The organism is Pelagimonas varians, assembly GCF_003208435.1.
Taxonomy (GTDB): Bacteria; Pseudomonadota; Alphaproteobacteria; order Rhodobacterales; family Rhodobacteraceae; genus Pelagimonas; species Pelagimonas varians.
The window spans coordinates 283,491-341,161 of sequence record NZ_QKMF01000004.1; the positions used below are offsets into that span (position 1 = coordinate 283,491).

Genomic DNA, 57,671 nt, shown 5'->3' on the forward strand with positions numbered 1-57,671 from the left:
TCAAGGTATTTCTCGGCCTCTTTTAGAAAGTCGACATCACCGATGATTGCACCGGTCCGGTGACCTGTCATCCGAAAACTCTTGGAAAAACTATACAGTTGGATCAGTGTATCGCCCCAGTCTCTCACCTTAAGAAGGTCATGCAAGGTCCCGTTTTGGCTGTGAAAATCCCGGTACGTTTCGTCGACGATCAGTTTAATGCCTCGCGAGCGGGCAAGATCGAAAAAATCCTGCATTAACGCTGCTGGGTATTCCACTCCGCTTGGGTTATTCGGGGTAATCAAAACAATGGCTTTGGTACGCGAGGTTATCAAGGACGCGGCAACCGTCGGGTCTGGGAGTAAATCCGGCCCGACCGGCAAAGGCTTGGCCGTGACACCGGCCATATCGAGGCACATTTTATGGTTAAAATACCACGGCACGGCCAAGATGACTTCGTCACCGGCTGTGCACAGGGCGGCAATGCTGGCTGCAAAAGCCTGATTGCATCCAGCAGTAATCGCAACTTGGTCAGGGGTGACTTCAGCGCCGTAAAAGTCTGACCACCGCGCGGCCAAAGTCTGGCGCAAAGCTCCCATGCCCAAAACCGGCCCATATAAATGGGTTTCGGGATTGTCCAAAGCCTGCGCCATGACGGCCCGCAGCGGAATCGGTGGCGGGTCAGCCGGAACTGCCTGACTAAGATCAATCAAGGGCCGGTCGGGTGGGAACGTGACCCCCTCCAACCATTTGCGTGCTGCAGGGATCGGCGGCGAGAAAGTCGCCTGCGTCCAACTTGTCATCTCGGCACCTCTGATCAAAAGGGGCGCAATCCGCTGTGGAACGCGCCCTTGTGGGTTAGTCGTCCAAGCCGGTGTATGGCTTGACGTATTGAAGTGCCATATCCCATGGGAAGAAGATCCAGGTGTCTTGGCTCACCTCGGTGATATAGGAATTCACCATAGGTTTGCCCATCGGTTTGGCGTAAATTGTTGCGACATGCGCGTTTGGCATGTGCTGGCGCACCACTTCGAGCGTTTTGCCGGTGTCGACCAGATCATCGATGATCAAAATGCCGGTGCCATCGCCAACCAGTTCCGGATCGGGGGCCTTGATCACTTGCGGTTCGGATTGGTTTTGGTGCTGGTAGCTTTTGACGCTGATCGTATCGACAAGGCGGATATCCAGCTCGCGCGCGATGATCATCGCCGGAGCCATGCCGCCACGGGTGATGGCCACAATGGCTTTCCAGCCTTTGCCCTCGGGGCTGAGATCTTGCAAACGCCAAGCCAGCGCCCGCGCATCGCGGTGCAATTGATCCCAGCTGACATGAAAGCCTTTTTCGTGGGGCAAACGGTCGGTCATGATGTGTTCCTTAAGTCAGGGCGAATAGGAGGGCGATTAGGTGAGGGCGATTTTCAGCCCGAATACAGCGATCAAAGTTCCAAAAACCCGATCCACAGACGTTTTGACACGGGCATAAAGCGCACGGGGTTTGGGAAGTGAAAAGACGCGGGCGACGGTCAAATACCACAAGATTTCATTGGCTCCAATCAGGGCAACCAGCAGAACCCGTGACAAGACAGTGGCGTCGTTTGGTAAAAGCCCGACAAAGACGGCACCAAAGAAAACGGCGGGTTTGGGATTGGTGGCAAAAGCCAAAAAACCCATGCGGATCGCTGCGGTCCGGCTGCGCGGTGCGTCAGTGCGGACGTCCGGCATCGGGGTTTTGGCATTGCGAAACATCAGATGGGCCAAATAGATCAAAAACAGCCCGCCGATGACCTTGAGCCCGACAAAGAGAACTGGGATCAATTCAAACAGCAGGGCCAATCCGGCCATGGCACCGGCGGCCCAGAGCATGGCACCCAACCCGTACCCGATGCTGAGCATCGCGGCGGTGCCAAACCCTTCGGTTGCGGCAGTGCGCAGGCAGAGCACAAAGGTTGGGCCAGGGCTGACAGCCGCCAAAAGGTGGATCAAACCGATCGATATGAAAACAGAAAGAGCCATTTACCGGCCCACCAAAAGTTTAAGACCAAGAAGGCCCAAAACAGCACCGGCGATCCGGTCGAACACCGGTTTGAGCCGCAGATAACCAGAGCGGGCAGGCGGCGTGGACAGCAATGCTGCAAAAAGGGAATAGGCGATGACCTCGACCACAAATTGATCGACCACAATGAATGCCTTTTCCCCCCAGCTGAGACCGGCGGGAAAGATCACCACCAGAACAGAAGCCGCAAAGATCATTGATTTCGGGTTGGCGACATTGACCAGAACACCGCCCCAAAACGCTTGGGCCCCCGGCTGCGGGCTGGCGGCCAGAGGCTGGGCTGCATTGCGCCACAACCCAATGGCAATCCAGATCAAATAGAGCGCACCAATGGTTTTAACGGCCAGATAGGCCCATGGAAACAATGTGAAAACAGCCTCTAGCCCCAAAAGGGCGGCCCCCATCCAAGTGGCGGCCATCAAGCTCAGACCTAGCCCGGTTGACAAGCCGACCCGCAAGCCACCTGTGATCGCCTGGCGCAAGGCGAACAAAAACGCAGGCCCCGGAGAGGCCAGCGCTGCAAGCAGCGTCAGGTTAAAGGCCAAAAGATGGGTCCAGTCCATGATCTGTCCTTTGACAGGTTAGCCTTTGGTGATGTCGGGCGCGTCCACGGCCTTCATGCCGACGACGTGATATCCGGCATCAACGTGCAGGTTTTCGCCGGTCACACCAGACCCCAGATCGCTCAGCAGGTACAGTGCGGATTTGCCAACATCATCTGTGGTCACATTGCGGCGCAGGGGTGAGTTATATTCGTTCCACTTCATGATGTAGCGGAAATCACCAATGCCGGACGCGGCCAGTGTTTTGATTGGGCCTGCAGAAATAGCGTTGACGCGGATACCGTCTTTGCCAAGGTCTTCGGCCAGATATTTCACCGAGGCCTCAAGCGCGGCTTTGGCGACACCCATTACGTTATAATGCGGCATCACTTGTTCGGCCCCGTAATAGGTCAGCGTCAGGGCGCTGCTCCCGGGTTTCATCATCTTTTCGGCGCGCTGCATGATGGCGGTGAAGCTGTAGACCGAGATATCCATCGTCATGGCAAAGTTGCCGCGCGAGGTGTCAACATAGCGGCCGCGCAATTCGCCTTTGTCGGAAAAGCCGATGGCATGCACGACAAAATCCAGCTCGCCCCATTTCTCCTTCAAAACCGCGAAAAGCTCGTCCATCGAAGATTCGTCGCCAACATCGCAAGGCAACACAATGTCACTGCCCAGCTGCGCGGCCAAAGGGCCAACCCGTTTTTTCAAAGCGTCGCCTTGATAGGAAAAGGCCAGTTCAGCGCCGGCGTCCGCACAGGCTTTGGCAATTCCCCAAGCGATCGATTTGTCATTGGCAAGGCCCATGATCAGGCCACGTTTTCCGACCATCAATTGGTTCGACATTATATGCTCTCCACCTGTCTGTGTTTCAAAGGTCTTTAGGCGATAGACAATCGCCCATCAAGGCTGGTCCTTTCATGGGTTGCACTTTGATACGTGTCAGGGAACACCTTATGACAAACACGAGGTCCCACAGGAGTTCCAAATGACAGATAGAACCGGTATCTTTGCAGGCAGCGATCCTTTTGCCATCGCTCAGACATGGCTGGACGCAGCTCAAGACAGTGAACCCAACGATCCCAATGCCATTGCATTGTCGACCGTGGATGCCGACGGATTGCCCAATGCGCGAATGGTTTTGCTCAAGGAAATCGAAAGCGATGCCTTTGTTTTTTATACAAACTATGGAAGCGCAAAGGCGCAAGAACTGGATGGGCAGGGCAAGGCGGCTTTTGTCATGCATTGGAAATCGCTGCGCCGTCAAGTGCGGGTGCGCGGTTTGATCTCCAAAGAGGATGGCCCCAAGGCGGATGAGTACTATGCCTCGCGGTCCCTCAAAAGCCGGTTGGGGGCCTGGGCGTCCGACCAATCACAGCCCTTGTCATCGCGGGCCAGTTTGATGGCGGATGTGGCCAAGATTACGGCCACCAAGGGCCCAAACCCGGCACGGCCCCCGTTTTGGGGGGGGTACAGGATTCGCCCTCTTGAAATCGAGTTTTGGGCGGATGGCGCGTTCCGGTTGCACGATCGGTTTCGGTGGACGCGTTCTGATTGTGCCGCCCCTTGGGAGATCGTCCGGTTGAACCCATAAATGCCAATAATCGAATGGTTCAAACGGATAGCTGAAACTATTTTGGTTAGGGGGCGCTGGGATGCTGACACAAAATAGAGCAATTTGTACACCTTGAATTCCTGCGACGAAATGATCCAAGACAGTCGGTGGGGATACGTCAGTACATCACTGGAAGGTGAGTTTGAAACAGAACGAGACAGAAGTAAGGCAGTTACTAGGCAAGGTTAAATGGTTTGACCCGGTAAAAGGGTTTGGGTTTGTTGTTGCTGATGAGGGAGGGCCGGATATTTTGCTGCATGCAAATGTCCTGCGTAACTTCGGGCAAAGCTCAGTAGCTGACGGAGCGCAGATTGAGATCGAGGTTCAAGAGACCGATCGCGGTGTGCAAGCAACAGAAGTGTTACGAATTGATCCACCCGAGGCTGCGGACACCGCGCCTTTGGCGGATTTTGAACATATCGATCCAGAGATCATGGCGCAGGCGGAACTTGAACCGGCGCGTGTGAAATGGTTCGACAAGGCCAAAGGCTTTGGGTTTGCAAATGTATTTGGAAAACCCGATGATGTGTTTATTCATATCGAAGTTCTGCGCCGGTCGGGACTGTCGGAATTGCAACCGGGCGAAGCCCTTGCAGTCCGTGTCGTTGACGGCAAGCGTGGGCGTATGGCGATGGAAGTGAACGCATGGGAAGCAGCCTTGTCTCGGTAAACAGTGTCGCGCGCAACAGCGCGGCCGCCTTGGCCGTTAGTTTTGTTGTGGCGATACCTGCTTTGGCAGACAAGAATGCGCCCGAACTAAATCTGGATCCACCGATGATTGTGGATCCAGCCATAGATCAGTTCAAAAAAGATCAGGGGGAGGACGCACCGGTTAGCGCCCCTTCGATTGTGGTTCCGGCCCCCGGAATTGCACCGCAGACATCACTAAATCCGGTGGCATCTATGACCGAAAACCCTATTCCCGATTCTCCTGACAAGAGCAGTGGCTCTGAAGAAGGACCGCCCGACGGTCGGGATGATGGTCTGGCTGACGGGCAGAGCGCTGCGCCGGTCAGTTCGGAACCGGACGCGATTATACCAACCGCAGAAACCGCACCAAAACCAAGCATGTCCTGTCCGGCAGATGTTGTTTGGTTGCGCGGTGATTTTGGCAAGGCGCGATTCACCGTTGATGTTGCCGACACTCGCAGTTCGCGGGCACAGGGGTTGATGAATGTTCCCTTCATGCCGGCCAGTCGCGGGATGCTTTTTGTATATGAGTATCCGCAAAAGGTGGCGTTTTGGATGAAAAACACGCTGATTCCTTTGGACATCATTTATATCGATGAAAACGGCGTGGTTGCCAGCATACAGGCCAATGCGATTCCCGGTGATGTGACACCGCTGCCCGGCGAGGGCCTTGTACAGTATGTGTTGGAAATCAATGGCGGAATGGCGGCTGACATGGGTATTTTGCCCGGCGTTCAGATCCAACATCCAGCAATTTTTTCACCAATTTGGCCTTGTGAGTAATTTTCCGTCGAATGGGGGTTTTCATCCGGAATAACTCTCGCTAAACAGCCCTCAGTCGGGGCGTGGCGCAGCTTGGTAGCGCGTCTGTTTTGGGTACAGAAGGTCGTGAGTTCGAATCTCGCCGCCCCGACCACTTCACCAAATTTGAACTAAATGTAGACGCCCGCGGGCGGCCGAGTTCTATCTTTCCCTATATTTAGTGTTCGCCTTAAGGTTGATTCGGAGCGTTCCTCCTTGTTCGTGCCTTCTGCGCCACATCTTTCCCGTGTTAATAAAGATTAACCAAAATGGCCGGTTATCTTCAGGGGCTTTATCAACAACTGTGGATAACCGTGCCGGTATATTGGGTTTTTCCATGTGTTAATTGGGCAAGGCATCGTTAACCTTCTGTGGGTGAATCGGGGGGCGAATACTTCCCCTAGTGGGGGCAAGTTTCGTCAACACAAAATATATGTAGAAACTGTGAAAAAATCCGTTGACCCAAACCCCAGATATCAGCAATTTGTGCAGGCCGGTCGGGAAGCATACTATATATAGTAGCCTTGGCCGCATGGGGACACGACACTCTTTTGGAACCACTTCACACCGGTGACCGCCGGTGCCTGCACGGAACTCGTGCGGGATGGATGTCTTTTTCCGATGCCCTGCAGCAGGGGGCGTTACCACTCGGACAAGCCAGACACGGGGCAGTACAAATGAAAATCGAGCGCAAGTTTACCAAAGCAGGCCAAGACGCATATGAGGGTGTCGAATTCGTCACCACCAGCTCTGAAATCCGCAATCCGGACGGGACTGTTGTCTTCTCTAATGACAATCTCGAAGTGCCGGCAAAGTGGAGCCAGGTCGCCAGCGATGTGATTGCGCAAAAGTATTTTCGAAAAGCCGGTGTTCCCGTTGCACTGAAATCCGTTCCCGAGGACGGTGTTCCTGAGTTTTTGTGGCGGTCCGTGCCCGCAGTAAAAGGCACCAAGGAAATCGGCGAGCATTCTGCCAAGCAGGTGTTTGACCGTCTGGCGGGCGCTTGGGCCTATTGGGCATGGAAGGGGGGCTATTTCACCACCGACGAAGATGCCCGCGCCTATTTCGACGAAATGCGCTATATGCTGGCCACGCAGATGGCCGCGCCAAACAGCCCGCAGTGGTTCAACACAGGTTTACATTGGGCCTACGGTATCGACGGTCCCGGTCAGGGCCATTTTTATGTCGACTACAAGACCGGCAAGCTGACCGCCTCTGACAGCGCTTATGAGCACCCACAGCCGCATGCCTGCTTTATTCAGTCCGTCAGCGATGATCTGGTCAAAGAAGGCGGCATCATGGACCTGTGGGTCCGCGAGGCGCGCTTGTTCAAATACGGTTCCGGCACTGGCACCAACTTTTCGTCACTGCGTGCCGAGGGCGAATCGCTTTCGGGGGGCGGCAAGTCGTCTGGCCTGATGGGCTTTTTGAAGATTGGTGACCGCGCTGCTGGCGCAATCAAGTCGGGCGGCACAACGCGCCGCGCCGCGAAAATGGTGATTTGCGACGCCGATCACCCCGATATCGAAGAATTCATCAACTGGAAGGTCAAGGAAGAGCAAAAAGTTGCTTCCATTGTCGCCGGTTCAAAAATGCACGAGAAAATGCTGAACGGCATTTTCGATGCAATCAAAGCTTGGGATGGCGCTGTTGAAGCGGCCTATAACCCCAAAGAAAACGCGGGCCTGAAAACTGCCATTCGCGACGCTAAAAAGACGATGATCCCAGAGACATACGTCAAGCGCGTTCTCGACTATGCAAAACAGGGCTACGCAAGCATCGAATTCCCGACCTATGACACCGATTGGGACAGCGAAGCATACGCTTCGGTTTCGGGCCAAAACTCGAACAACTCGATTCGCGTCACCGATGCCTTCCTGAAGGCTGTCAAAGAAGACAAAGATTGGGAATTGATCCGCCGCACCGATGGCTCGGTCGCCAAAACCATCAAAGCCCGTGATCTTTGGGAAAATGTTGGCCATGCTGCATGGGCCTGCGCCGATCCCGGAATCCAGTTCCACGACACCGTGAACGCGTGGCACACGTGCCCCGAAGATGGCGCGATCCGCGGATCAAACCCGTGTTCGGAATACATGTTTCTGGATGACACCGCCTGTAACCTAGCGTCGATGAACCTGCTGACCTTTTTGGACGGTGACCGCTTCGATGCCGAAAGCTATATGCACGCGACCCGCCTATGGACCCTGACGCTCGAAGTCAGTGTGACCATGGCGCAGTTCCCTTCTAAAGAGATTGCGCAGCGGTCTTACGACTTCCGTACCTTGGGTCTGGGCTATGCCAATATCGGCGGTTTGTTGATGAACCTCGGCTTTGGCTATGACTCGGTCGAAGGTCGGGCGCTGGCCGGATCGCTGACCGCAATCATGACCGGCGTATCTTATGCGACTTCGGCTGAGATGGCTGGCGAATTGGGGCCGTTCTCTGGCTACAAGCGCAACAAGGAACACATGCTGCGCGTCATCCGCAACCACCGGAACGCCGCCCATGGTGCAACCACTGGCTACGAGGGGCTGGACATCCAACCTGTGCCGCTGGATCACGCTGGTTGCCCCGATGGCACCTTGGTTGAGCTGGCCATGAGCTGCTGGGACGAAGCGCTGCGCCTTGGCAAACAGCACGGCTATCGCAATGCACAGGTTTCGGTGATTGCCCCGACCGGCACCATTGGTCTGGTCATGGATTGCGATACAACCGGTATCGAGCCTGACTTTGCATTGGTGAAATTCAAGAAACTTGCCGGTGGCGGGTATTTCAAGATCATCAACCGCTCGGTTCCTGCCGCGCTTGACACTTTGGGGTATTCCAGCGCGCAGATCGAAGAAATCATCAGCCATGCTGTCGGTCACCAGACCCTTGGCAATGCACCGGGTATCAATCACACCTCTTTGATCGGCCACGGTTTTGGTCCGGCCCAAATTGACAAGCTTGAGGCGGCCCTGCCGAGTGCCTTCGACATCCGCTTTGTGTTCAACCAATGGACCTTGGGCGAGGCGTTCTGCAAAGATGTTCTGGGCATTCCAACCGCAAAACTGAATGATCCGACCTTCGATTTGCTACGCCATCTGGGCTATACCAAAGCGGATGTTGATGCGGCGAATGATCATGTTTGCGGCACCATGACCCTTGAGGGTGCACCGCATTTGCGGACCGAAGACTATGCTGTCTTTGACTGTGCCAACCCATGCGGCAAAACCGGCAAACGCTATTTGTCAGTTAATGCGCATATCGACATGATGGCGGCTGCGCAGTCCTTTATCTCGGGGGCGATTTCCAAGACCATCAACATGGCAAATGACGCCACCATCGAAGATTGCCAAGCTGCCTATGAACGCAGCTGGAAGATGGGTGTCAAAGCCAACGCGCTCTACCGTGACGGCTCGAAACTGTCCCAGCCTTTGGCATCTGCATTGGTCGAAGATGACGATGATGCGGCAGAGGTTCTGGAAACGGGTAATCCGGCAGCAAAAGCGCAGGTTCTGGCCGAAAAAATCGTTGAAAAGATCGTTGTCAAAGAGATCATCAAATCCGAGCGCACCAAGATGCCGGAACGCCGCAAGGGCTATACGCAAAAGGCCATCGTTGGCGGTCACAAAGTATATCTGCGCACTGGCGAATACGAAGGCGGTGCGCTTGGCGAAATCTTTATCGACATGCACAAAGAGGGTGCCGGTTTCCGTGCGATGATGAACAACTTTGCCATCGCGGTTTCAGTTGGTCTGCAATACGGCGTGCCGCTTGAGGAATTCGTAGACGCATTCACCTTCACCAAATTCGAGCCTGCGGGCATGGTGCAGGGCAACGACAGCATTAAAAATGCGACTTCCATCCTTGACTATATCTTCCGCGAATTGGCTGTGTCTTATCTGGATCGGACCGATCTGGCGCATGTTAAACCCGAAGGTGCATCCTTTGACGATCTTGGCCGCGGCCAAGAAGAGGGAGTTGCAAACGTCAAGGAACTGTCTGAAACTGCAGCGAATAAATCTCTGGCCGTGCTGAAACAGATCAGTTCAACCGGCTATTTGCGCAAACGGTTGCCGCAAGAATTGGTCGTATTGCAAGGCGGGCAGGCGGGCGGCATGGTCTTTGGCCAAACCGGCACTGATCCGGTGCAGGCGCTGAACACTTTGGTTCCGGAGACTTCTGACGGGCCAGTTGCGACAGCCGCAACAATGGAGACCAGCATGCCTGCCATGAACGCCGTCAGCCGCGCGAAAATGCAGGGCTACGAGGGCGAGGCCTGCGGCGACTGCGGGAACTACACACTGGTGCGCAACGGCACCTGTATGAAGTGCAACACCTGCGGATCGACATCCGGGTGCAGCTAACACACAAGACAAAGGGCAGGTGGTAAACCTGCCCTTTGCAGTTTTCTGGGGTACGTGCGCGTATCCTGAACGGAGATAGGGCCGCAGGCAAAATCAAGGGCGGTGAAACATAGGAGCCCTATCGACGAAACTAGACGGGTCCCTTAGGGGGCCCTTTTTTTGTGCGCTGGGTTCGATTTCAAGGGTACCTTGGGCTGTTGCGACCTTTGGCTATGGGTTAGATTTGGTGTCAAAGGGGACATACCTATGAAAATCGCAGCTTTGACCATGGTACACCGCGACCACTGGGCCTTGTCGCGCTGGTATGCCCATCACGCGGCGCATTTTGGGCCGGAGAACCTGTTTATTGTAGCGCATGGTGCCGATCCTCTGATTCAGGAAATTTGCCCCAAAGCCAGTGTTTTAACCATTGCCCGCGATGGGTTTGACGATTTCGATAAAAAACGCGGTGCCGTTTTAGATGGAATTCACTCCGGGCTGTCAGCTGTCTATGATTGGGTTGTCCGAACCGATGCGGATGAGCTGATTTGTTATGATCCCGATCAGTACGGCTCTTTGGCCGAGGCGATTATAGGCGATCACGGCGCGCCTGTTGTCACGGCTTTGGGCTTTGATCTGGTTGAAATGCCCGGTGACGCGCCAATAGCAGAAGGACCGGTGTTTGGGCAGCGCCGTCATATTGCCTTTAGCGGGCATTATTCCAAGGCGGTCGCATCCCGGCGGGCCATCGATTTTTCCCTGCACGGCGTCCGTGTTGCGGCGCGCAGATTGGCTGGCTTTCCCTTTGAAATGCCAAGGGGGCTATTTTTGGCCCATTTAAAATACGCCAATACGGCGGCCTTAGAGGACGCAAGCAAGGTGCGGATGCAGGTGGGAAATTCCGGCGGGCACGGCTTGCCCGGGGCCGGATGGCAGGCCGCGGAGGCAGATTCGGTGGCGTTTAAAGCCGTTTTTGCGGACAAACCGGTGTTGCCGTGGGAAAAGGCCGAGGCCAAAGCCCATGCGACCCTTTCCATCAAGCCGGCACGTTTAGAGCGGCACAACGTCGTAAAAGCCCGAGCGTTGAAGCTGCCATTTCGAACGCAAATACCGCCAAGATTTCACGGGCAGGGATAGGCCGGAAGGCGTGCAAAACTCACGACGTCCGAAGCCCCAAATCAGGCTTCGGACATTTGTTGGTTGACGTTAGCCAGCCAGTGCTTTGTTCAGGTTTTCGTCAATCTTTTCAAGGAAGCCCATGGTTGTGAGCCAGCCCTGATTGGGACCAACCAACAGGGCCAGATCCTTGGTCATATGTCCGGATTCCACCGTATCGATGATCACCTTTTCAAGCGTTTCGGCAAAGCCCTGCAGCGCTTCGTTTTCATCCAGCTTCGCACGGTGCTTAAGCGCTCCGGTCCACGCATAGATGGACGCGATCGAGTTGGTAGACGTCGCTTCACCGGCCTGATGTTGGCGATAATGGCGGGTGACGGTGCCGTGGGCGGCCTCGGCCTCAACGATCTTGCCATCCGGTGTCATCAACTGCGATGCCATCATGCCCAATGACCCAAAACCTTGTGCCACGGTATCGGATTGTACGTCGCCGTCATAGTTTTTGCAGGCCCAGACAAAGCCGCCGTTCCATTTCAAAGCACAAGCCACCATGTCATCGATCAGACGGTGTTGGTATTCAATACCGGCTTCCTTGAATTGGGCTTCAAACTCTTCTTCAAAAATCTCCTGAAACAGGTCTTTGAAACGACCGTCGTAGGCCTTGAGAATGGTGTTTTTGGTCGACAAATAGACCGGCCAGCCCAGATTGAGCCCGTAATTCAGGGATGCGCGGGCGAAATCACGAATGGAATCGTCCAGATTGTACATGCCCATAGTGACGCCGGCACTTGGCGCGTCATAGATTTCTTTTTCGATGACAGTGCCGTCGTCGCCCTCGAATTTCATCGTGATCTTGCCCTTACCGGGAAAGCGGAAATCCGTGGCTTTGTATTGATCGCCAAAGGCATGACGGCCCACAACGATCGGCTGTGTCCAACCGGGAACAAGGCGCGGCACGTTTTTGCAAATAATCGGCTGGCGGAACACAACACCACCCAGGATGTTGCGGATGGTGCCATTTGGGCTGCGCCACATTTTTTTCAGCCCAAATTCCTCAACCCGCTGCTCATCCGGAGTGATCGTTGCACACTTTACGGCAACGCCAACCTCCTTGGTTTTTTCGGCGGCGTCGATGGTGATTTGGTCCTCGGTCCGGTCGCGTTCTTCGATGCCCAGATCATAATAGAGCAAATCAATGTCAAGGTAGGGCAAAATCAAATTGTCTTTGATGAAATGCCAAATAATACGGGTCATTTCATCCCCGTCCATTTCAACAATCGGATTCGTTACCTTGATCTTGGTCATCGCAATCTCACTTTACTGGCGCGTGTGTTTGAACGCTTCATAACCTACTTTGGTTGCTGAGAAAAGACTGTATGCAATGGTATACTGAAATCACATCAAAAGAATGGCGGCAATTGAAGGCAGTTTCTTGGCGGCGTTAAAGGCTGCGAAACGCAACTGGTGTAGCGATGAATGGGGGTACAAAGACCTGCATCGTCTGATTTGGAATGGCATTTCACCCAAAAATGGATTGGTCCGCAGGCTGCGTACAAAAAGTATCTGGTCCCTGTACAGGCAGGGTGTTGGTGAGATGGAGAGCAGTTTGATGAGTGTTTTGTTGCGGGTTTCTGAAAGGCTCCAAGCTTGGGATCTTCCTTTGATGACATCCTTGTTTTTGGTGCCCATTACTTTGTTTTCAGCCGCATTCGCAGGCTCTTCTCTGGCCGTGGCCGCAGTCGGTTCTCTGGGGATGGCAGCGGCAGCTGTGTTGTCCCATCGCTTGGCACCCAAATTTTCCGACTATATAAAAACCGCCTCTGTTTTGGGGCAAACGATGTTGATCACGGCACTGTTCGAAGGGCATGCGTGGCAAACAGACACCCACGTTTTGTATTTTGCATTTTTGGCTTTGGTGTCAACAATGGGTCGTATTCCTGTGCTGTTTTGGGCAAGTAGCCTGACAATCGCGCATCAGATGGTATTGGCTACCGTTGCTCCAAGTTTGCTGTTTCCTTCCGCCGGATTGGTTGAGAATCTGACGCGCAGCGGTTTTCACAGTGGCGTGGTTCTGATCGAAGCGTTCATTTTGGCCATCGCGATTGCGCAGCGCACCGCTGACGCACGAAAAATTGAGATTAAAAGCAAAGAGTTGGAGGCAGAGACGCGTCTCACCGCTGATGCGCACAAAGATGCGCAAGAGGCGCATGAAAAAGCCAGAAGTGTGATTGCCGCCTTGCGAAACACCCTAACGCAATTGGCAGGTCGCAATTTGACGTGTCACATTCAGGACGGATTTCCTGAAGAATACGATGTCTTGCGGGAAGATTTTAACATCGCGGTTGAAACCCTTCGTGAAGCATTTTCGCGAGCAGATGGGGTTGCGGATGAGCTGGCGCTTGATGCGATGCAACTGGTCAAAGCGGTGCATAGCATGTCTCAGCTTACTGATGCGCAGGCAGGTTCCCTAACTGACATGAACACGACGGCGACTGAGTTAAAAGCCGCGTTGGCAAAAACGGCTGAGCAGGCCAGCCACGCGGCCATGAGCGCTGGTGAAGTGCGCTCCAGTGCGATGCAGGGCGGTGAGGTTACTCAAAACGCTATTGAAGCCATGCAGATGATTGAATCTTCATCGCGCGAAATCTCACAAATCGTCGACTTGATTGATGATGTATCGTTTCAAACCAACCTTTTGGCGCTTAATGCTGGTGTTGAGGCTGCACGTGCCGGAGAAGCAGGCAAAGGGTTCGCTGTTGTGGCTGCCGAAGTCAGACAGCTGGCCCAAAGCACTTCTGAGGCGGCCAGTGGAATCAAACGTCTGATCACAAAAAGCAGCGATCAGGTCAGTAGTGGAGCCGAATTGGTGAATGCCGCCGGTCGCCACCTAGAGCAAATTGAAGGCAAAATTGCGGAGATGGATGGTTTGGCATCCTCAATTTCTGATCAAAACCATCAGCAGGCCGAGGCATTGGCACGGCTACATGGGATGGTCGAGAAAGCCGACACCGAAACAAAGAAAACGGTGGAAATGGGGGGGCAGCTTGGTGCCATGAGCCGCCGTTTGACCATGGCCTCCAAAAAACTGTCCGAAGATTTGGCGGCCTTTTCCCTAACTGATGAAGATTTGTTGGACGGGGCTAAGGCGGCTTAGCCCTCTAATTAGGCGGACGCATGCGACCTTTCGGCCTTTGCCATGAACAGCATCGTGATCAAAGCGAAGGCTGTGTATGTCAAAATACCCAGTACCAAGGGCGTGATGGTTCCGGAAAAGCTAAGGCTAATCGGGGCGGCCAACAAAACCGCCACAACCGTCGCGATAAATCCCATGATGGACGCGGCCAGTCCTGCGATATTGCCCATGGGCTCCATTGCGATGGCGTTCAGATTTCCCAACGTCAGACCAACTTGGAAAAACACGGTCGTTTGCCAAATCACAAATGTATAAAAGGCTGCATCGCCGGAGATGCCCATGATCACGCTGCCCAACATCACCGAGCTGAACAACATTTGAGCCCGTAAAATTCCTGACACAAGACGCCGCATACCGACCCGCATCACCAAGGTCGCATTCACAAATCCAGAGGTTCCAGCCAGCACCGCGACGCCGCCAAACCAGTAGGGAAAGCTGTCGGCCCGCCCGAATACTTCATCATAAACAGGTTGAACCATCGAAACCATTGAAAACAAGATCGCGAAACAAAAGCCTTGCGCGACAATCGACAAACGGACCACTGGGTTTCGAAACATATCGCAGGTCGCCGACCACAGTGACCGCGCCGTAAAGGGGCGGCGTTTATCAACGGGCAATGTTTCAGGTAGACGCAGAGCAAACCATAAACTTGAAATACCGGCAAATATTGCGAAGGACCAAAAAACTGCGGGCCACCCGCTCCAGGCAATTAAAATGGATCCAAACAGTGGGGCGATTGCTGGCACCATGGTGAAAATGATCATCACAAAAGAAATGGTTCGGGCCATTTCCCGCCCGGAAAACAGATCCCGTAAAACTGCCATCGACACGACCCGTGGGCCAGCCGCGCCGAGCCCCTGGACAAAGCGGGTTACCAATAGCATTTCCAGACTGTCGGATTTTGCTGCGATAAGAGCGGCGATGATATAAAGGCAGCCGCCTCCAAGCACGACAGGTTTGCGCCCCAACCAATCTGATAAGGGGCCAGTGATCAGCGTTCCGACCCCCATGCCAAAGACAAAGCTCGTCACTACAAATTGTGCCCGATTCACGTCTTGCGGGGTCAAGGTTTCCGCGATTTCCGGGAGCGCGGGCAACATTGCATCGATTGAAAAGGCTATCGTGGCAAAAAGCATCGCAATAATTGAGATAATTTCAAGCTTTGAAGGAAGGGCGCGCATAAAACCTCGCAGGCAAAGACAAGCGCGTAGCAGCCATCGCTTTGAAAGAACAGGTCGATCCGGTGCGAATTTTGCGCTTTATTAATCCGATTAAATCTGTCAGGTAATGCGAAATCAAAATAGGAGACCACCAATGCCCCACATCCGCAGTTTAACCGCAGCCGCGCTTTTCCTTGTCGGAACAGGCGCGTTTGCGTCTGGCCCAGGAGAAAACCATGGCGGCGAAGCCTACCTTGACGGTGGCGTTTTCACATATGATGTATTTGAACAGTCGGTGGATCACGTCGATTTGGAAAACTGTCCAACAGAGTTCGATCCGGATGTTGTTTTCTGCCGCATGACATTGGCCTCTGAGATGGCCAACATCTTTGTGTTTGCATTTGACGGTGACCAGCCACTTTTGGCGGTCAAAAGCTATGAACTTGGCGAAGACTTCTTGCCGTTCTAAGACCTGTAATCGGGTTCCTGATTGTCCGGAGCCCGATCTTGGTTGGCAGTCTGCGGTTCTTCACGGCCCAGCGTTGCATGAAGAGTTTCGGTATGATGTTCACGTCGGCGAATTGCGTAATGGCCGAATTGTTGGATCGCAGCTGCAAAAATCCCCAGCCCGGTAATGATAAAAACGGTGGTTCCAATTTTTCCGATAGCAGTGGCGGGCACCAGTTCCCCGTAACCAACCGTCGATAGGGTGACCACAGTAAAGAAATACGAATCCAGCCAGGACCATTCTTCAACAACGTGAAAAAAAACAGTTCCGATTGAAATCACCGCGATCATCATGGCGACCAATGTCATCACCTTGTAGCCGTTCATGCGGATTGGCCTTCTCCTTGACGCAATTCCGCAATGACCTGCGCCCAAAGTTCCGGTGGCTGCGCACCCGGCACCGCATGTTTGCCAGCGACGATAAAGGTTGGCACTGAATTGATGCCCATACCGCGTGCAGCTGCATCGCGCTCAACAATTTCGCGCTTGTCTTCATCCAAAGACAAAAGACGCAACACCACGCTTGCGTCCATCGCACAGCCATCGGCAATATCGGCCAGAACGTCATGGTCCGAAATGTCCCGACCATCGACGAAATAGGCCTGAAACAAGGACGACACAACGGCGATTTGCGTGCCTTCAACACCGGACCAATGGATCAGCCGGTGTGCATCGACAGTGTTCGGAGTACGTTTGATCAAATCGAGATTAATGTCCAATCCGGCGGCAGCGGCGGCTTCATGCACGGGCATGTAGGCTTGGATCGCGCCATCCTTGCCTCCGAATTTGCCTTCGAGATAGGCACGGCGATCCATGCCTTCGGCTGGCATCGCTGGATTCAACATGAATGGCAGCCAGCGGATTTGGAATGGATGATCGTGATGATCGGCCAAGGCTTTGTCGAGATGGGCCTTTCCGATATAGCACCAAGGGCAAATCGGGTCGGAAAAGATGTCGAGTTGGATCATGAATCGTGTCCTTTTGGCCGGCAACGACCCAGATGTATCAATGCAGTGCCCGAATGGCGAGGCTTGCGTTATGAGCTGTCTTTTAAGCGCTGTCGCAACAATTTGCCATTGGGGTTTTTAGGCATGGCTTCAATGCGGACAAAACTGCGCGGGCATTTGTATTTTGCCAGTCGCTGACCGGCGATGTCTTTGAGTTGGTCTTCGTCCAAGGGCGCTGCAGACGTGTAAAAAGCCGTGATAAGGCGCACGTCGGCTTTGACTGCAATATCGGTCACGGCCAATTCCGTCACACCGGGCAATCCATGTAAGGCGGCTTCGACCTCAAGTGGAGAAACGCGATAGCCGCCCGCGTTCATCATATCGTCATTGCGACCCAGATAGGTGATCTGGCCGTCTGTATCCATCATCGCTTGATCGCCGGTTAAGAACCAGTCACCGACAAACTTGTCTTGGGTCGCATCTGGTGCGCCGATGTATTCCAGCATCAAGCCGGGATCGCTGCTGTGGACTGCGATCACGCCTTCGGTGCCCAAAGGAACAGGTGAACCGGAATCATCCAAAATTGCAATCCGGCGGCCATGTTGCGGGCTGCCCAAGGTTCCGGCTTTGCTGGGGGCTGACGGTGATGCTGAAATGAAGGTTGAGCATTCCGACATGCCGTAGGCTTCATATATTCGGGTTCCGGTACGGTCTTGCCAGCCTTCACGCAAGCTGGAGGATAGTTTTTCACCGGCGGCCAATCCGTGCCGCAGATGCGGCAAGTCAGGGGATGGGAACTTGAGTATCTGGCGGTAAACCCCCGGTGCAGCAGCAAAAATGCTTGCTTTATACCGGTGCAATAACAGGGCCAACTGCGCAGGATCCGTGCCATCGACAGGAATCAGGGCCGTCGCACCGCGCGTCCACGGGTCCATCAACCCGGTGCCCAGCGTGTAGGTCCAGTTGAACGCTCCGGCGTGTAGCAAAATGTCGTCTGACTTCAGGTCATACCAGCCATCCATCATCATCTGCCGCGCCCAGATTGCCCGATGGGCATGGCCAACCGCCCGCGGCGTTCCCGACGTGCCGGAGGTATAGATGATATAGGCCAAGCGGTTCGGATCGCCCAAGTTGAACTCGGCCGGTGGCAGGTCATGCCAGCCCTCATACTGTGCAGCAGTAAAAACGGGAATATCGACGTTCGGGCAGGCAATGCCGTCGCCGCGCAAAATCGCTGCCGGAGACAGTTGTGCAAGAATCTTCGACACTTCGATTTCGGTCAGCTGTGACGAGGTCGGAACGGGAATAATACCGGCGGCGATTGCCCCCAGATAGGCAATCGGAAAATCCACCGAATTGCCTAGGCGCATCAGCATAATGTCACCGGGCTTCAACCCGCTTTCCAACAATCCCGTCGCCGTTCCCAAAATGGCTGAGGTCAGCGCGCCATAACTCCAATCCTTGTGCGTTGTGGGCGACACAATGGACAGCGCGGTTTTCTCGGGGCATTTGAGGCCTGCGAACAAAACATACTGCGCCAGATTGAAGGGCGTCGGGCAGGGCGCAAGCGCGCCTGTGTCAAAAAGTGATTGCATGGGCTTGACCTAAGCCTCGCGGCGCATCGGTTCAAGTTGATTGCTTGCCTGAACGATGCTCTGCGCCTATAGCAGGACACTATGACGCGAGATCCAAAATCCCTTATCAGTATTGCACGCGAAAATGGCGACGATACCGTTCCAGAGCCTCTCGACTTGGGGGTGCGCGTGCGCGACCTGCGCAAGGAAAAGAACTGGACGTTGGAACAGGCCGCCAAGCAGGCCGGTCTGGCACGGTCCACGCTCTCCAAGATTGAGAACGGGCAGATGTCACCAACCTATGACGCGCTGAAAAAGCTGGCTGTCGGGTTGGAAATCAGTGTGCCGCAGCTGTTTACGCAGCCGCAGCAGGAAAAGGTCAATGGCCGGATGGCGGTCAACCGCTCGGGCGAAGGGCAGCAACATGCCACCGCGACCTATGAACACGAACTGCTGGCTGAAAATCTGACGCGCAAGAAAATGCTTCCGTATCGGGCGCGGGTGCGGGCGCGGACAATGGAAGAATTTGACGGTTGGGTCCGCCACGATGGCGAAGAATTTTTGTATGTACTGACCGGTGTGGTGCGGCTCTATACCGAATTCTATGGCCCGATTGAAATGCGCCGCGGTGACAGTGCCTATTACGATTCCACCATGGGACATAACGTGATTTCGGTGTCTGACGAAGATGCATCCATTTTGTGGGTCACGTCTCTGACCTAAGTCCGAAGAAAAAGAAGTAATGAAAAAGGCCCGCGCTTGGGGAGCGCGGGCCTTTTTTACTTGTTGTTCTGCCAAGACTCTATTTTTCCGGCAGCAATCCACGCGGGCTAAACCTGAGCACCAAGAGCAAGATCACACCCATTGTCAGCAACCGCATATGTGCAACGCTGTCCATCAGGTGGGTTTTCAACGCAGAACCTTCGGCAAGGCCAGAGGTCAAAAACACCATGATGTCAGGACCAACTGTTTCGACCTGAACCCAAAGGAACCAGATCAGGAAACCGCCAAGCACCGCCCCGAGGTTGTTGCCCGAACCGCCGACAATCACCATCACCCAGATCAAGAAGGTGTAGCGCAGGGGCTGATAGGCCGTAGGCGCAAACAGCCCGTCCAGCGTTGTCATCATCGCACCGGCAATGCCGCAAATGGCAGAGCCAAGGATAAAGACCTGAAGGTGGCGAAATGTAACGTCTTTGCCCATGGCGCGGGCCGAGGTTTCATTGTCGCGAATGGCGCGCATCATGCGGCCCCAAGGCGATTTCAAAGCCAGCTGAGACAAGACCAGCAAGATGACCAGCACCACTGCGAACATCAGTGCATAACCGGTTTTGACATACAGCGTAGAAGCCAAAGTTGGATCAAGCCCGTAACCGGCAGCCGCTTCGACAAATCCCGGATCGTTTTGCAGATCGATCTCGTTGGGGACGGGACGCGGCAGGCCGTTGACGTTTTTAACGCCGCGCGACAGCCAGTCTTCGTTTTTGATAACGGCAATAACGATTTCCGAAATACCCAATGTCGCGATGGCCAGATAGTCGGAGCGCAAGCCAAGGGCTGTTTTTCCGATCACCCACGCAGCACCGGCGGCAAGCAGACCGCCGACAGGCCAAGCCAGTACTACCGGCAACCCCAAACCGCCTAGATAGCCGGTTGCAGCGGGGTCTACGGCTTCGATCGCGCTGACAGCTGGATCACGAACCCAGTTATAGGCCACAAAACCCACCAGAAGGATCAACCCCACCAGCCAGCCTTTGCGCGTGCGCTTGTAGACCATGGCCGATCCGAAAACAGTAAAGACCCCAAGCAAAATGCCAGCCCAAGCACGAACACCGCCTGCGGCCCAGGCCTCGGCCACCGGCGGCATAGAGGTCAGGACAACCGCGAGACCACCAAGGGCAACAAAGCCCATGATGCCAACGTTAAACAGGCCCGCGATCCCCCATTGCAGGTTGACCCCAAGCGCCATGATCGCGCTGACAAGGCCCATGTTCAGGATCACAAGCGCAAGGTTTGGCCCCTGTAGGATCCCCGTGCCGATGATCAAAACGGCCACCAGAGCGAAGAGGAGAATGGTTCTCAAAGACTGGGTCATACCGATTTTCCTTTGAAGATACCCGTCGGTCTGACAAGCAAAACAATCACGAGGATCATAAAGCTGACCGCGAATTTATATTCTGTAGCAAGCAGCTGCACCAAAGACTCTGGCTCGAGACTTTCTGGCAGGGCATAGACCAGCACCTTTTTCCATGCGTAGGTTACAGCCACTTCGGAGAAGGCGATGACAAATCCACCAGCGATGGCGCCAATCGGGCTGCCAAGGCCACCAACAATCGCGGCTGCGAAAATGGGCAACAAAAGCTGGAAGTAGGTAAATGGCTTGTAGCTTTTGTCGAGCCCGTAAAGCGTACCGGCAATGGTGACCAAACCTGCCACGATGATCCATGTCACCATGACCACACGTTCCGGATTGATTCCCGACAGCAATGCCAGATCTTCGTTGTCCGAAAAGGCGCGCATGGATTTGCCAGTGCGGGTTTTGTTGAGGAACCAGAACAGCGCAATCACCACAACTATGGCTGTCACGATTGTCAGGCCTTGGGTCGTTTTAAAGGTTAAACCTTCTTTGAGACCGGTCATTTCCTTGAACTCGCGGGCGCGAATGATGAACCGTTCGCCATCGGCAAACCGCTGTTCATTGGTCCCGAGGATAAAGCGGGTCAAACCATTATAGATGAACATAACCCCGAGCGAGACCATGACCACAATCACCGGTTTTGCTTTTTGCGCTCGATAGAACCGGTAAACAACGCGGTCAGTGCCCAAAAGCAGCAAAGATGTGCCGGCGATCCCAAACGGAATGGCAAGCAAGGCTGTTGGAAGCGGGCCCAATGAAATGCCCATCGACTGAAACAGCCACGTGAACAAAATTACGATCATCGTGCCAAAGGCCATGGTGTCACCATGGGCAAAGTTGGAGAACCGCAAGATCCCGTAGACCATGGTCACCCCAAGCGCGCCAAGCGCCAGTTGGCTGCCATAGGTCATCGCCGGGATCAAAACAAAGTTGGTAAGCGCCACAAGGGCGTTCAATAGATCCATCAGTCCCGAACCTCGCGCAAACTGGGGGTGGTCAGGGCAGGGGGCGTATTGCAGCCCTGCGGGTGAGTAAGGCTTTGCATGACTTTAACCTCCCAAGAAACTGGCACGGACCTCAGGGTCGGCCATTAGGGATTTGCCAGTGCCGGTGTGGGCGTTTGCCCCCTGAACCAGAACATAGCCTTTGTCGGCGATATCAAGTGCTTGCTTGGCATTTTGTTCCACCATCAGGATCGAGATGCCGGATCGGGCAACTTCGATGATCCGGTCAAACAATTCGTCCATCACGATTGGAGAGACGCCAGCGGTTGGTTCATCCAGCAACAACACTTTGGGTTGGGTCATCAAGGCACGGCCGACAGCAACCTGTTGGCGCTGGCCGCCCGAAAGCTCTCCGGCGGGCTGATTGCGCTTTTCCTTCAGGATCGGAAACAGGTCATAGACCTGTTCGATGATCGGGCGGTAATCGTCGGTTCGCAAAAACGCCCCCATCTCCAGATTTTCCTCAACAGTCATCGAAGTGAAGATGTTGTTGTTCTGCGGAACAAATCCCATCCCTCTGGCAACGCGGTCTTGCGGCGTCAGTCCGGTGATATCGACACCGTCCAAAGTCACATGACCTTTGCGCAGGTTCAGCATGCCAAAGGTTGCTTTCATTGCGGTGGATTTACCGGCACCGTTGGGGCCGACAATCACCGCGATCTCCCCCTTTTCGACAGCAATCGTGCAGTCGTGCAGGATATCTGGACCGTGCTTGCCGTAACCACCGGTCATATTGGCACCGATCAAAAACGGCTCACCGGCGCTTTCATGTGTCGGACCGCTGTGTTTGGTGGTGTCAATTTCGCCCATACCCTTGGCATTGCCAAGCGACAGGTCCTTGTTGCCGTGATCGTCATATGGGGAATTGCTCATTCCACGGCCTCCATGTCTTTGTTTTTAAGGCCCGTGCCCAGATAGGCTTCGATCACCTGATTGTTGGCCTTGATCTGATCGAGCGTCCCTTCGGCCAGCTTTTTGCCCTCGGCCATGACGATCACCGGATCACACAGCTTGCCGATGAAATCCATGTCGTGTTCGATGACGCAGAAGGTATAGCCGCGCTCTTTGTTCAGTCGGAGAATTGCGTCGGCGATGGTCATCAACAAGGTGCGGTTCACACCGGCACCGACCTCATCCAGAAACACAATCTTGGCGTCGACCATCATCGTGCGGCCCAGTTCCAACAGCTTTTTCTGACCGCCGGAAATGGCACCAGCGGGATGGTCTGCCAGATGGGAAATTGTCAAAAAATCAAGAACTTCGTCGGCTTTTGCCCGTAATGCGCGTTCTTCGTCAGCGATGCGTTTGCGGCCAAACCATGTGTTCCACAACTGTTCGCCCGATTGTCCGCCCGGAACCATCATCAGGTTTTCGCGGCAGGACATCGACCCGAATTCATGCGCAATCTGGAAGGTGCGCAAGAGGCCTTTGTGAAACAATTCATGCGGCGGCAGGCCGGTGATATCTTCACCGTCCATATAGACCTGCCCGGATGTCGGGGGCAGGGCGCCTGCGATGACATTGAAAAGCGTGGTTTTGCCGGCCCCATTGGGTCCAACAAGCCCGGTGATCGAGCCTTTGGCGATGTGCAAAGATGCACCGTCAACCGCTCGGAAACCGCCGAAATGGCGGTGTAGGTTTTCAACCCGGATCAAGGCTATCTCCCCTCGGAGCGATGTTCTCTCGCTCTCTTAAATAGCAAAACAGCCCGGGATGCCCCCGGGCTGTTTCTGAAACGTTTCGCTGTTTATTTGAACTCGACGGTTTCGTAGGCGGACTCAGCGATTGTGAAGTGGCGGTATGTGCCAGCTGCTTCACCTGGGCCGATCAATTCAACACCGGTTGCGCCAACATAGTCAACTTCTCCGCCAGCGGCCAAGATGTCCAAGGCTTTGCCCAATTCGCCGGGCAGGATCTTTTCGCCAGGAGCGTTGGCCACGTTCATCACGTTTGCTGCGACAGCTTCCGAAGTCGCCGCGCCGCCTGCTGCCATTGCCAGCGCCAAAAGCGCGGCCGCGTCATAGGATTCACGGGTGTAGGAGCTGTCCGGGTTCACATCATTTGCCGTGGCAAGTGCGTTGAACAGTTCGGTGCCTTCGCCTTCGGCCCAAGGAACTGTACCAAAGGAACCTTCCAAATCGGCACCAAGATCCACCAGCAAGGCGTCTGCATACATGCCGTCACCTAGCAAATACGTGTCGAAGGCACCCGTGTCGACGGAGGCTTGGATGATGCCTTTGCCGCCCTGATCAGAGTAACCGAAAATTGCCAGCAAATCACCACCGGCAGAAGCCAAAGAGCCGATCTCAGCCGAATAGTCGGCTTTGCCGTCTTCATGAGGAGCTGTCAGTGTGACCGATCCGCCATGCGCTTCGTGGGCTGCAATAAACGCATCCGCGAGACCCTTGCCATAGTCGTTGTTGGTATAGGTCACTGCGACTTCTGAGACGCCTTTTTCCTTCAGGATGTCAGCCAGAACTTGACCCTGACGCGCGTCCGATGGCGCGGTGCGGAAAAACAGGCCGTTGTCTTCGGCAGAAGACAGCGCAGGCGAAGTGGCAGAAGGCGAAATCATAGGAATGCCGTTTGGCATCGCAACGTTCGACAAAATCGCGCCGGTTACGCCGGAACAGTCAGCGCCCATAATGGCGACAACCTTGTCAGATGTAACCAGACGTTCGGCTGCGGCTGTCGCTGCGGCGGCGTCAACGCAAGTTGCGTCTGCGCGGACCGGAACCAGCGTGGTGCCGTTCAGGAACTTACCGGTTTCGTTGATTTCTTTGAACGCAAGCTCGGCAGAGCCACCCATCATTGGGGTGAGCGATTCAATTGGACCGGTGAAGCTGAGGATAACGCCCACTGGAACGTCTTCGGCTGAAACAGAACCGGCGGTAAGCGCGATAGCTGCGGAGGCGAGTAGTATTTTTTTCATTTTTTTATCCCGTGTTGGATCTTTTGATCGGAGCAAAGCGTATGCCTGCTTTTGTGAAAAGAAAAGCGCATATTTTTTGGGCGCGCGTCCGAATATTGTCGGTGGACGCAAGATCTCCACACCGACAAATGTCCTTGAAAAAAAGGAATTAATTTGGCCCCAGTGCCGGTCCATTATTGCCTTGTTTCAGGACCCAGTAATGAGGTGGTGAAAATGTTTTTGTAGAGTTGGCCGTTTCCTCCGATTCTGCCGCCACACGGTGCGCACAGGATTGTCCGGCTTTTTGCAAACAAAAGGCGGGTCATCGTGCGTCCGGCGGGGAGGCAAAGCTGTCTTGGGAAGGCTCTGATCGACAATGGAAAAACCGCGCGTCTTGTGTGATAATAGGCGCAACATTCATTCATTTCGGAGACCACTATGCGTTTTCTTTCAATCGCCGCGTTGATCACCAGCATTGCAACGTCCGTCGGTGCACAAGAACCGATTTTCGACAATTACATCTCCATGCGGGGCGAAATGGACCGTCTGATGATGAACCGCAATATTCCGGAACTTATGATCAAGTTCGGCGGTGCGGATGAGATGACAAAAGAGCAGTTGGACCGTTTGGACGCGCAGGTCGGACAGCTGTACCCCAATGATTTTGAGCACGTTGCTGTGATCCGGCGCGGTGCGCTCGAAGGGGGCTTCCAGCAAGAGCTTTTGTCCTATTGGACCGGCATTGCCTATGTCTATGCGTATGTGCTGTACCATGATCGCGGCAATGAGATGGTTGCAATCAACTTTCGCTTCAATTCAGACTTCACGACTTTGAACTCGTTGTTTTAAGGGCGAAGCAAGCGAAAGTAGGCGGTGTCGCACCATTCGCTTTCGCCATATAGAAAGTTCTTTTCTTTCAGGTCTGTCTGAGTAAATCCAAGTTTCCTAAGAACTTTGACGGACCCGATGTTGCGCGGGTCCAGTTCAGCAGTAAGGCTGGCTGCGTCCGGAAAACGTTCAAACACACGCGGCACAATGGTTTGCAGGCCTTCTGTAACCAACCCAAGGCCCCAAAGGTCGGGGTGCAAGATGTAGCCAATTTCAAATCTGCGCCACATGCCCGCCTTGCCAACACATCTGCCCTGATACTCTAATATGTATTCCTCACGCGTCTGCGGGTCTGGCACCATGAAGTTGTCCAAAAAACGCGCTGTCTGATCCAGATTTTCATGCGGGGGCCGATCCCAATAGCGCATGGCACGCGTGTCCGAGAAAATCTCGTGTAACGGTGTCAAATCGTCGGCGCGCCCGGCCCGTAGGGTCAGTCGCGCCGTTTCAATCACACGGACAGCCGGGTCGCATGGGTGCCGCGTTCACGGTAGGGCGTGGTTTCATAGTGTGACCGGTAGCATTTGGAAAAATGCGACGGGGAAGCAAACCCGCAGGCCAAGGCGACATTGATGACACTCATGTCGGTTTGCATCAATAGATTGCGGGCTTTTTGCAGCCGGAGTTCCATGTAATAGCGCTTCGGCGAGCGGCTTAGATACCGGCGGAACAAGCGTTCCAACTGGCGGGTCGACATGCCAACATCTTTGGCTAGAACCGAAGGGCTTATTGGCTCCTCGATATTGGCCTCCATCATCTGGATCACCTGGCTCAGTTTAGGATGTCGCACGCCAATTCGGGTTGGAACCGACAATCGCTGCGTATCGCGGTCTGTTCGGATCGAACTGTAGATTTGCTGGTCAGCCACGGCCGAAGCCAAGGATTCACCATGGTCATCGGCAATGAGTTTCAAAAACAAATCAATTGAAGACGTGCCACCGGCGGTGGTCATGCGATTGCCATCGATGCAATAGACCGATTTCGTCAGTTCGACTTCTTCGAATTCCTCAGCAAAACTGTCCTGGTTTTCCCAATGAATGGTGGCTTTCTTCCCGTCCAGCAGACCCGCTTTGGCAAGAGAATAGGCTGCGGTACACAGCCCGCCTGCGGCCACCCCCTTGCGGGTTTCGCGGCGCACCCAGTTTAGCAGGCGTTTGGTTGTCGCTTTTTGAACGTTTGCCCCGCCGCACAAAATCAGCGTGTCATCGCGGTGCAAATCTTCCAGATCGCCATCACTTTGAAAACCGGTTCCGGTTGAACAGCGAACGATTCCTCCACCCTCGGCAACGTTGTGCCAAAGGTACAATTGTTTGCCGGACATGCGATTGGCCAACCGCAAGCAATCCAATGCAGATGCAAAGGACAACAGAGTGAATTCATCAAGCAATACAAAGACAAAGCGCCTTGGCTTTGCATCCGTATTTTTCAGCTCCAACGCGGGGGTATGTTTCGGCGGGTGCATTGGACGGCATCCTTTTGGTGGGCAGTGAGGCCCGGTTCGCCGGGTGGTGATATCCAGATGGTCAGAATGTGCCAAATACGTCAAGATCTGTTGCGCAAAACACGTCTGGTAAGAGCGTGTGAGATTGGCTATACAGCAGCGCTGTTAACGCTAAGAATAACGTGCTGACCAGAACAGCCGACTGATAGATGCGGAGAATTTCCATGACCGAGTGGCAAAAATCAAACTGGCGCAATAAGCCTCGGATCCAGATGCCGGAGTATACCGACACGGAGGCATTGCATGCTGTTGAGGCGCAATTGTCGCAATATCCGCCGCTGGTTTTTGCTGGCGAAGCACGGCGCTTGAAAAACGCGCTAGGGGCGGCATCGCGCGGCGAGGCGTTTTTGCTACAGGGCGGTGATTGCGCCGAAAGCTTTGAACAATTTAGCGCTGATGCGATCCGCGACACCTTTAAGGTGATGTTGCAGATGGCCATGGTTTTGACTTATGGGGCCAAGGTTCCTGTGGTCAAAGTTGGCCGTATGGCCGGTCAGTTTGCCAAACCGCGCTCGGCCGGAACCGAAACAATCGATGGTGTTGAACTGCCCAGCTACCGCGGCGATATTATCAACGAGCTGGCCTTCACACCTGAATCGCGCATTCCCGACCCTAAGAAAATGCTACAAGCCTACACCCAAGCCGCAGCGACATTGAACCTGTTGCGCGCGTTTTCAACGGGTGGCTATGCCGACGTACATCAGGTCCACGCTTGGACTTTGGGCTTTACCGAGGGCGAGAAAGCCGCCAGCTATCGTGAAATGGCGGGCCGCATCAGCGATACGCTTGATTTCATGAAAGCAGCCGGTGTCACTGCGGACCGCGCGCATACCCTACAGACCGTGGATTTCTACACCAGCCATGAATCCTTGTTGCTGGAATATGAAGAGGCGCTGACCCGTCGCGATTCAACCTCGGGCAAGTGGCTTGCGGGCTCCGGTCATATGATTTGGATCGGCGATCGCACCCGTCAGCCTGACGGTGCCCATGTGGAATATGCTAGCGGCGTTTTGAACCCCGTCGGATTGAAATGCGGTCCGACCACCACCGCGGAAGATCTCAAAATCTTGATGGCCAAGTTGAACCCGGAAAATGAAGCGGGCAAATTGACATTGATCGCCCGCTTCGGGGCCGGAAATGTGGGTGAACATCTGCCACGTTTGATCAAGGCTGTGGCCGAAGAGGGCGCGAATGTAACTTGGGTCTGTGACCCGATGCATGGCAACACCATCAAATCGGCAACCGGCTACAAAACCCGTCCGTTTGAATCGGTTCTACGCGAAGTGCAGGACTTCTTTGGTGTGCATAACGCCGAAGGCACAGTACCGGGCGGTGTTCATTTTGAAATGACGGGCCTTGATGTCACTGAATGCACCGGGGGCGTCCGCGCCGTGACCGAAGAGAACCTGCAAGATCGCTATCACACCGCCTGCGATCCACGTTTGAACGCTTCACAATCGCTTGAACTGGCATTCTTGGTCGCGGAAGAGCTGACAAAGCGCCGCGATACCCAGATGGCTGCTGCCAGCGCGTAAAAGCATCGCTTCACGTTGAAACGCCCCGTCAGAAAATGGCGGGGCGTTTTGCGTTTTGGTGCTGGTCTTTTGCAAAGGTCGGTCGCAAGGTGGCCGGATTGACTGACAGCAAGACATAGGATGCTGGCGTGACCGATTATACTGACTGCAAAACCCAAGTGACAACCAGCCATTGGGGGGCATTCGAAGTCGACACCCAAGGCGATAAAATCGTTGCAACCCGGCACTTTGCAGGCGACCCTTCACCTACTGAAATCCACAAAATCATTCCTGCGGCAGTTCATCATCGGGCCCGTGTGGCGCGCCCGTCCATCCGGCGTGCTTGGTTGGACAATCGGGATCGGTCAGGACGCGGGGATGGCGATTATGTTGAACTGCCATGGGATGAAGCGCTGGATATCGCAGCCGCCGAAATTGACCGCATCCGCAAAGAACATGGCAACGAGGCCATTTATGGCGGCTCTTACGGCTGGGGATCGGCGGGGCGCTTCCATCACGCCCAAAGTCAAATTCACAGGTTTCTCAACAAGATCGGCGGATATGTTGCCTCCTTCGGAAGCTATTCCACGGGCTGTGCGCAGGCCATCATGCCCCACGTTTTGGGCATTCCTTTCCTAAAGTACACCTATGATTGCCAAGACAGCTGGGCGACGATTGGCGACAACACTGAAACCATGGTGATGTTTGGCGGTATCAACCCCAAAAACGCGCAGGTCAGCATGGGCGGGATCACCGAGCATGACACTGAAACGTGGTTTGACCGGTTTGCGGCCAAAGGCATGTATTGCCTCAATGTCGGGCCGCAGCGCACGGACAGTGTCGCGGGCTGTGACTGGCTACCGGTTAAACCGGCGTCAGATACGGCCTTGATGCTGGCACTTGCCTTTGTGCTTGAGGATGAAGGCCTGACGGATCATGCGTTTATCGACCAATATACCACTGGATTTGACCGTTTCCGCCCGTATTTGATGGGTGAAATCGATGGCCAGCCCAAAAACCCAGACTGGGCGGCAGAGCTGACAGGCGTCGCCACAGATCAAATCCGAACCTTGGCGCGGCGGATGGCCCGCACACGGACTTTGATCACGGTATCTTGGTCCTTGCAGCGCGCAGAACATGGCGAACAGCCCTATTGGATGTCCGCGGTTCTGGCCGCGATGTTGGGGCAGATTGGCCTGCCTGGCGGCGGTGTTGGCTATGGCTATGGTGCGATTGGCGGCATAGGGAAATCCATGCGCCCACTGGGGGGCATGACACTGGACCAAGGGGAAAATCCGGTGCGCCAGTCCATTCCGGTGGCGCGGGTCGCGGATATGCTTCTCAACCCCGGACAAGACTATGATTTCAACGGAGAGCGCGGACCATACCCCGATATCCGGCTGGTCTATTGGGCCGGCGGCAACCCTTTCCACCATCACCAAGATCTGAACCGTCTTCATAAGGCGTGGCAACGCCCCGAATGCGTCATTGTGCATGAACCGTGGTGGACGGCTACGGCCAAGCGTGCGGACATCGTTTTTCCGGCCACAACCCCTTATGAACGCGAAGATATCGGCCGGTCGAGCATGGATGACTACCTGTTCAATATGCCGGCTTTGGTGCCGCCTGTAGACGGTGCGCGCGATGACTATGCGATCTTTGGAGGACTGGCCGATCGACTGGGGGCTGGCGCAGATTTTACCGAAGGGCGCGGCGCCGAGGATTGGCTTCGAACTCTTTTCACTCAGTACCGTGACCGGGCTGAAAAAAGCGGCATCACTGTGCCGGATTTCGACAGGTTGCGCCAAGAAAACTGGGTCCGTTTGCCGATCAGGGACGACAGCTACCGCCCATCCCAAATGGCTTTGTTTCGGCAAGACCCGCTTCAAAATCCGCTTGGCACCCCCTCTGGCAATATCGAGATTTTTTCATCCACCATCGAAGAGTTTGGCTATGCCGATTGTGCAGGCCATCCCACGTGGTTGCCACCGTCCGAATGGCTCGGGGCTGCGACGCCCGTGGCTCCGCTGCATCTGGTTTCCCCGCAACCGGGCGACAAGTTGCACAGCCAGCTCGAAGCCGCGCTTCAAGATATCGACGGTGCGCGGCCTGAAACCATTGTGATGCATCCCACAGATGCAAAAGACCGCGGGATTGAAAGCGGTCAATTGGTGCGGGTGTTTAATGGGCGCGGCGCATGTCGGGCGCGCGCCAAAATCAGCATGGACATTCTTGCAGGTGTGGTCGCTTTGCCAACCGGTGCGTGGTTTGGCGACGCACAAGGCAACATTGACCCCAATGGCAACCCCAATGTCCTAACATTGGATGTTGGCACGTCGTTGCTTGGGCAAGGCAGCAGCGCACACACTGCCTTGGTAGATGTAGCCGCGGCGTAAGAGCTTACTGTGCCACAATAAACCCGCAGATCTGGCTCTAACGTCCGGCACCAGCGGTGATCCAAATCAAGGACCAGAACGGTCTACGGGGCTATAGTTTCATTTAGGCCTCGGACATCGGTTTCACGGCTAGGGCCGCCCGAACGGGTCATGCCTGTCCGCCGTGCTTTTCTCAGTTCCGGCCTGTCTTTAACAAGATAAGGAGTAGGACCGTGGGAGTTTCAAGCAGACTAAAGATCACCTATGTTTTCCTGATTGGACTATGGGTGCTTGTGCTGCCCGTCACGGCCAAAAGCGCCGAACAGTGGCTTGACTATGACTTGCCGGGCTTGGCCTTTTCGGTTCCGGCGGATTGGGAAATCACTTATCGCCGTCGGGACGTGGAATACAATTTTGCCAGTCCGGATGGCACCTATACACTTTGGGTCCGCTGGTGGTTTCCGGACGAGCCGCTGCTTGGCTATGATGACATCGTTTTTCACGATTTCATGACCCTTGCGGGCCATGATGCGCTTTTGACCAGAACCGAAAGCGAAATCGACCGGTTTTTGTCGATCGCCTTCCCCGAGCATAAAAATGCTGATGGTGAAATCATCTTGTTTCAACTGTTTTCACCCATTGATCTGCCCGTCGCGGCCCAAGAAGAAAAGATGAACCAGCTGATAGAAAAGCTGTCAATCCAAGGTCAGAGTGCGCGGCCGCCAAGCCTATTGAAATTTAGCCAAGGCGCGCAAAACTCCGATCCTGCACAGGTTGCCCAATCCGGCCAAGGATCAGCTGTGGATCGCTTTTATGATCGTGATGCACAGTTTTCACTGCCAAAGCCGGAGGGTTGGAATATTCACACAGCGCAAGGGGCCGGTGTCAGTCAGGTAGCCGTCGTGGCCCCGGATCACGACGCCATGGTTTTGGCCTTGGTAGCCCGTGGGGCGCAGGCGCAAACGGCAACAGATCAAGCGCTTGGATTGCTGTATCGTGACGCGCTTGTTGTCAAATCCATCGAGGCTGATCTCTATTTAGACATCGAAGACATGGGGGTTCATGCCATTGAAACCATCGCAAAAATCTATGCGATCAACGGGATCGCCATGCCGTATCCCAATGGGCGGGTAACGATTTTTCAGGGGCAGGGTGATGACATTTCCTTTGTCATTGTGACCATACGGTCCGAAGGTGCATCAGATGCACTACGTCTGCAATTGGACGACATCGCGCTGGGGTTCAGCACGGCTGCCGTTGAAGGCGGGGCAGCTGATCCAGGGCTGGTGTGGTTGGCCCCTTTGAATGATCGTTTCGGCGGCAACTGCCGGTTGGAGCCTTTGGAAAACTGGTCACATCCAACCCGTGCGGTGATGGAAGATGCAAATGTGACGCTGCATTTTGTAGCTCTTTGTCAAAACGGGGTCTATCCGGTGTTTGGGGTGGGTTTTCCTTATGATCCTCAAGGGGCAACCTCTGACTATTTCCACCCTCTTTACATCAAGATGATGACTGCGAATGGCGGCTGGTCGTATTCCTTTTTGTCCGTAGTGGATAACATGTTGTCCAATGTGTTTGTGAAAAACGAAACGACGTTGTCATTGGCCGTTGAAGACTTGTTTCCTGTCCAACCGCAAAGCATGGCAATTGATCCGGCCGGCGAAACAAACAAGGCGGACAACACCGCCGCACCACCGAAAACCCGCAATGATGCATTGGTTTTTGACGGTCAGGATCTGGCGGGCTGGGACAGTTTTGCCTTTGACGGGGCGGATTACGCTGCCCATGTCAAATTGGAGCAGCACGGTTTGCGGTTTGCTATTCCAGACGGGGCCTATTGGGGCAAAACGGGGTTGGTGTACCGCCAAGAACAGTTTGCTTTCCCTGAAAAAGACAACGAGTCCTCAATCGAAATTTCCGTGCGATTTGATGCAGATGCCAGCAACAGCTTAACCATTGCATTGGTTGACCCTGCCAATGCCATGCAGAACCCGTGGGACAGCCACGCATTTCGGTTTCAAATTCGCAAGAACGAAACTGCGGGGGATTTGATGATGACGGTCCGAGATGCCGCAGGCATTCCCAAAGCCCGGTTTCCGTGGCCCAACGGATCGGCCGGATTGAAGTTTATTTTACGCCCTGATGATGTGTTTGAGTTGCGTAACGACGCGGATGTAATGCTTGCACGCTGGCAAAATCCGACATCTTGGCCAAAGGGGCCATGGTCTTTGGCGGTCTATGCACAGGTACCTTGGAAAAATTCGGCGGCCAGTTTGTTGCTAAACGAGGTGTCTGTGACCCATCGGGCAATAGAGCGCCGCCCGAACACCGATCAACTCGGCGCGCGCGATATTGCCTTGTTTGATGGCACAGCACTAGCACCGCTTTGGGCCCCGATTGAAAACGCGGAAGATCTGTTTTTAAATTACGCCCGCCTTGCGGATGGAGCGCTGCGCATTCAATGGCCTCAGGACGTTGGATATGCGAAATACATCGGTCTTTATTCACCGGAACCGGCGCTATGGCTGGATCAATTTGATGATACGGCCAGCGCCAGAATCACGGTCGAAATGGATGGCGGTGCCAGCAACGGGTTTGAAATCGGACTACAGCAACCCTTTGGCTTGCATCACAATATGTTGGACAGAAGCGCTTGGACAGCAAGTTGGAGACGCCAGACAGACGGCAGTTTCACCTTCCGCAGCGCAGTAGAAAACAAGGATGTTGTTGTCCTGGCCGAAGGGTTGGCATCGATCCCGGATCAATTTGACATCGTGCTCACGTCGCAAGGGGTGGTGATTGAGGCCGGAGGCCTGCCGTCAGACCCTGTTCCATGGACACAGCTCATGGATGGGGCAGGGTTGCGGCTTTGGCTTTATGCGTTGAAATCGGACGTGGGCAGTGAACCTAGCGGGTTGGTGTTGCGCAATATCGCACTGACCTACGAGCCGGGAAAAAAGCGTTCAGATCCGAAACCGGCTGCGGGCGTCGACCCACTGCCGGAAAAGGTCTTGTTCGACGGGGCCACGACGACAAACTGGGTGCCGATGTCGCAAGGCGATGCCTTGTTTGGTGATCTGGCATCGATCACTGGCACTGGATTGCTGATGGAGCGGCGCGATACGCCGCCAAATGCCAACAGGATCGGATTGGCTAGCAAAGACAAGGTCGTGGTGTTGGATGAACGACTGCTAAGCACCTCACATGTAACAACGTTTCAGCTTGATCCGAAAAAAGACAATCTTGCCGGTTGGATCTATCTGGCCAGCAATCCGGATGATCCCTATGACACTGCGGGCGTCGCGGTTGATCTACAAAAGCTCCATATCGGGCCAGATGCTGGCGGGCTGCGGGTGCGTCTTTATTCGGGGCATATGTACTATAGCCACGCGCAGCGTGTGCTGCCTGAAAACTGGTTCGAGACATGGGATGGCAGTGTCAGATTGGTTCTGTCGGACGGCAAAGTAGCAGTGGAATTGGGCGACACGCCCGCCATCGCCATGCAGTCAGACAAAAGCAGGCGCGGCCAAAGTTACCACATTGTCGTCAAGCCCGGGCAGCGCAAAACGCATCTCGCCGAAGCCATTGCTCTGGGGAAAATCACAGCGACTTGGCGCACCCCGAATGGGATGTCGCAAGCGGACCGTTGGCGTTTGGTTGATGATGCAGATTTTGATGCAGGTGCCTTTGCGGATTTGATGGCCATTGAACGGTTGGAGATGGAAAATGACTAATGTTTTCACTTACAATATCTACGCGGGTCTGATTGCGACCTTGTCAGTTGTCCCTGCAAACGCCCAAGACAGTGCAGGTGATCGTGCCCCGCGCAATGCCCATGACACCCATGCCATTTCCCGCTGGACGCAATTGCCGCATGACAGGCAAATACTGGTGCTGCAATCCTTGGGTGTCACGGTTCCTCAGGCGTTTTATGATTGTGTGTGCCGGGCCGCGGGTTACGGTCAATCAGGCACAAGTCAATTCTATCATCCTGATACAATTGGTGACTATGACGCGCGCTATTCATGTCAACATCCCGGACCTCCCTGCATTGTTTCTGGGTACGGGTGTTCGCGCCACGATTTGCCATCTGATACGGATACCTTCGAATCCTGTGCCAAAATTAAGGACTTGGATGGCGGCAATCCTTTGGACAATATCATCACTGCGCTGGCGGATCGGGCCAACCGCAAAGGGCTGACCGGAAATCCGGTGGTGATGCAAGACCCACCGCCCGCAGACGCGCCTCCCGATTGTACAGATCAAAGGGCGCTCGCCGGCGTTGACCAACAGCAAACCTTTGTTAACCCTGTTCCTCCCGAGCGCAAAATCTTTGCGGTGTCCGACCGTATGATGGAACAGCTCGTGGCGCTGGAACTGCCGCCGAACTTGCAGCAAGCATTGATCAAAACCGTAACGCATGTTCTGGCCAACGCGCCAAATTTGATTCCCGTTGGCGACGAAAAAGATCTCCGGCTTGATCTGGATTTTGCCGAAATTGGCCTGACCGCGGACGAAAACGGCGATCCGGTCATTTCAGAGTTTGTTATGAAACTGCCTGAAATGGCAGATGCAGACGAATGGGGCGGGGTGGGGTTTGAAGTGGCCATCGCTTTTGAACGCTCTGACGATGACACTGCAATTGCGGGGCATAAACCCAAGGGGTACAAATTCGGGTTTACCTATGAGGGGAAGGTCGAGCTGAAATACGGGATCGACATTGATCTGACGCGCTCTGCTTCGGATTTCTATGATGGAGAATGGCAGCAAGAGTCCGAATACAAAGTGGTGCGGTTTATCGAAAATAGTTTGGCGGATTTCGATTTCTACTACGGCGGTGCGGTGGATGTTTTGTCGACAACCGTGAACGGGCGCAAAGTATCGGTGGGGCCCGAAGTTACGTGGAAACTGAAAGATCGGGTCGCCCATTGGGCTTTCCCTGATATGAACGAGGCCTTGGACAATCTGTTGGACCATCAAAAAATGTGGGAAGAAAAACGCGCTGGGATGATCCGCAAAGATGCAGCGAAATTTGGAATTGATGCCCGGTGTTTTTCGACCATGACTGCGATCCGGCTGACGCAAGAGGCGTATCAAAAACGTCTGGCCCTTGACCCCAGTACCCAACGCCCCTTTGCGAATTTGACGGGCAATAGGGCGTCTAGGTAAAAGGATGGTTTGGGCGGCGCGGCGGGCCGTGTGCCGGTTTGTGTGCCGCCCGGATCTACCAATATGGCCAAATCGCGCGGCTGGCTGTTAACGATGTCCGGCGCTATTTCTTGTCTGATCGCAAAGCCGCCATTAGGTTTGAAAAGGCCATAATGTCGGAGGCCGTGCATGACGATTGGAAAGTATCTCGCTTTTTTCGGAGCAATTGCACTGGTCGCTTGCGAACGCACAGACGCAGAGCCGAAGTTTCGGTCCTTTGACCTGAACCTTGTACACCCATCGCAGAATTCGACCTATATTGGGGTGTCACCGGGAACGCCTAAAGCAGACCTACCGCGTCTTCGGCATCTGAAAACCGGCGACTTTAGTGAATACCTGAGGGAGAAAACCGGTTGTGTCGTTGACCGGACGCGAGAGACACATGTAATCGGGCGAAAACGGACACCAGCAGGATACATGGTGCCCATTGTCTGTCTTTGAAATCAAAACCAAAATGTGGTTTTAGCTATTCTCGGCAATGCCTTTGGCGGCACTTCCCAGTGCGAAAAACGCAAAACCTGACGAAATCAAGTTGATACCAACCATCAAGCCAACGGCCCAGACTGCGGTACTTGGAAGACCGGCGATGATCATGATGCCCGCCAAAACGCCGATGAGACCTGAAAACATCATCCATCCCCAACCAGTTTCAGGGCGCAGTGTGTTGGCAATGGCGGCTTCCATAACGCCGTGCGCGATAAAAGTCATGGCCAAGAGAACTGTCAAACCGATGATCCCGGCAAACGGGTCAAATGCAAGCCAGCCCCCAACCAGAAAATACATGACCCCGATCAGCAGGTTCCACAAAAATCCGCCCCATTCGCGGATCGAAAACGACTGCCAGATTTGAAACGCTCCGCCGAAAAGAAACAGCCAACCGATAAAGACTTTGGCAGCAATGGTTGTCGCCAGCGGAAACACAATCGCAAGCGCACCCAAAACGATCAGCGCAATTCCGAGCCAAGTCAGCTTTTTTGCAAAGCGGCCGTCCAAAGCGGGTTCATTGTTACTGTCGTTCATTGGTCACCTATTTTGTTCGGTCTATCACAGGCAGTCCTGTATGAATTGCCTTTGCCACAGTTTGCGGCTGAAAAAGGGGCTGTGCAAGGCAAATAAACCGCCTGTTAACCTGACCATCTTGGAAATTTCATTGCGCAAAGCTTTTGGAAATTGGCGCGGCCCCCCTGTCTTTAGTTTTGCAAAGTCAGGGCCGATGGCGCGCTTTTGAAAAGGTGGCCGGATATTAGATTTTCCCATGACTGAGCAAAGGTTTCGACGGCGGCAATAGGATGTCTGTGAGCAAAAACCGGCTCGTGGGAAACGGCTGCTGTCAAAGCGTCTCGCCAAGCTGCGGTGGCATGGCCAGCCACAAAGGTTGCCGATGATCCTGCACTGTCTCGCAATCCGTCGCGGTCTGCACAGACCAGCGGGCGACCAGCGGCATTTGCTTCCAGAGCGACCAATCCGAATGCTTCCCAGCGGGACGGCATTGCAACCAGATCAACCTGCGACATCGCCAGTTCCGGTGTTTCAGCATGACCACAAAACTGGATACGGCTGTCATTTTTGGCGGCGGCCTTTAGCGCGTCTTCCTCGGGGCCGGTGCCAAAGACTTTCAAACGCAGGTCGGAGCCGCGCATTTCCTTGAACGCTGCTATCAGGACATCAAACCCTTTTTGCGCATGCAATCGACCGATAGCACCAATAACACGCGGCGTGCCGGTTGGTGCCGGTAGGTGTTCGAAGGAGGTGAGATCAACCACGGACGGGATGATGGCCAATGTTTCTTTGGAGACCAGATTGCGCTGCTCCATCCAACGGCCCTGAGCAGTGCTGACGGCAATAACGTTGTCAAACAGGGCGTAAGCGGTTCGAAGCAAAGTGAAAAAACGTGGCTTGTTTTCAACGTTCAAACTGGTGAAACCAGCTGTGTAGCTGTGCTCTACATGGATCAGCGGGGTTATACTGTGGCGGGCACGAAAAGCAATCAACCCCGGCAAGATGCGCCAGTTTATGGTCCGGTGCGACACTATGATGTCGCCTTGAACCGCTGGCAGCGCACTGTTTTTGGGAACTGCAACCACATTGTGGATGGCGGTTTTGGCCATGATTTTGCAGGTGCGAATATGCTCAAGTACGCGGGTTACACCGCCAGGTGTGGTGTCGTCGATCAGGTGGGTGATGGTGGGAAGATATGTCATTTTGAAAAACCTTTGGATTAAGCAGATTTGGTTGAAAGCAGCAGGTTGCGAACGATGCGCAGCGGTGCAGTGCCAAACCGGTATGTTAATTTCGCCGCCACCCAAGTTGTCAGGGTTCGTAGAGGTTCTTCGCGCAGCGGTGCCGTCGATGAGCCAAAGGCGCTTGTCAGAAAGGTGTTTGCGGTTTCTCCATCACCGCCGCTGATCGCCCGACGCGCCAGATAGCGCAGCTGATAGGCTTTGGCAGCGGGGGTATGTTCGTCAAAAAAGACGGGATCAAACGGGCGCAGCTTTTCGACCATTCGTTCCCAAGATGCCAATTGCGCAGTGGTGTTGGCGGACAACCCATTGTCGTTAACGCGGTATTCAGTCAACAGACCCGGCACTCCTTCGATGATCCAATCCGTGCTTACACACAGCCGGAGCCAGCATTCGATGTCTTCGGATTGGCGAAAGGTTTCGTCAAACACCCAATCACGACGGGTTTCAGTCGCGGGGCACCATGCCAAAGCCTGCAACGCTGCACGGCGGATCACCGGAGCAGAGCCATTGCCAATCGGGTTGCGTTTGAAAACATGCGCCGAGGTGACATTGCGCAAACGGGGGCGCTGTGCATGACCGATGGGCTTCCCTTTGACGTCAATCATATTGGAGCCGGAATAGCTGATGCCAACATCCGGCGCGCCGTCTAGATGGGCAACATGTGTCGCCAGCTTTTCGGGCAACCAAAGGTCATCGGCGTCGCAAAATCCGACAACGGCACCAAGGCTGTGGGCGATACCGGTGTTGCGCGCACCGGCCAAGCCGCGATTGATCTGTTGAACCAGTTTGATCCTCGGATCACTGTGGGCGTGGCGGCGGGCGATGGTGGCCGTCGTGTCGGTTGATCCGTCATCGACCACAATAATTTCAAAGTCACGATAGGTTTGCGAGGACAACGATGTCAGCGTGTCCGACAGGGTCGCGGCAGCATTAAAGGCGGGAACTACGATAGAAGCATGGGGCATCGGAAAAATCCTTATTTGCTGAACAAAGCGTGGCGAAGAGGGGCAGGCAGAACGGGAAGAAAAGCAGCGCCAATTGCGATGGGCACCCCGCGGCGGGCAGGAAAGAGAAAGGCGTTTGGATCCTGCCGCAGCCCATCGACCACCAGTGATCGGGTCACGCCGGGGCGGGCATCCATGCGCAGCGCGCGGCGCGCGAGGTAGCGCAAAAAGATGGCCTCTTGTTGGGCGGAGACTTGAAAACCCAGCTTTTGAGCGCGCGCAACCGCCTGAGCGCGCGAGTGTTTCATCGCGGTCAAATCAGCCGAAAGGCCGCCGGGGCTGCGGCGATACAAAACGTGGTCTTCGTTGACGCCAACCAGACGGTGTTTGGTTCCGACCAAACGGATCAGGAACTCAAGGTCTTCGTTGTGCACCATGGTTTCGTCGAACCCGTTCATTACGCTGAATGTCGCCGCGCGCACCGACAGGTTTGATGTTGTGCACACCGGATTTTCACCCAGCAGCATCGGCACAGTGATGTCTGAAGCCGGAACAAAAGAGTGGCTGCCCACTTTGCTTGGGGTCTCCGAGAAAAAGCTGACCCGACCAAAAACCGCGTCGGCTTTGCCTGTCGCGAGGGCGTTTTGCACCGAGCGCAGTTTGTCTTTGGTCCAAAGATCGTCAGCATCGCAAAAGGCAATGATCTCACCTTTGGCACAGTCCATTGCGCCATGATTTCTGGCAGCGCTTGGCCCTTTTCCCGGATTTTTGACAGAGCGAAACCGTGGATCTTCTTTGGAAATGCGTTGTGCAATCTCTAAGCTGCCGTCGGTTGATCCATCATCGACCAGAATGGCTTCCCATGTGGTCAGACTTTGGGCTTTGAGCGCGTCAATTGTCGCTGCAAGGGTTTTGTCCGCGTTGAAAACTGGAATTACGATGGAAATCAAGGTCATAGATCAGGCTTTCACTAAAGCGGGGGTAAAAGCCGCTGCAAGGGCAGGGCGAGATAGTATCAACATCACAGCGGTTGAGGTGGCGAGGTAGCCATAAGCAATGGCAATCAGACCGAATGGCGACATCAAGATGGTGTTGGCCATCAAAGCAGTGGTCAAGATCGCTGTGGCGCGAAGCTCAAGGCCGGTTTTGTTTTCAGCCCGGAACCAACCTGCAGCAGCGGTCCAGATCATTGTCGGAATGGCGGCAAGGCACAATATCGACACCGGCTCGGCCAGATCGGCCCAACCTTCACCTAACAGCCTCGGCACATACCAAGGGGCGAGCAAGGCCTGCAAAACGACGACCGGCGCAACAAGGCTTAGCGAAACACCCAAGGCCTGACGCAAGGCGGCTGAACGATCGGGGCTGGAGCAAAGATGCGGGAACAACACGGCTGCGAAAGCAGTCGAAAACGATGTGGCGATGCTGAGACCGGCATTGAACGCCATGAAATACATGCCAAGAGCCTGTGGACCCAAAAGGGCCCCAACGATAAGCTTGTCAGCATGAAGACGCGCGGCTTTGACAATCTCGGTTGCCAAAACGGGACCGCCGAAGGCAAAGAAGGGCTTGATTTCCGACAGACCTGCGGCAGGCTCGGGTTTCCACGGGTGCAGACGGCGTACCGACCACAGCCAAAATGGCGCAGTCAACAGACGCGGCAGCACCAGCACCAACGCTGACGGCCAGATCAGCGCCAAAACCACAGACAGCATGTTGGCTGAAACTGCTTGTGTGCCGGCAATCGCCGCAATCCGTTTCAGTTTGCCGCTGCGCAGCGCCAAAGCGACCTGAACAAGGCCGCCCGGCATGAACAGGTATTCACCGGCCAAAACCAGAACCAACATCGCCAGCGCCGCATCTTTGGTCACAAACCAAAGGATCAGCGCCAAAGCCGCTTGTACGAAAAACAAACCAAGGCACCAAATCCAGAACAATGCATGGGCGCGGTTGCACATCGCGGGCAACTGGAGGTTTGTGGCCGCAATCAACCGTTGCCCGATCCCGTTTTCTGTCAGGGATTTCAGCATGTCGCCGGTCGCCAGCGCCGCAGCAGCGATGCCGATTTCAGTCAAATCCAAGGTCCGCGCCACGGCGACCACAACAACAAGCCGGGACAGTTTGGTCGCGATCTCTGAGGCACCAAAGGCCAGCAAATTGGACAAGATGGGGGGAACAGATACAGACACGAACACGGCACTCCTAAACAGCTGAGTTACTTTTAGCTGGTTGATGGGCGCGTTGTCTTGGACGCGGGTGGCGAGGAAAATGCCACATCGGCGGCACTATCTACCCGTTCGGGTAGGTCGGGGGTCCACTTGCTTGCATGGTCATGGTACAGCGCAATTAGGTAAGACAGGGCCGTGTTAAGTGAGGGATCACAAGATGTTCGCCAAATCAAATCTGCTGGGAACCTGTCTGGGTTTGGGACTGCTTGCCGGTTGCGGCCCGCTTCCATCGCCTGACAACATTGGTCCGATCCGTGTCAAAGGTGGGTATCAGGCGCAGTATCGCGATCCGGACGCGCGCACGGGCGCACAAGCGTTCTTGGTCGCGGAGCGTATGAATGCCGAAACCTGTGTTTCTGATCTGGCAGGGACCGGAAATTCGGCCAAGGGCGGTCTGTTGACAACGCTGAGTTTGAACGGCGAACGTTTGTCGCATAACGATTTGGTGGACATTCGCATTGGCGATGACGAGACGTTTAATGGCGACTATGTGGTGTCACGGGATGGCACGCTAAAACTGCCATTTTTACCGCCTGTGCGCGCCCAAGGCCGCAGCACAAATCAGATCGAGGCCGAGATTGCGCGTCTTTTGGTGTCAGAGGGCCTATACGAAGAAGCCCCCCGCATATCCGTGCGTGTTGCCGATTTCGCCAGCATTAAGGTATCAGTTTCAGGTGCTGTCTTTGAACCGCACGCGATGGAAATCGGGCAAGTGTCCGGCGACGAGATTGACCGGGCGCGTCAAGCAGCCTTGGGATCTTCAACAGAAGCCCGCAACCTGTCTGTCGCCCTGCGCTCTGCTGGCGGTGTGCGGCCGGATGCGGACCTGTCGCGGGTTGAATTACACCGCGGCGGGAAGCGCCACATTGTAGATATGCGCGGTGTCTTCGAAGGCCGGCATTCTGTAGATGTCACCTTGCTGACAGGCGACGAAGTTGTCGTGCCATCGCGGCAGTGCTTCCAGGATGACTTGATGCGCCCCAGTCCGATCAGCCCGCCGGGCGTCTCGCTGTATATGTCTAATCTGACCCAACCCGCGACCGGCAACGCGGTGTCCGCGATTGGCCAATCGGTACGTGCAGTGCCCTATGGCACCCGCTTTATGCAGGCGGTTGTGGATACCAATTGTGTCGGCGGCGCACGGGCCAGCAGCGCCTATCGATCCGCTGTTTTGTTCACGCGCAATCCGATCACCGGTGTGTCAACTGTGATCGAGCGCCGGATCGAAGATCAAATGCGCCGCCCCGACCGTGACGATTACGACCCGTATCTTTTGCCTGGCGATGCGATTGCCTGTTACGATAGCAATGTGACCAACCTCGCTGAGGTTGCGCGCGTTGTCGGAATTGTCGGGATCGCAGCGGCCATTGTACCATAGGTGCTAGCCCAGACTTGGGGCCGGTGCTGATTTCCATTCGTCGCGTGCGGCTGCAAGCGTGTCTCGAAGAGCCTCGGTATCTTCGGTGTCGGCGGCCATTTCTACGGCAATCAAGGCATCTCGAAACGCGGGTTGACCAAAAGCTGCTGCGCTTCCGGCCAGCTTGTGGGACACTTCGGAAATCTGCTCGAATTCGGTGACATTTTGGTCGGCACACTCAAAGAACTCTTTGATTTCTTGAATATACCGCAGGCATAGTTTTTCGAGGGCCGACATTTCAGGCTCCGCTTTTTTAGAATGTTCAGCTTGGGATGTTGGGCTGCAAAACTTGTTTATCGCATGCTGCAAATCTGTAGGGTCCAAAGGTTTGGGCAAGAACCCGGACATGCCCGATTGCACAAACCGTTCGCGGGCTTCTGGCAAAACATTTGCCGAGAGCGCAACAATTGGCACCGTGGCGCAGGCCCCGGATCCGGACCGGATTTGTTGTGTCGCCTCCAGGCCGTTCAACACAGGCATCCGGATATCCATTAAAATCAGATCAAAAACCTGTATCTCGGCCAGATCGACGGCTTCTTGCCCATTGCGGACAGCTTGAACCTTGTGGCCCATTCCAATCAACAGCTCGTAGGCAAGTTGCAGATTGATTTCATTGTCTTCGACCAGCAAGATGCTGCAATTGTTGACATTTTGGGTTTGTTCTTCGGGAAGTGTTTCCAGTTCAGGTCCTTGCGCGCGCTCCAACGGCAATTTGACACAAAAAACACTGCCTTCCTCCAAGGTGCTTTCGACGCTAATCTCTCCGCCCATCGCGTCAACGAACCGCCGCGCAATGCCAAGGCCCAAACCGGTTCCACCAAGTTCCTGACCCATTGTTTGGAAGTCGTCAAAGACCTTCGGCTGGTTCTCTTCCGAGATCCCGATGCCGGTGTCGATTATCCGGAATTCCAACCCGTGATCCGGATCGTCCGGGGTCTGTTCAACCTCGATCAAGATTCGGCCATTGCGGGTGAACTTAATGGCGTTGCTGACCAGATTAAGCAAAATCTGCTGCAAACGCCCGCTGTCTATGAGTAACCATTCCACAGGTTCGCCAACCCAGCCCCATTGGATGTGGTTTCCATGTGCTTCCGCTGCGCTGGCTTGGCCATCTATGATATCTTGGACAAATCGCCCAAGGTGAATGACATCTTGTTGGCTGTTGTCTGTTCCGGATTCAAACCGTGCGACATCCAAGACCGCATCCACGTGCCGCATCAGAACCGCGCCAGAAATATCCATGTTTCGTACATATCGGTCCTGTGCTTGGGATAGTTTGGTACGTTCGAGCAACAACAGGTTTCCCAAGATACCGTTAAGAGGTGTGCGAATTTCATGCGTCATCATCGCTAGAAATTCCGATTTTGCTTTCTCCCCGGCCAAAGCTTTGTCTCTGGCATCGACCAGTTGTTTTTCGGCTTCGACACGGTGCGAGATATCGCGCAAAAACGAGATGATAATGACTTCATCGCCAGCGATTGCTTTCTCAAGCGCCATCTCAACAGGAAAGACCTGACCGTCTTTGCGTTTCCCTTCCAGTTTTACCCGCCCGTGGCCCACCACGCGTTGTTCACCATTGGCGCGCATGCGCTTCATGCCGATGGAATGCGCTTCCCGAAGGTGGTCGGGAATGATAAAATCGACGATGTTATTGCCAATGATATCGCTCACTGTGTATTGGAAGATGCGCTCTGCCGCTGCGTTGAAATTCAGAACAACGCCGTCGACATTTGTGACGATCACAGCATCCAACGACGTTTCCAAAATCGTGTTTTGACGGGCATAGGCGTTGGCCAATTCGCTTCGCCGGCGTCTCACTTGCATGTTCGCGCGGTTGGTGTTTCGAAGCAGAATAATGAGTGCCAGAACCAGCGCGGAAATAGCAAAAGCCAACCGGATAAGTGTTTTCGACACCGATCTGCGGCTTTGATCGGTTTTTTGAACAACAGTCTGCAAACCATCTACGGCGACGTCGCGCAGGCTTGAACGTGCCTTGGTGATCTGGGTCAACAGAGGGGCAAGATTCGCGCGTAAGTCTTGCGGGGGGCCATCAATAAGCGGGACCATCTCGTCCAGCATCGATTGAATTTCGACCAGCGGTTCTGCAAAACTTGGATTTTCGCGCAGTGATGCATACAGCTCCGCTTTGCTCAGCAGGGCGATCCGGCTGTAGAAAACGTCAAATTCCTCAGTAACCTGATCAAGGTCTTGCGTGTCAGAGGATTGCGCGGTCTGCATGGCGATTTGAAGTTCGAGAACCTCGACCTCCGCTTGCGACAAAACCCAAGCGACATTGTCGGATTGGGCAGACCCAAAGAACTTCAACTCGCGCATGAATTCGGTGACAAGAAAAGCAATGCCCAAAACACACATAATTCCGGCCAGAGCGATCGTGCCTTTCTCTAGGCTGGTGCGCAGTCGGGATTTTCGCGGTTTGGTCATTGCGGTCTGGGTCATTACTTGATGCTCATCCGGTCCAATTGCCAAATACTACGAGAATAGATCACCTCGGTTTGGAATTTGCTAGAGGAGGCATATGGGTAAATGACCCATAAGGGACCCTTTTCGCGGCGCGGCATCGGCTTGCCATCCAGCGCATAGGCGATAATGGGACTGGTTTCAGAAGCGTCCGACACCGGAATTTCAACGCTGTAGTCGTTGATTGCTGTGGCATTTACTGTGGTGCCATCGGCCTCGACCCGCGCCAGAATATCCAGAAGGCGGGCACCGGTGAAGGTATGTATGCCAGAGGTCCAGTTCGTGTCTGTTACAATGTCGGTCTCGCCAAGGCTCCGCAGCATTTCGACATCAAAGATGGCCGAGCCATCGGAATTGGTAACCCCAAGGTTTCCGGTGATCGTGAGAACAACCGGTCCGCTGGGCATCGGCAGCGGGTCTGCATGAACGGGAAAGGCAAGGCAAACAAGGCCTGCCGCCCACAGTTTGATACTTTTTGACATGAGAACAGGCACGGGCACTCCTTCGCATTGCTTGAGAAAGTAATGCCACGCCCGCGTTTACATTTCATCTGGGTGTCGGGATTAAACACCTATCCTTTCGGGTAGGTCGGGTCAGTAAGCACCGCGGCCTGTTGTTACGGCTTGAAAGGTCATACCCAGCAAGACCAGATCCAGCACGACGCTTTTGGAGCGTACATAAGCCACATCCATATCGATCATTTTGTCAAAGCCGATATCTGCGCGGCCTGACACTTGCCACAACCCTGTGATTCCGGGACGAACGGCCAGACGTTCCATGGCAGCTGCGGGATATTCAGCCACTTCGCGGGGAAGGGCAGGGCGCGGCCCGACCAACGACATGTCGCCAAACAAGACGTTCAAAATCTGAGGCAGCTCGTCAATCGACGTGCGCCGTAGAAAGCGACCCATGCGGGTGATGCGTGGATCGTTTTGGGACTTAAAGCAAATACCTTCCCGATCGGACATGTCCTTGACAGCAGCAAGGCGCGCTTCGGCATCCGCAAACATTGATCGGAATTTGTAGATTTTGAACGTTCGACCATTGCGGCCCACCCGTTCTTGACAAAAAACCGCCGGTCCCTTGCTGTCCAACCGGATGAGCAGAGCTGTCAGCAAGAGCAGGGGCGCGGTCAGGGTGATCAGCAGCGCGCTTAAAGTGATGTCCAAAACCCGTTTTGTCACAGCGTCGGGGCCAGCTGTGCGCAGAGCATGCCCTGTCGCCCGCACCAAAAAAGTGGCGTTTCCGACAATATAGCGGTTGGCCAAACGCACCGGTTCCTGCGACAGGCGCCACAGCCATTCCATCCCCAATTGGCGGACTTGCGCAGGGGCGCGGGTCACATTGCCTGCAAGGAAATCAAACAATGCGCCGACCCCCATGACCAATCTCGGGTTCAAGGAACTCCGGTTGCGGTCAATCCAAAGTTCTTGCAGTGGCACGCCCATCGCGACAATCAATATATCTGCCCCTGACGCATTGATCTGCGCGATGAGGGCCTGTTCGTCTTGAGCATCTTCAAAGCCGTTCAACGTGCCGACAATATTAAGGTGCGGAATTTTGTCTTGCAGTGTTTGTCCGGCTTTGGCGGCAGTGCCAGGTTGCCCGCCAAGCAAAAAGACCGACAGACCTTGGTCAGCGGCATGCTGCAATAGAACAGGTGTCAGATCGGTACCATTCAGATTTTCCGTCAAGTCGCTGCCTGTCATACGGGCGGCGATTTTTATACCGATCCCGTCAGGCAACACCACATCTGCACGTGCCAATGCCGCAGCATAAGCGCGATCCTTGACGCGTATATTCGCACAATGGGCGTTGATGAAGAACGCGGTGCTGCGGTTGTTCTTTAGCAAAGATGTAACAACCGTTTGGGTCGTTGCATCCACAACCGGAAGCCCAAGAACCGATTGGGTTGGCAATTGCGAAGGCAGGGGAGGCATCGCAGTGATAACAGGGGAAGCAGCGAATTCAGGGCGGTTCGTTTGATGAAACATGTGTCAGGCTCCAAGGCGTGAAAGTTGCCTTATTTGTGCCCGAACCGGCCTGAGGCGCGCAATTTCGCAGCGGGATGAGAACAGGTCGCAATGGGGCTCATTGCTCCGCATTTGGGCCGCTGGCAGTGCAAAGGGGAAATCGTGGATTTTTCGTGCCTGTTTATCTCCAATTGGATTAAACTTATATCCCGTTGCCCTTTCGCGTTGGCATTTGTATGTTGTAACCTACCCGCGCGACTGCATTTTAAACGACATATGTCGAATGAGGGCTTCCGGTGATAAGAGTATTGATTGCAGATGACCACGATCTTTTGCGCGACACGCTGATCGCGTTTCTCGGCGCTGAAGACGGTATCGAGTTGGGCAGTGCGTCAACTTTTGAAGAAGCCCGCACCAGAATTCAGGAAGACGATCCTTATAATCTGGTGTTACTGGACTATAAAATGCCGGGAATGCGCGGCCTTGATAGCCTGTCTGAAGCGATTTCAATGAAGGGTGGTCAAAGGGTCGCTTTGATTTCCGGTCAGGCAACCCGTCAAATCGCTGAACAAGCGCTAAGTCTTGGGGCGGCAGGTTTCATTCCCAAAACGCTTCCAGCAAAGTCATTGGTCAATGCGGTCAAGTTTATGGCAATGGGCGAGCAATACGCGCCGATTGATTTCATGACCACACCGGACGAAGCCGAAGCGCATCCCATTGCCCAACTCTTGACGAAACGGGAACTTGAGGTTCTTCAAGGTTTGACCTCTGGAAAATCCAACAAGGAAATCGCCCGCGATCTGGATCTGACAGAACCTACAATCAAACTGCATATGAAGACGCTGTATCGAAAGCTGGAAGTCAACAATCGCACCCAAGCGGCCGTTATTGCCCGCGACGCCAACCTGTTTTGATAACATCCCATCCGAACGGGTAGGTTTGCGCACAAAGGTGCGCAATCCGTAGCCGTCCCCGCACAAGATTTTGGATGACTGTTGGCCTAGACATAACCGAACAAGGAGTACTGTTATGGTTATGCACGCTGATCTTTCCCCGCCTTTCAACCCCATTGCAGGCGCTGCGAAACCGCGCCGCAAGTTTGTATCTCTGGGTCGGATTTTGCGCGGCGGCGGGCTGAAAGATGGCTCTCGCATTCCGCGCTACGTTTGGATCTTTGCCCTTGGAACGGCTGCAATCTGGGCACCGATCACTGGCTACCTCAAAACTGCACCACTGTCTTACACTAGCCATATGTCGCTGATTTTGCCGGGGTCTGGCGCATCATCGTCGGTTAATCTGGCGGATATTGGTCAGGCTTCCAGCTTTGCCAATTCAGCATTTTCCAGCGGTTCTGTCAGCCCGACCGAGACCTACAAACGTCTTTTGTCCGCCGATCGGGTGCTGCGTGATGCGGCCAGCCGGGCAGGCGTGACCTTTCGAGAGTTTGGCAAACCGCAGGTGCAATTGGTGGATCAAACGGCCTTTATTCACATCAAAATGAATGGACCAAGCCCGGCTGAGGTTCAAGCCCGCAACGCTTTTTTGCTTGATGCGTTTTTGGAAGAAATTGACCGGTTGAGAAACGATGAGCGTGACAGCCGCCACACCAGCAGCTTGACCGCAATCCGGGAGTATCAACAAACGGTTGGGGCGACGCGCGAAAAAATTGAGGAATTACAACGGAAAACCGGGCTGCATTCGGTTGAACAGTTCCAACGTCAGATCCAAGAAGCAGATGCGCTGCAGCTCAAGATCGAAGCCTTGTCCGCAGCCCGCGAACGCGGCTCTGCTACGGTGAAGGGGCTGGAAAGCAAGCTCAACCTTGATGCGGAAACGGCTGCGTTGACCCTGCGCCTGAACAACGACGAAACCTATGTTGCCTTGCTTCAGGTCATGGCGCAGGCATCAGGGGATTTGGCGACAGCACAGGCCCGCTATGGTGCAAAGCATCCAGATGTTGTCAAAGCCTCTCGGGCGATGCAGGCCGCGCGTAGCAAAGCCCAAACCCGCGCCATTGCCGTGACGGGGCAACCGTTGACGCTTGAAGGGGCCATTGATGGTGGACGCGGCGCACTGCTGACGGAATTGGTGCGCCAAGAAACCGCGCGCAGCGGTTTGGACGCCGAACTAAAAGATCTGCGCGCATTATTGCAGCAGCACACAGCCCGCTTGGACGAATTGGCACCCTATGCGGCGCGGCTTGAAGACAAACAGCGGGATTTTAATGTCGCAGAGGCGGTTTTTGCATCCGCAATCGCCCGATCTCAATCAAGTCGAACTGACGTCTATGCCAGCTATCCTTTGGTCCAAACCCTTGAGGATCCGACTTTGCCCGAAGACCCGTCTTCGCCGCGCCGCATGTTGGCAGTTGCCGCCGGAGGCGCAGCTACCTTTTTACTGATATTTGCGCTGTTCCTTGGCTGGGTTCGCCGTGGTTTGATCGACAAAATTCTGGTTACCAAGTGACAAACCCTTTGATTGCCCCGGAAAACCCCGCCGAAAAAATGATGTGGCGCGCCATTGTCTGGACCTGGCCATTATACGGCCTTGGTGCGCTCTATATTGTTGGGCCGGTGTTGGCTTGGGTCTTGTTTGGTATCTGTTTGCTGTCACTCTACCTTGGTCCTGCCATCCGCGAGGATCTGCGTGCAACCGGTGATGTGCCACCACTGGTTTGGGTTTGGTTTTTGGGAATGTTCGTGATGCTGGTGGCGCTTTGGGCCGGCCACTTGAACTGGGGACTTGGGTTAAAGCAAACCATCAAATCCACGATCGGCTGGGCCAAAGGCTGGGCCTTGCTTGCTTTGTTTCCATTGGCAGGCGCAATTTTGCCAATCCGGCGTGAACTGTTGGTGCGGGCGCAATGCAAACTTGGTCTTTGGACCTTGTGTATTGCACCCATTTTGCTGATAGCCCCCTACATTGGCTTGCCGGAACGGATATGGACGTCACCGCTAAAAGCGGTTGGGGGCCCTGGGCCTGAGTATTTTTCGGTCTATTTTTTCACTTTTGACCCATCATCCTGGACCCCGCGTTGGCAATTCTTTGCGCCTTGGTCGCCGTTTGCCGCGCTTTTGGGGGTCACCACGGTATTGTTTGCGTTGGAAGACAAGGACAAACGTTGGCGCGCCGCTGGTGTTGCCGCCGGGACGTTGATGATTTTTGCCTCGAAATCCAGAATGGGGCTTGTGGGCTTGGTCGCCTGTACATTGGGACCGCGGATGATGCCTCTGGTGTTGCGCAGTTGGGCATGGATGATCGTGGCGGGTTTGACTGCGTCCTTGGGCGTTATCGGCGTGCGTCTGGTTCAAGCCCTGTCCGATGGGGTTGCTGCCTTTAAGGGCGCACGGGCTGACAGCACGCGTGTGCGCGCAACCTTGCAAAGCATCGCCAAAGAACGCTGGCAAGAAGAGGCGGTCTGGTTTGGTCATGGCACCGTCCAGCCGGGGCCGCATTTGGTGGAATACATGCCCATAGGCAGCCATCACACGTGGTTTGGTTTGTTGTTCGTCAAGGGGGTGGTCGGCTTTTTGGCCTTTGCCGTGCCTTTGATCTGGCAAACGTCAATCGCCTTGATCGATGCGGCGCGCGGACCGCGAGGGCGTTTGCCGCTAGGCCTGTGTATGGTTCTGATTTTATTGTCTTTTGGCGAAAATATTGAAATCGAGGTCTACTTGCTTTGGCCCGCTTTGGTCATATTGGGCATTCATGCGCGCGAATGCTGGACACACCCGGATCCAAAAACCGACCCCAATTTCGCGTCCCTTTGCTGACTGCGCCCTTGAGCTATTGGTGCATGTAGTGTCGCAGTTTTAATGGCGATTTGTCCCGTGTGGTTGCGATCCTCCCCGAACTGGTGACAATGCGATCTAGCTGCATTGGACTCGAACCCTTTGCTGGATCAATCAAGCCACAACTGGGATATTAGCGTGTTTCGTTTCCTAAAAACTCTGTTCTCGAAACCGGAAAAAGGCAGGTTGGCTCGGGCTCTTGAACGGCTGGATATCTCTGCCGAGGCGTTTCGAAGTGCTGCAGAGAAATGCGGTCCGCCTCAGTCGCAGGTTTTTTGGCAATTGGCTGGCGCAACGTCAGACCTGCGCAACAAAGTGGCGGCAGACCCTGCGCAGATCACACCGCTGAGAAAGCTCATCGTTTTTTTCATTCCCAAGATGTCGGAGCTGACCAATAGATGGGCAAGGCTGGCAGAATTGAACCCGTTGGAAGCCGCAGATCCAAATGCGCTGGCTGAATTTCAGAACTATCTGACATTGATACGAACTGCAGAGCGCGCCTGTTTGTCAAAACAATACAGTGATTTGCATGCTTCAATGAAGACGGTAGAGACGCAATTAGACCGGTATGCCCGGTGACGTTACCAGCAGATTTTTCAAAACTACGGTTTCGTCACCCTTGGCGCAGTTATCAAGCCCGTCTCCTGAGTGAGATGGAGCACCATCTCGCCGATGATAAACTGCATTTTGTCGCGGCACCGGGGGCGGGAAAAACTGTGCTTGGGTTGGAAATTATCCGGCGTTTGGGGCACAGAACCTTGATCCTTGCCCCGAGCCTGTTGGTCCGTGATCAGTGGATCACACGGTTGGTTGACGATTTTTTGGACGGCCAGCAGCCGGATTGGATCAGCACGGATTTGACCTCGGATGCACCAGTGCGGGTCAGCACCTATCAAAACGTCCACACAAGCCGTACCAAAAAACTGCCGCCCTTTGATCTCTTGTGTCTGGATGAGGCCCATCATTTGCGCCGTGCATGGTGGAAAACCCTCACGCGCCTTGCCCGCGTAAACCGGCCTGTTACATTGTCTCTAACCGCGACGCCGCCCTACGATGCGCAGGCCGTAGAATGGCGTAATTATATGGCGTTATGCGGCCCTGTTGATGCAGAAATTTCAGTTCCGGAGCTGGTTTTGAGCGGCGATTTGTGTCCGCATCAAGATCTCGTTTATCTCGCGGGTGCCGCAGATGTGCAGGCCTATTACGACAGTTTGCATAACGAACAGATGCTGTTTGACGCCCTTTCATCTGATCGGGATATATTGGCGTCGCTGCAAGGTGACCCTTGGATTGTTGACACCGAAATCCATGCCCATGCTATTTTGGAAAACCCGGCCCGCTTCAGCGCGATGTTGATTTACCTGCGCCACAATCATTGTGCGATCCCTGTCTATGCCAGACGTGTTTTGCAGGTGAACGATGCTGATTGGCCAGCCTTGGATTGGCGCTGGCTTTTGATATTGTTTCGGGCCTTTCCACAAGACGAATTGCCCAAGGATTTGTTGCGCCGCCTCAAGTCTTCGCGCGCCCTACGCAACGACACTCTTACTTTGCCGCCAGCTGCGTTTTCTGATCGTCTCGGGCTTTTGAGAAACGATCAAGCGCTTTTGAAGGCCATTCGAACAATCTATTCAATTGAACGGGTGGCGCGGGGCAAAGATTTGCGCATGGCGATCTTGCTGGACCGAATTGGCAAATCTAATGTGCGGCTGGCGGGGGCCATGCCGGAATTCAATACATTGGGTGTCTTCCAACATTTGCGCCAGACTGATCGGCACGCAAATCTGGCGGTTCTAACTGGACAGCTGGCGATCCTTCCTAAGAGGCTGAGCAAGGGGCTGGATGCCCGTCCCATGATCGATGAACCGGATTATGTCTCTGTTATTGGGACACAAATTTCCGAGGCAGTGGCGCGGGTGAACCGTGCTTTTACCAGAGGCGATGTGCAGGTTATCATTGGAACCCAGGCGTTTTTGGGACAAGGCTGGGATGCTCCGGCGCTAAATGCACTGGTTTTGGGGACACGTTTAAAAAGCTTTGTAGCCGTTAACCAGTTGCGGGGCCGCGCGCTTCGGATTTTCCGAAACGCGCCTGAAAAGACATCACACATCTGGCACATGGCTATGGTGCCAAAAAGCAAGGTCGAGGGCGAGGATATTGAACGCCTGCAACGCCGGTTTGACTGTTTTGTTCGCTTGGACCGGGCTGTGGGCGTGATCCATTCGAGTTTTGATCTGCAAGGGACGGTCAACGCACAAAATACGCTGGCAGAACAGCAGGCAAGGTCCCATGACCAGCTTGGGCAAGAGTGGCAAACAGCTTTGGTTAGCCGTGGCGATTTCGAAGCAAAACTGGCAACAAGAACGTCGCTTCCATGGCATCGAAAGCTTCAGGCGCTTCCGGTTCCGGCATTGTCAATTTGGGCGCGGCTCGGGGCAGCTTTTGGACGACCTCCACCCGTGTCGCAAACACGCCGGGTGATCTTGCGCATGGCAAAAATGATTGTTGCCAGCCTGTCAGACTTGGGTGACTTGCCGCCGGTGACCCACGATTTGTCACCTATCGTGACCTGGGATGGCAAAAGCTGGCAGGTCGGGCTTAACACCGATTGTAAGCTGGACGAGGCCATTTTTCACGAAACATTTCAGCAGCTGTTCAGTTCGGTTCTTAGTCCGCGCTATGTGATTTGTGTCAAATCAGGCCTTGTTCATGCCAATTTTCAATACTTTTCGGTGCCGGATCGGTTTGGCTCCAACAAAGAACGTGCCACGCTTTACTGGCGCAATTGGCAAGCATTTTTGGGGCGCGGCAGGCTGGTTTATACCCGAACAGTGCAAGGGCGCGCGACCTTGCAAGCCGCCCGCCTAAGCACAGCAGGTTTTAGCACCAAGACAAATACCAAATGGCAATAGCGGGATCGTCAGGATTGGCGGGCGACGCGGGCGTTTCGTTGGCCCCAATCTGTAAACACATCCGCCATGATCGAGCTTGTGATCTCTTCAATCTCAGATGACCCGATTGATTGATCCCCTTGATGTCCAAAAGCTACCACCTCGTCACCTATAGCGACTGCGGGAACGGATGTGATGTCAGCCACAATTGTATTCATGGAAACCTTACCCAGAACCGGCACCTTTTGACCGCCGATCAATACAGCGCCGCGCCCGGAAAACAGCCGCGAATATCCGTTTGCATACCCCAGTGCGATGCTGGCCAACACTTTGTTTTCTTGCAAGCGGCAGGAGCGATCATATCCAACGCTACTGCCTTCGGGGTAGTGTCCGATGCTGATCACGCGGGCCTTTAGCGCCAGCGCGGATTGAAACGCGGGGCGCGGGCCCTTTATGCCATATAGGATGGCCCCGCAGCGCATCATGTCGGTTTTCGGATCTTGCTGCGCGCGCAGGGTCAAAGTGCTGCCTGCGTGTGTCAGAACATTGGCACGCGTCAGGGAAGTGTTGGTAAAAACCCAGTCACAATCCTGATGAAAACGGGCGATACTTGCAGCAAGGTCTTCGGCGGCGTTTGATGGAAAGTGCGTGCACAGCCCAATGATTTTGTCCGGGGCCAACGCCACCATCTTTTGTAGCTCTGTCCGCCCGAAACCGGTAGAAAGTTCAAGCCCGTCGCGCGACATACCACCGGCATTCAAGGACAAATGCAGGTTGGGCAGCGCCGCGGCCCCGAGGGTTTTGATCAACTGCTCAAGAGACAGCTGGCTTCCGACCAGTTCCTCTACGCGATCCCCGATTGCGGATCGAACTTCATACGGCGTGGCAGATCGCAGACGTAAAACGCGGCCTTGGAACCCCGCTGCGCGCACGGCGCGTGCTTCGGCATTCGACGAAATCCCGATATGGCTGATATTTCGGTTGATGAGCAAAGGCACAACATTTTCAATGCCATGTCCATAGGCGTCGCCTTTGACAACAGCGCACAGCAGGGTATCCGCGGGCATAAGACCAATCACGGCGTCCAGATTTTGCTCGAGTTTGGACCTGGAAATTTCGCACCAAGAACTCTCGGTCAATGTGTCACCCATTGGCAGGTGCAATGGCCGGTGCAGGCTGGCACAGGATCTGGTCTATGATTTCAACAAACAGGGATACGCCGATGGGGATTAGCGCATCGGGAAAGTCATAGTTTGGATTGTGCAATTGCGGGTGCTCTTTGCCCGATCCCAAAAACAAAAGCGCGGCTTTGGCTCCGTCTATTCCAAAGCGTCCGAAATCTTCGGACCAACGCATTGGCGATGTCATGCTGTCCGAATCCAGCCCAAGTTTTCCTGCTGCATCCGCTGCGATGTCGATGGCATCCGCATCGTTGGTTGTTGCCAAAAACACCTCATGCCAAGTGAGATCAGCTGCCAGTCGGGGGTCGTGTTGCAAACTATGGGCGAGCAGGTCTTTTGCATCCGCGATCATCTGCTCCATACGGGTGTCGGATTGACTGCGCAGTGTGATCCGCATTTCGCCAACTCCGGGTGCAATCCCAAAACTCGGCTCGCCCAGACTGACATGGGTCAGCGTCGCCAATGCAATGTCGCTATGCGGTGTTTGCGCGCCGCCAAGGGTGGGCAATGTTTGCATCAAAGACGCCATAACAGAGGCGGGGGACACCCCGTTTTCAGGGGCCGCAGCATGCGAAGTTCTGCCTTGAAAGGAGATTTTCATCCCCCGTGATGCGCAGTTTGCGGGGCCTTTGCGCAGGCCGATCTGGCCAAACGGGTGGCCCGGAACGTTGTGGAAGGCAAAGGCATAATCGGGTTGGATTTCAGCCCAGCGGGGATCAGCGATCACGGCAGCGGCCCCCGCGCCGGTTTCTTCGGCGGGTTGAAACAGCAAAATCACGCGCCCCCGAGCCGGCCGTTTTGCCAGTGCCAAACCAAGTCCCAGCACCATGGCCATATGGCCATCATGCCCGCAGAGATGCGCCTTGCCATCGGTTTTGGACCGGTAGGGCAGGCCAGACACTTCTTGGATCGGCAAGGCATCCAGTTCGCAGCGGATCATGACAGTAGGCCCATCCGCTGTGCCGTCAAAAGACGCGGCAATGCCATGTTCCCCCAAGTCTGTCCAGATTTCATCCGCCTCGGCACGCAGCAACTCTTGCAAGATGCGTTCGGCGGTTCCGTGCTCTTGGCCCGATACCTCGGGGGTTTCATGCAGGTTGTGGCGCAAGGCGACCAAATGGGCCAATTGATCGTCTGTAAGGGCAGGGTGCATGGGGGGCCTTTCTGGTCGGATCATATCAAGCAGCGGTTTGGTATCCGTCCAAAACGCGGGTTAGGTTTTTGCCAAGGCTGTCGCTCAGGTAGCCACCTTCCTGAACAAACAAAACCGGTAGCCCAAGGGCGGCGAATGCGGCCCCGATGCGGGAAAACCCGTCTTGGGTGACAGCCAAACCTTGGAATGGATCATCGATGGACGCGTCCAAACCAAGCGCGACAACAACGACATCAGCCCCATGCATCGACACCCTTTCAAGCGCCGTGCCAAGCGCCTTGAGAAAGCCTTCGTCATGGGTGCCGCGGGCCAAGGGCAGGTTGAGGTTGCAACCAAGGCCGCGACCTTCGCCGCGCTCCTGGGCGTGTCCCCAAAAGAACGGATAGAACCTGTCGGGATCCGCGTGCAATGAAACGGTTAGAACATCATCGCGGTCATAGAATATGCCTTGTGTTCCATTGCCGTGATGCACATCGACATCGACAATCGCGGGCCGCAATCCGGCATCACGCAACCGCTGCGCTGCGATGGCTGAATTGTTGAGAAAGCAAAACCCGCCCGCCAGATCGCCAAAGGCATGATGACCCGGAGGGCGTGACAACACATAGGCAGACCCGCCGCCATCCAACAGATGATCCGCGCCACCGATCGCCGATTGCGCCGACCAGTAAGCCGCCTCATAGGTGCCTTTCGCGATAGGGCATGCTGTGTCTGCCTGATGGTAGCCGGACTGACCGGTGGCGGATTTGGGATATCCGTCGCTGCGGCGGGCAGGGTGGATGTTTGGGATCACCTCGTCGCCAGCCCCGTCGATGTACTGCCAACGGCGGTAGATATTTTTGAAGAAGGTTAGATATTCAGCGGTATGAACCGCCGCAATCGGACCAAGCCCTGCGTCCTTTGGGGTTTCAAACACGCAGCCTGCGGCACGGGCGCCGGCCTGTAAAACCTCGATCCTTCCGGGTTGTTCGGGGTTCGGTAGGATCTTGCCATTGGCCATGAAATGTTTTGGATCATGGAGCCATTGGCGGTCATCAAAAATAGCTTTCATCAGCCTGCTTACCTTGTATTCAAATCGCGGTTCGGTCTGCGCCTTTCAGGCCCAACATCTCTCGGGCATCGCTTGGGGTTGCGACTTCGCGGCCCAAATCCTCAACGATGCGGCGGATTTTGCGAACCTGTTCGGCATTGCTTTTGGCAAAGGTTCGGCGCGCAATCATCAAGCTGTCTTCGAGCCCGACCCGCACATGCCCGCCCATTGCTGCTGCCATGGTGATCAGCGGCATTTGGTGTCGTCCTGCCGCCAGAACCGAAAACATATAGCCGTCG

General features: G+C 54.6%; 49 protein-coding genes and 1 tRNA gene (2 of these 50 cut by a window edge). 21 read left to right on the forward strand and 29 right to left on the reverse strand.

Annotation, left to right across the window (positions count from 1 at the left end; all coding sequences use genetic code 11):
- The 5 genes in view from C8N36_RS07500 to fabI are tightly spaced (at most 55 nt apart) and all read right to left on the reverse strand, a layout consistent with a single transcriptional unit that may run on beyond the window.
- Positions 1 to 782 carry the 5' portion of an aminotransferase gene (locus C8N36_RS07500; RefSeq protein WP_097803883.1) on the reverse strand. The gene continues 415 nt to the left of window position 1, outside the view, so 782 of the gene's 1,197 nt are visible here — the first part of the coding sequence; its start codon is at positions 780 to 782; its stop codon lies beyond the left edge, outside the window.
- 55 nt (positions 783 to 837) lie between these two features.
- A complete protein-coding gene (gene gpt, locus C8N36_RS07505; protein WP_110767848.1) occupies positions 838 to 1,344 on the reverse strand; it encodes a xanthine phosphoribosyltransferase in 507 nt (168 codons plus the stop codon).
- A 36-nt stretch (positions 1,345 to 1,380) separates the two neighbouring features.
- A complete protein-coding gene (locus C8N36_RS07510) occupies positions 1,381 to 1,992 on the reverse strand; it encodes a LysE family translocator (protein WP_097803881.1) in 612 nt (203 codons plus the stop codon).
- Positions 1,993 to 2,595: a LysE family translocator gene (locus C8N36_RS07515; protein WP_097803880.1), complete on the reverse strand. Its 603-nt coding sequence runs from the start codon at positions 2,593 to 2,595 to the stop codon at positions 1,993 to 1,995.
- 18 nt (positions 2,596 to 2,613) lie between these two features.
- A complete protein-coding gene (fabI, locus tag C8N36_RS07520) occupies positions 2,614 to 3,420 on the reverse strand; it encodes an enoyl-ACP reductase FabI (protein ID WP_097803879.1) in 807 nt (268 codons plus the stop codon).
- 142 nt (positions 3,421 to 3,562) lie between these two features.
- Between fabI and pdxH the strand changes: the two genes are divergently transcribed.
- The 6 genes from pdxH to C8N36_RS07550 all read left to right on the forward strand — a co-directional run bounded on the left by pdxH (position 3,563) and on the right by C8N36_RS07550 (position 11,145).
- A complete protein-coding gene (gene pdxH, locus C8N36_RS07525) occupies positions 3,563 to 4,168 on the forward strand; it encodes a pyridoxamine 5'-phosphate oxidase (protein WP_097803878.1) in 606 nt (201 codons plus the stop codon).
- 163 nt (positions 4,169 to 4,331) lie between these two features.
- Positions 4,332 to 4,859, forward strand: a complete 528-nt coding sequence (locus tag C8N36_RS07530) for a cold-shock protein (RefSeq protein WP_097804136.1) — start codon at positions 4,332 to 4,334, stop codon at positions 4,857 to 4,859.
- A complete protein-coding gene (locus C8N36_RS24500) occupies positions 4,835 to 5,662 on the forward strand; it encodes a DUF192 domain-containing protein (protein ID WP_245910751.1) in 828 nt (275 codons plus the stop codon). The genes C8N36_RS07530 and C8N36_RS24500 overlap by 25 nt, the downstream gene beginning before the upstream one ends.
- Positions 5,663 to 5,718: 56 nt before the next feature.
- Positions 5,719 to 5,795: transfer RNA gene (locus tag C8N36_RS07540), tRNA-Pro, on the forward strand.
- A 562-nt stretch (positions 5,796 to 6,357) separates the two neighbouring features.
- Positions 6,358 to 10,029, forward strand: a complete 3,672-nt coding sequence (locus C8N36_RS07545) for a vitamin B12-dependent ribonucleotide reductase (protein ID WP_097803877.1) — start codon at positions 6,358 to 6,360, stop codon at positions 10,027 to 10,029.
- Positions 10,030 to 10,275: 246 nt separating this feature from the next.
- Positions 10,276 to 11,145, forward strand: a complete 870-nt coding sequence (locus C8N36_RS07550; RefSeq protein WP_097803876.1) for a glycosyltransferase family 2 protein — start codon at positions 10,276 to 10,278, stop codon at positions 11,143 to 11,145.
- Between the two features lie 69 nt (positions 11,146 to 11,214).
- Here the strand turns inward: C8N36_RS07550 and C8N36_RS07555 are convergent, their stop codons facing one another.
- Positions 11,215 to 12,429, reverse strand: coding sequence for an NADP-dependent isocitrate dehydrogenase (locus C8N36_RS07555; RefSeq protein WP_097803875.1), 1,215 nt, complete (start codon positions 12,427 to 12,429; stop codon positions 11,215 to 11,217).
- 304 nt (positions 12,430 to 12,733) lie between these two features.
- Here C8N36_RS07555 and C8N36_RS07560 point away from each other — a divergent pair, with 304 nt between their 5' ends.
- Positions 12,734 to 14,278: a methyl-accepting chemotaxis protein gene (locus tag C8N36_RS07560; protein WP_170125832.1), complete on the forward strand. Its 1,545-nt coding sequence runs from the start codon at positions 12,734 to 12,736 to the stop codon at positions 14,276 to 14,278.
- Positions 14,279 to 14,286: 8 nt separating this feature from the next.
- Here the strand turns inward: C8N36_RS07560 and C8N36_RS07565 are convergent, their stop codons facing one another.
- Positions 14,287 to 15,498 carry a multidrug effflux MFS transporter gene (locus tag C8N36_RS07565; protein WP_097803873.1) on the reverse strand — a complete coding sequence of 404 codons (1,212 nt, stop codon included), beginning with the start codon at positions 15,496 to 15,498 and terminating at the stop codon, positions 14,287 to 14,289.
- A 133-nt stretch (positions 15,499 to 15,631) separates the two neighbouring features.
- Between C8N36_RS07565 and C8N36_RS07570 the strand changes: the two genes are divergently transcribed.
- Entirely contained in the window at positions 15,632 to 15,946 is a 315-nt protein-coding gene (locus tag C8N36_RS07570; protein ID WP_097803872.1) for a hypothetical protein, read from the forward strand.
- Here C8N36_RS07570 and C8N36_RS07575 read toward each other — a convergent pair.
- From C8N36_RS07575 to C8N36_RS07585, 3 genes are all read right to left on the reverse strand, one after another.
- Complete coding sequence (locus tag C8N36_RS07575; protein ID WP_097803871.1) at positions 15,943 to 16,311, reverse strand: potassium channel family protein; 369 nt, start codon at positions 16,309 to 16,311, stop codon at positions 15,943 to 15,945. The two genes, C8N36_RS07570 and C8N36_RS07575, sit on opposite strands and share 4 nt — an antisense overlap.
- A complete protein-coding gene (locus tag C8N36_RS07580; protein WP_097803870.1) occupies positions 16,308 to 16,952 on the reverse strand; it encodes a DsbA family oxidoreductase in 645 nt (214 codons plus the stop codon). The genes C8N36_RS07575 and C8N36_RS07580 overlap by 4 nt, the downstream gene beginning before the upstream one ends.
- 68 nt (positions 16,953 to 17,020) lie before the next feature.
- Positions 17,021 to 18,526: a class I adenylate-forming enzyme family protein gene (locus C8N36_RS07585; RefSeq protein ID WP_097803869.1), complete on the reverse strand. Its 1,506-nt coding sequence runs from the start codon at positions 18,524 to 18,526 to the stop codon at positions 17,021 to 17,023.
- An 81-nt stretch (positions 18,527 to 18,607) separates the two neighbouring features.
- On the opposite strand from C8N36_RS07585, the gene C8N36_RS07590 reads away from it, so the two are divergent.
- The gene (locus C8N36_RS07590; protein WP_097803868.1) at positions 18,608 to 19,228 is read left to right on the forward strand and encodes a helix-turn-helix domain-containing protein; all 621 of its coding nucleotides are present in this window, start codon (positions 18,608 to 18,610) and stop codon (positions 19,226 to 19,228) included.
- 79 nt (positions 19,229 to 19,307) lie between these two features.
- On the opposite strand, the gene C8N36_RS07595 is transcribed toward C8N36_RS07590, so the two are convergent.
- From C8N36_RS07595 to C8N36_RS07615, 5 genes are all read right to left on the reverse strand, one after another.
- A complete protein-coding gene (locus tag C8N36_RS07595) occupies positions 19,308 to 20,600 on the reverse strand; it encodes a branched-chain amino acid ABC transporter permease (RefSeq protein WP_176527072.1) in 1,293 nt (430 codons plus the stop codon).
- Complete coding sequence (locus tag C8N36_RS07600) at positions 20,597 to 21,607, reverse strand: branched-chain amino acid ABC transporter permease (RefSeq protein WP_097803867.1); 1,011 nt, start codon at positions 21,605 to 21,607, stop codon at positions 20,597 to 20,599. Before C8N36_RS07600 ends, C8N36_RS07595 begins: the two co-directional genes overlap by 4 nt.
- 84 nt (positions 21,608 to 21,691) lie before the next feature.
- On the reverse strand, positions 21,692 to 22,519 hold the full coding sequence (locus C8N36_RS07605; protein WP_097803866.1) for an ABC transporter ATP-binding protein: 828 nt from the start codon (positions 22,517 to 22,519) through the stop codon (positions 21,692 to 21,694).
- Positions 22,516 to 23,301: an ABC transporter ATP-binding protein gene (locus tag C8N36_RS07610; RefSeq protein ID WP_097803865.1), complete on the reverse strand. Its 786-nt coding sequence runs from the start codon at positions 23,299 to 23,301 to the stop codon at positions 22,516 to 22,518. Before C8N36_RS07610 ends, C8N36_RS07605 begins: the two co-directional genes overlap by 4 nt.
- Before the next feature lie 92 nt (positions 23,302 to 23,393).
- Positions 23,394 to 24,578 (reverse strand): ABC transporter substrate-binding protein, encoded by a 1,185-nt coding sequence (locus C8N36_RS07615; RefSeq protein ID WP_097804133.1) that lies wholly within the window; start codon positions 24,576 to 24,578, stop codon positions 23,394 to 23,396.
- Positions 24,579 to 24,995: 417 nt separating this feature from the next.
- Between C8N36_RS07615 and C8N36_RS07620 the strand changes: the two genes are divergently transcribed.
- The gene (locus C8N36_RS07620) at positions 24,996 to 25,406 is read left to right on the forward strand and encodes a hypothetical protein (RefSeq protein WP_097803864.1); all 411 of its coding nucleotides are present in this window, start codon (positions 24,996 to 24,998) and stop codon (positions 25,404 to 25,406) included.
- On the opposite strand, the gene C8N36_RS07625 is transcribed toward C8N36_RS07620, so the two are convergent.
- Positions 25,403 to 25,900 carry a GNAT family N-acetyltransferase gene (locus C8N36_RS07625; RefSeq protein WP_097803863.1) on the reverse strand — a complete coding sequence of 166 codons (498 nt, stop codon included), beginning with the start codon at positions 25,898 to 25,900 and terminating at the stop codon, positions 25,403 to 25,405. The two genes, C8N36_RS07620 and C8N36_RS07625, sit on opposite strands and share 4 nt — an antisense overlap.
- Positions 25,897 to 26,907, reverse strand: a complete 1,011-nt coding sequence (locus C8N36_RS07630; RefSeq protein ID WP_097803862.1) for a GlxA family transcriptional regulator — start codon at positions 26,905 to 26,907, stop codon at positions 25,897 to 25,899. The genes C8N36_RS07625 and C8N36_RS07630 overlap by 4 nt, the downstream gene beginning before the upstream one ends.
- A 203-nt stretch (positions 26,908 to 27,110) precedes the next feature.
- On the opposite strand from C8N36_RS07630, the gene C8N36_RS07635 reads away from it, so the two are divergent.
- The 5 genes from C8N36_RS07635 to C8N36_RS23965 all read left to right on the forward strand — a co-directional run bounded on the left by C8N36_RS07635 (position 27,111) and on the right by C8N36_RS23965 (position 36,484).
- On the forward strand, positions 27,111 to 28,481 hold the full coding sequence (locus tag C8N36_RS07635) for a class II 3-deoxy-7-phosphoheptulonate synthase (RefSeq protein ID WP_097803861.1): 1,371 nt from the start codon (positions 27,111 to 27,113) through the stop codon (positions 28,479 to 28,481).
- Between the two features lie 128 nt (positions 28,482 to 28,609).
- Entirely contained in the window at positions 28,610 to 30,856 is a 2,247-nt protein-coding gene (locus C8N36_RS07640) for a molybdopterin-dependent oxidoreductase (RefSeq protein WP_245910752.1), read from the forward strand.
- Between the two features lie 212 nt (positions 30,857 to 31,068).
- On the forward strand, positions 31,069 to 34,569 hold the full coding sequence (locus tag C8N36_RS07645; RefSeq protein ID WP_141467988.1) for a hypothetical protein: 3,501 nt from the start codon (positions 31,069 to 31,071) through the stop codon (positions 34,567 to 34,569).
- Complete coding sequence (locus C8N36_RS07650) at positions 34,562 to 36,004, forward strand: hypothetical protein (RefSeq protein ID WP_097803859.1); 1,443 nt, start codon at positions 34,562 to 34,564, stop codon at positions 36,002 to 36,004. Before C8N36_RS07645 ends, C8N36_RS07650 begins: the two co-directional genes overlap by 8 nt.
- A gap of 168 nt (positions 36,005 to 36,172) precedes the next feature.
- The gene (locus C8N36_RS23965; RefSeq protein ID WP_141467986.1) at positions 36,173 to 36,484 is read left to right on the forward strand and encodes a hypothetical protein; all 312 of its coding nucleotides are present in this window, start codon (positions 36,173 to 36,175) and stop codon (positions 36,482 to 36,484) included.
- A 21-nt stretch (positions 36,485 to 36,505) separates the two neighbouring features.
- Here C8N36_RS23965 and C8N36_RS07655 read toward each other — a convergent pair whose 3' ends face one another.
- The 5 genes from C8N36_RS07655 to C8N36_RS07675 all read right to left on the reverse strand — a co-directional run bounded on the left by C8N36_RS07655 (position 36,506) and on the right by C8N36_RS07675 (position 41,419).
- Positions 36,506 to 37,063 (reverse strand): HdeD family acid-resistance protein, encoded by a 558-nt coding sequence (locus C8N36_RS07655; protein WP_097803858.1) that lies wholly within the window; start codon positions 37,061 to 37,063, stop codon positions 36,506 to 36,508.
- A 170-nt stretch (positions 37,064 to 37,233) separates the two neighbouring features.
- The gene (locus C8N36_RS07660; protein ID WP_097803857.1) at positions 37,234 to 38,244 is read right to left on the reverse strand and encodes a glycosyltransferase family 4 protein; all 1,011 of its coding nucleotides are present in this window, start codon (positions 38,242 to 38,244) and stop codon (positions 37,234 to 37,236) included.
- Positions 38,245 to 38,261: 17 nt separating this feature from the next.
- The gene (locus tag C8N36_RS07665; protein WP_097803856.1) at positions 38,262 to 39,251 is read right to left on the reverse strand and encodes a glycosyltransferase family 2 protein; all 990 of its coding nucleotides are present in this window, start codon (positions 39,249 to 39,251) and stop codon (positions 38,262 to 38,264) included.
- Between the two features lie 11 nt (positions 39,252 to 39,262).
- Positions 39,263 to 40,186 carry a glycosyltransferase family 2 protein gene (locus tag C8N36_RS07670; protein ID WP_097803855.1) on the reverse strand — a complete coding sequence of 308 codons (924 nt, stop codon included), beginning with the start codon at positions 40,184 to 40,186 and terminating at the stop codon, positions 39,263 to 39,265.
- A gap of 3 nt (positions 40,187 to 40,189) precedes the next feature.
- Positions 40,190 to 41,419 carry an oligosaccharide flippase family protein gene (locus C8N36_RS07675; protein WP_245910753.1) on the reverse strand — a complete coding sequence of 410 codons (1,230 nt, stop codon included), beginning with the start codon at positions 41,417 to 41,419 and terminating at the stop codon, positions 40,190 to 40,192.
- A gap of 196 nt (positions 41,420 to 41,615) precedes the next feature.
- Here C8N36_RS07675 and C8N36_RS07680 point away from each other — a divergent pair, with 196 nt between their 5' ends.
- Positions 41,616 to 42,836 carry a polysaccharide biosynthesis/export family protein gene (locus C8N36_RS07680; protein ID WP_097803854.1) on the forward strand — a complete coding sequence of 407 codons (1,221 nt, stop codon included), beginning with the start codon at positions 41,616 to 41,618 and terminating at the stop codon, positions 42,834 to 42,836.
- A gap of 3 nt (positions 42,837 to 42,839) precedes the next feature.
- Here C8N36_RS07680 and C8N36_RS07685 read toward each other — a convergent pair whose 3' ends face one another.
- The 3 genes from C8N36_RS07685 to C8N36_RS07695 form a co-directional block, all read right to left on the reverse strand.
- On the reverse strand, positions 42,840 to 45,332 hold the full coding sequence (locus C8N36_RS07685; protein WP_245910754.1) for a PAS domain-containing hybrid sensor histidine kinase/response regulator: 2,493 nt from the start codon (positions 45,330 to 45,332) through the stop codon (positions 42,840 to 42,842).
- Positions 45,332 to 45,847, reverse strand: coding sequence for a putative pterin-binding protein (locus C8N36_RS07690; protein ID WP_245910755.1), 516 nt, complete (start codon positions 45,845 to 45,847; stop codon positions 45,332 to 45,334). Before C8N36_RS07690 ends, C8N36_RS07685 begins: the two co-directional genes overlap by 1 nt.
- Before the next feature lie 99 nt (positions 45,848 to 45,946).
- A complete protein-coding gene (locus C8N36_RS07695; RefSeq protein ID WP_245910756.1) occupies positions 45,947 to 47,347 on the reverse strand; it encodes a WecB/TagA/CpsF family glycosyltransferase in 1,401 nt (466 codons plus the stop codon).
- Between the two features lie 278 nt (positions 47,348 to 47,625).
- Between C8N36_RS07695 and C8N36_RS07700 the strand changes: the two genes are divergently transcribed.
- The 5 genes from C8N36_RS07700 (at position 47,626) to C8N36_RS07720 (ending at position 54,029) form a co-directional block, all read left to right on the forward strand.
- Positions 47,626 to 48,240: a response regulator transcription factor gene (locus C8N36_RS07700; protein WP_097804128.1), complete on the forward strand. Its 615-nt coding sequence runs from the start codon at positions 47,626 to 47,628 to the stop codon at positions 48,238 to 48,240.
- Between the two features lie 115 nt (positions 48,241 to 48,355).
- Positions 48,356 to 49,792 (forward strand): GumC family protein, encoded by a 1,437-nt coding sequence (locus C8N36_RS07705; RefSeq protein WP_245910757.1) that lies wholly within the window; start codon positions 48,356 to 48,358, stop codon positions 49,790 to 49,792.
- Between the two features lie 38 nt (positions 49,793 to 49,830).
- Entirely contained in the window at positions 49,831 to 51,099 is a 1,269-nt protein-coding gene (locus C8N36_RS07710) for a capsular biosynthesis protein (RefSeq protein WP_097804127.1), read from the forward strand.
- Positions 51,100 to 51,255: 156 nt separating this feature from the next.
- A complete protein-coding gene (locus C8N36_RS07715) occupies positions 51,256 to 51,696 on the forward strand; it encodes a hypothetical protein (protein ID WP_097803851.1) in 441 nt (146 codons plus the stop codon).
- Positions 51,693 to 54,029 (forward strand): DEAD/DEAH box helicase family protein, encoded by a 2,337-nt coding sequence (locus C8N36_RS07720; RefSeq protein WP_170125833.1) that lies wholly within the window; start codon positions 51,693 to 51,695, stop codon positions 54,027 to 54,029. The genes C8N36_RS07715 and C8N36_RS07720 overlap by 4 nt, the downstream gene beginning before the upstream one ends.
- A gap of 8 nt (positions 54,030 to 54,037) precedes the next feature.
- Here C8N36_RS07720 and alr read toward each other — a convergent pair whose 3' ends face one another.
- The 4 genes in view from alr to kce are tightly spaced (at most 25 nt apart) and all read right to left on the reverse strand, a layout consistent with a single transcriptional unit that may run on beyond the window.
- Complete coding sequence (alr, locus tag C8N36_RS07725) at positions 54,038 to 55,159, reverse strand: alanine racemase (protein ID WP_097803849.1); 1,122 nt, start codon at positions 55,157 to 55,159, stop codon at positions 54,038 to 54,040.
- The gene (locus C8N36_RS07730) at positions 55,152 to 56,342 is read right to left on the reverse strand and encodes an amidohydrolase (RefSeq protein ID WP_097804126.1); all 1,191 of its coding nucleotides are present in this window, start codon (positions 56,340 to 56,342) and stop codon (positions 55,152 to 55,154) included. Before C8N36_RS07730 ends, alr begins: the two co-directional genes overlap by 8 nt.
- Positions 56,343 to 56,367: 25 nt before the next feature.
- Entirely contained in the window at positions 56,368 to 57,393 is a 1,026-nt protein-coding gene (locus C8N36_RS07735) for a histone deacetylase family protein (RefSeq protein WP_097803848.1), read from the reverse strand.
- Between the two features lie 19 nt (positions 57,394 to 57,412).
- A protein-coding gene (gene kce / locus C8N36_RS07740) for a 3,5-dioxohexanoate:acetyl-CoA acetone transferase (protein ID WP_097803847.1) crosses the window boundary here: on the reverse strand, positions 57,413 to 57,671 show its end. The gene runs 668 nt beyond the window's last position; the window shows 259 of its 927 coding nt (coding positions 669-927); the start codon falls outside the window, past its right edge — the gene reads right to left on this strand; the stop codon is at positions 57,413 to 57,415.

Bases quoted from the DNA above. Each gene is read 5' to 3' on its own strand.
- C8N36_RS07680 (WP_097803854.1), top strand. From the start codon at position 41,616: ATGTTCGCCAAATCAAATCTGCTGGGAACCTGTCTGGGTTTGGGACTG.
- C8N36_RS07670 (WP_097803855.1), bottom strand. From the start codon at position 40,186: ATGACCTTGATTTCCATCGTAATTCCAGTTTTCAACGCGGACAAAACC.
- gpt (WP_110767848.1), bottom strand. From the start codon at position 1,344: ATGACCGACCGTTTGCCCCACGAAAAAGGCTTTCATGTCAGCTGGGAT.
- C8N36_RS07705 (WP_245910757.1), top strand. From the start codon at position 48,356: ATGGTTATGCACGCTGATCTTTCCCCGCCTTTCAACCCCATTGCAGGC.
- C8N36_RS07560 (WP_170125832.1), top strand. From the start codon at position 12,734: ATGAGTGTTTTGTTGCGGGTTTCTGAAAGGCTCCAAGCTTGGGATCTT.
- C8N36_RS07655 (WP_097803858.1), bottom strand. From the start codon at position 37,063: ATGAACGACAGTAACAATGAACCCGCTTTGGACGGCCGCTTTGCAAAA.
- C8N36_RS07730 (WP_097804126.1), bottom strand. From the start codon at position 56,342: ATGCACCCTGCCCTTACAGACGATCAATTGGCCCATTTGGTCGCCTTG.
- C8N36_RS07620 (WP_097803864.1), top strand. From the start codon at position 24,996: ATGCGTTTTCTTTCAATCGCCGCGTTGATCACCAGCATTGCAACGTCC.
- C8N36_RS07565 (WP_097803873.1), bottom strand. From the start codon at position 15,498: ATGCGCGCCCTTCCTTCAAAGCTTGAAATTATCTCAATTATTGCGATG.
- C8N36_RS23965 (WP_141467986.1), top strand. From the start codon at position 36,173: ATGACGATTGGAAAGTATCTCGCTTTTTTCGGAGCAATTGCACTGGTC.
- C8N36_RS07580 (WP_097803870.1), bottom strand. From the start codon at position 16,952: ATGATCCAACTCGACATCTTTTCCGACCCGATTTGCCCTTGGTGCTAT.
- C8N36_RS07635 (WP_097803861.1), top strand. From the start codon at position 27,111: ATGACCGAGTGGCAAAAATCAAACTGGCGCAATAAGCCTCGGATCCAG.
- C8N36_RS07660 (WP_097803857.1), bottom strand. From the start codon at position 38,244: ATGACATATCTTCCCACCATCACCCACCTGATCGACGACACCACACCT.
- C8N36_RS07575 (WP_097803871.1), bottom strand. From the start codon at position 16,311: ATGAACGGCTACAAGGTGATGACATTGGTCGCCATGATGATCGCGGTG.
- C8N36_RS07555 (WP_097803875.1), bottom strand. From the start codon at position 12,429: ATGACCAAGATCAAGGTAACGAATCCGATTGTTGAAATGGACGGGGAT.
- C8N36_RS07665 (WP_097803856.1), bottom strand. From the start codon at position 39,251: ATGCCCCATGCTTCTATCGTAGTTCCCGCCTTTAATGCTGCCGCGACC.
- pdxH (WP_097803878.1), top strand. From the start codon at position 3,563: ATGACAGATAGAACCGGTATCTTTGCAGGCAGCGATCCTTTTGCCATC.
- C8N36_RS24500 (WP_245910751.1), top strand. From the start codon at position 4,835: ATGGGAAGCAGCCTTGTCTCGGTAAACAGTGTCGCGCGCAACAGCGCG.
- C8N36_RS07685 (WP_245910754.1), bottom strand. From the start codon at position 45,332: ATGACCCAGACCGCAATGACCAAACCGCGAAAATCCCGACTGCGCACC.
- C8N36_RS07695 (WP_245910756.1), bottom strand. From the start codon at position 47,347: ATGTTTCATCAAACGAACCGCCCTGAATTCGCTGCTTCCCCTGTTATC.
- alr (WP_097803849.1), bottom strand. From the start codon at position 55,159: ATGGGTGACACATTGACCGAGAGTTCTTGGTGCGAAATTTCCAGGTCC.
- C8N36_RS07595 (WP_176527072.1), bottom strand. From the start codon at position 20,600: ATGACCCAGTCTTTGAGAACCATTCTCCTCTTCGCTCTGGTGGCCGTT.
- fabI (WP_097803879.1), bottom strand. From the start codon at position 3,420: ATGTCGAACCAATTGATGGTCGGAAAACGTGGCCTGATCATGGGCCTT.
- C8N36_RS07550 (WP_097803876.1), top strand. From the start codon at position 10,276: ATGAAAATCGCAGCTTTGACCATGGTACACCGCGACCACTGGGCCTTG.
- C8N36_RS07510 (WP_097803881.1), bottom strand. From the start codon at position 1,992: ATGGCTCTTTCTGTTTTCATATCGATCGGTTTGATCCACCTTTTGGCG.
- C8N36_RS07590 (WP_097803868.1), top strand. From the start codon at position 18,608: ATGACGCGAGATCCAAAATCCCTTATCAGTATTGCACGCGAAAATGGC.
- C8N36_RS07515 (WP_097803880.1), bottom strand. From the start codon at position 2,595: ATGGACTGGACCCATCTTTTGGCCTTTAACCTGACGCTGCTTGCAGCG.
- C8N36_RS07735 (WP_097803848.1), bottom strand. From the start codon at position 57,393: ATGAAAGCTATTTTTGATGACCGCCAATGGCTCCATGATCCAAAACAT.
- C8N36_RS07545 (WP_097803877.1), top strand. From the start codon at position 6,358: ATGAAAATCGAGCGCAAGTTTACCAAAGCAGGCCAAGACGCATATGAG.
- C8N36_RS07570 (WP_097803872.1), top strand. From the start codon at position 15,632: ATGCCCCACATCCGCAGTTTAACCGCAGCCGCGCTTTTCCTTGTCGGA.
- C8N36_RS07615 (WP_097804133.1), bottom strand. From the start codon at position 24,578: ATGAAAAAAATACTACTCGCCTCCGCAGCTATCGCGCTTACCGCCGGT.
- C8N36_RS07600 (WP_097803867.1), bottom strand. From the start codon at position 21,607: ATGGATCTATTGAACGCCCTTGTGGCGCTTACCAACTTTGTTTTGATC.
- C8N36_RS07710 (WP_097804127.1), top strand. From the start codon at position 49,831: ATGATGTGGCGCGCCATTGTCTGGACCTGGCCATTATACGGCCTTGGT.
- C8N36_RS07605 (WP_097803866.1), bottom strand. From the start codon at position 22,519: ATGAGCAATTCCCCATATGACGATCACGGCAACAAGGACCTGTCGCTT.
- C8N36_RS07585 (WP_097803869.1), bottom strand. From the start codon at position 18,526: ATGCAATCACTTTTTGACACAGGCGCGCTTGCGCCCTGCCCGACGCCC.
- C8N36_RS07630 (WP_097803862.1), bottom strand. From the start codon at position 26,907: ATGCACCCGCCGAAACATACCCCCGCGTTGGAGCTGAAAAATACGGAT.
- C8N36_RS07650 (WP_097803859.1), top strand. From the start codon at position 34,562: ATGACTAATGTTTTCACTTACAATATCTACGCGGGTCTGATTGCGACC.